General features: G+C 65.1%; 56 protein-coding genes (2 of these 56 only partly in view). 37 read left to right on the forward strand and 19 right to left on the reverse strand.

All coding sequences use genetic code 11. From position 1 onward, the window contains the following. Both HPF_RS10525 and HPF_RS10530 read left to right on the forward strand, forming a co-directional pair. Positions 1-1579, forward strand: the 3' portion of a protein-coding gene (locus HPF_RS10525) for a PAS domain S-box protein (RefSeq protein WP_165961681.1). 590 nt of this gene lie to the left of the window's left edge; only the last 1579 of its 2169 coding nucleotides appear in the window; its start codon lies beyond the left edge, outside the window; its stop codon occupies positions 1577-1579. A 142-nt stretch (positions 1580-1721) separates the two neighbouring features. Beyond that, a complete protein-coding gene (locus HPF_RS10530; RefSeq protein ID WP_066154702.1) occupies positions 1722-2570 on the forward strand; it encodes a 2OG-Fe(II) oxygenase in 849 nt (282 codons plus the stop codon). 89 nt (positions 2571-2659) lie between these two features. Here the strand turns inward: HPF_RS10530 and HPF_RS10535 are convergent, their stop codons facing one another. Next, on the reverse strand, positions 2660-3220 hold the full coding sequence (locus HPF_RS10535) for a C40 family peptidase (protein WP_079366171.1): 561 nt from the start codon (positions 3218-3220) through the stop codon (positions 2660-2662). A 270-nt stretch (positions 3221-3490) separates the two neighbouring features. Here HPF_RS10535 and HPF_RS10540 point away from each other — a divergent pair, with 270 nt between their 5' ends. The 8 genes from HPF_RS10540 (at position 3491) to zapE (ending at position 14537) form a co-directional block, all read left to right on the forward strand. Further along, complete coding sequence (locus HPF_RS10540) at positions 3491-4282, forward strand: TetR/AcrR family transcriptional regulator (protein WP_066154243.1); 792 nt, start codon at positions 3491-3493, stop codon at positions 4280-4282. A gap of 72 nt (positions 4283-4354) precedes the next feature. Next, positions 4355-4951, forward strand: coding sequence for an isochorismatase family protein (locus HPF_RS10545; RefSeq protein ID WP_066154240.1), 597 nt, complete (start codon positions 4355-4357; stop codon positions 4949-4951). A 108-nt stretch (positions 4952-5059) separates the two neighbouring features. Continuing rightward, a complete protein-coding gene (locus tag HPF_RS10550) occupies positions 5060-6961 on the forward strand; it encodes a propionate--CoA ligase (protein ID WP_079366173.1) in 1902 nt (633 codons plus the stop codon). A 129-nt stretch (positions 6962-7090) separates the two neighbouring features. Further along, on the forward strand, positions 7091-7465 hold the full coding sequence (locus tag HPF_RS10555) for an ArsR/SmtB family transcription factor (protein WP_066154234.1): 375 nt from the start codon (positions 7091-7093) through the stop codon (positions 7463-7465). Between the two features lie 241 nt (positions 7466-7706). Next, entirely contained in the window at positions 7707-10583 is a 2877-nt protein-coding gene (locus HPF_RS10560) for a 2-oxoglutarate dehydrogenase E1 component (RefSeq protein WP_133156566.1), read from the forward strand. Positions 10584-10672: 89 nt separating this feature from the next. Continuing rightward, on the forward strand, positions 10673-11935 hold the full coding sequence (gene odhB, locus HPF_RS10565; RefSeq protein WP_066154228.1) for a 2-oxoglutarate dehydrogenase complex dihydrolipoyllysine-residue succinyltransferase: 1263 nt from the start codon (positions 10673-10675) through the stop codon (positions 11933-11935). A gap of 63 nt (positions 11936-11998) precedes the next feature. Continuing rightward, positions 11999-13426, forward strand: coding sequence for a dihydrolipoyl dehydrogenase (lpdA, locus tag HPF_RS10570; RefSeq protein WP_066154225.1), 1428 nt, complete (start codon positions 11999-12001; stop codon positions 13424-13426). A gap of 13 nt (positions 13427-13439) precedes the next feature. Beyond that, complete coding sequence (gene zapE / locus HPF_RS10575; protein ID WP_079366175.1) at positions 13440-14537, forward strand: cell division protein ZapE; 1098 nt, start codon at positions 13440-13442, stop codon at positions 14535-14537. Between the two features lie 32 nt (positions 14538-14569). Here zapE and HPF_RS10580 read toward each other — a convergent pair whose 3' ends face one another. After that, entirely contained in the window at positions 14570-15328 is a 759-nt protein-coding gene (locus HPF_RS10580; RefSeq protein WP_066154221.1) for a PP2C family protein-serine/threonine phosphatase, read from the reverse strand. A 91-nt stretch (positions 15329-15419) separates the two neighbouring features. Beyond that, positions 15420-16223, reverse strand: coding sequence for an outer membrane protein assembly factor BamD (locus tag HPF_RS10585; RefSeq protein ID WP_079366235.1), 804 nt, complete (start codon positions 16221-16223; stop codon positions 15420-15422). A 32-nt stretch (positions 16224-16255) separates the two neighbouring features. On the opposite strand from HPF_RS10585, the gene HPF_RS10590 reads away from it, so the two are divergent. From HPF_RS10590 to HPF_RS10695, 22 genes are all read left to right on the forward strand, one after another. Next, the gene (locus tag HPF_RS10590; protein WP_424955192.1) at positions 16256-17281 is read left to right on the forward strand and encodes an RluA family pseudouridine synthase; all 1026 of its coding nucleotides are present in this window, start codon (positions 16256-16258) and stop codon (positions 17279-17281) included. Positions 17282-17423: 142 nt separating this feature from the next. After that, the gene (gene scpB / locus HPF_RS10595; protein WP_079366176.1) at positions 17424-18080 is read left to right on the forward strand and encodes an SMC-Scp complex subunit ScpB; all 657 of its coding nucleotides are present in this window, start codon (positions 17424-17426) and stop codon (positions 18078-18080) included. Beyond that, the gene (locus HPF_RS10600; protein ID WP_133156567.1) at positions 18049-19326 is read left to right on the forward strand and encodes a pseudouridine synthase; all 1278 of its coding nucleotides are present in this window, start codon (positions 18049-18051) and stop codon (positions 19324-19326) included. Before scpB ends, HPF_RS10600 begins: the two co-directional genes overlap by 32 nt. A gap of 112 nt (positions 19327-19438) precedes the next feature. Next, complete coding sequence (ndk, locus tag HPF_RS10605; protein ID WP_066154216.1) at positions 19439-19864, forward strand: nucleoside-diphosphate kinase; 426 nt, start codon at positions 19439-19441, stop codon at positions 19862-19864. 21 nt (positions 19865-19885) lie between these two features. Beyond that, positions 19886-21013 (forward strand): dual-specificity RNA methyltransferase RlmN, encoded by a 1128-nt coding sequence (rlmN, locus tag HPF_RS10610; protein WP_174545237.1) that lies wholly within the window; start codon positions 19886-19888, stop codon positions 21011-21013. Positions 21014-21018: 5 nt separating this feature from the next. After that, positions 21019-21897 (forward strand): type IV pilus biogenesis/stability protein PilW, encoded by an 879-nt coding sequence (pilW, locus tag HPF_RS10615; RefSeq protein WP_243721725.1) that lies wholly within the window; start codon positions 21019-21021, stop codon positions 21895-21897. Positions 21898-21904: 7 nt separating this feature from the next. Beyond that, positions 21905-22783 carry a RodZ domain-containing protein gene (locus HPF_RS10620; protein WP_165961682.1) on the forward strand — a complete coding sequence of 293 codons (879 nt, stop codon included), beginning with the start codon at positions 21905-21907 and terminating at the stop codon, positions 22781-22783. Positions 22784-22785: 2 nt separating this feature from the next. After that, positions 22786-24078, forward strand: a complete 1293-nt coding sequence (ispG, locus tag HPF_RS10625) for a flavodoxin-dependent (E)-4-hydroxy-3-methylbut-2-enyl-diphosphate synthase (protein ID WP_133156569.1) — start codon at positions 22786-22788, stop codon at positions 24076-24078. 41 nt (positions 24079-24119) lie between these two features. Continuing rightward, positions 24120-25415, forward strand: a complete 1296-nt coding sequence (gene hisS / locus HPF_RS10630) for a histidine--tRNA ligase (protein WP_133156570.1) — start codon at positions 24120-24122, stop codon at positions 25413-25415. A 60-nt stretch (positions 25416-25475) separates the two neighbouring features. Next, the gene (locus tag HPF_RS10635; protein WP_133156571.1) at positions 25476-26147 is read left to right on the forward strand and encodes a YfgM family protein; all 672 of its coding nucleotides are present in this window, start codon (positions 25476-25478) and stop codon (positions 26145-26147) included. 26 nt (positions 26148-26173) lie between these two features. Next, on the forward strand, positions 26174-27286 hold the full coding sequence (gene bamB, locus HPF_RS10640) for an outer membrane protein assembly factor BamB (protein ID WP_243721726.1): 1113 nt from the start codon (positions 26174-26176) through the stop codon (positions 27284-27286). Between the two features lie 45 nt (positions 27287-27331). Next, on the forward strand, positions 27332-28666 hold the full coding sequence (gene der, locus HPF_RS10645; RefSeq protein ID WP_066154198.1) for a ribosome biogenesis GTPase Der: 1335 nt from the start codon (positions 27332-27334) through the stop codon (positions 28664-28666). An 86-nt stretch (positions 28667-28752) separates the two neighbouring features. Continuing rightward, the gene (gene hfq / locus HPF_RS10650) at positions 28753-29004 is read left to right on the forward strand and encodes an RNA chaperone Hfq (protein WP_066154195.1); all 252 of its coding nucleotides are present in this window, start codon (positions 28753-28755) and stop codon (positions 29002-29004) included. Next, positions 29001-30179, forward strand: coding sequence for a GTPase HflX (hflX, locus tag HPF_RS10655; protein WP_371836593.1), 1179 nt, complete (start codon positions 29001-29003; stop codon positions 30177-30179). The genes hfq and hflX overlap by 4 nt, the downstream gene beginning before the upstream one ends. Before the next feature lie 56 nt (positions 30180-30235). Then, complete coding sequence (hflK, locus tag HPF_RS10660; RefSeq protein ID WP_066154192.1) at positions 30236-31576, forward strand: FtsH protease activity modulator HflK; 1341 nt, start codon at positions 30236-30238, stop codon at positions 31574-31576. 26 nt (positions 31577-31602) lie between these two features. Next, positions 31603-32487 carry a protease modulator HflC gene (gene hflC / locus HPF_RS10665; protein ID WP_066154188.1) on the forward strand — a complete coding sequence of 295 codons (885 nt, stop codon included), beginning with the start codon at positions 31603-31605 and terminating at the stop codon, positions 32485-32487. Next, positions 32488-32685, forward strand: coding sequence for a DUF2065 domain-containing protein (locus HPF_RS10670; RefSeq protein WP_066154185.1), 198 nt, complete (start codon positions 32488-32490; stop codon positions 32683-32685). A 68-nt stretch (positions 32686-32753) separates the two neighbouring features. After that, on the forward strand, positions 32754-33926 hold the full coding sequence (locus HPF_RS10675; RefSeq protein WP_066154182.1) for an ATP phosphoribosyltransferase regulatory subunit: 1173 nt from the start codon (positions 32754-32756) through the stop codon (positions 33924-33926). 13 nt (positions 33927-33939) lie between these two features. Continuing rightward, the gene (locus tag HPF_RS10680; RefSeq protein ID WP_133156572.1) at positions 33940-35328 is read left to right on the forward strand and encodes an adenylosuccinate synthase; all 1389 of its coding nucleotides are present in this window, start codon (positions 33940-33942) and stop codon (positions 35326-35328) included. A 56-nt stretch (positions 35329-35384) separates the two neighbouring features. Continuing rightward, complete coding sequence (locus HPF_RS10685; RefSeq protein WP_066154176.1) at positions 35385-35909, forward strand: phosphoribosyltransferase; 525 nt, start codon at positions 35385-35387, stop codon at positions 35907-35909. A gap of 5 nt (positions 35910-35914) precedes the next feature. After that, the gene (locus tag HPF_RS10690; protein ID WP_133156573.1) at positions 35915-37105 is read left to right on the forward strand and encodes a PLP-dependent transferase; all 1191 of its coding nucleotides are present in this window, start codon (positions 35915-35917) and stop codon (positions 37103-37105) included. A 33-nt stretch (positions 37106-37138) separates the two neighbouring features. After that, positions 37139-37345, forward strand: coding sequence for a hypothetical protein (locus HPF_RS10695; protein ID WP_133156574.1), 207 nt, complete (start codon positions 37139-37141; stop codon positions 37343-37345). Positions 37346-37349: 4 nt separating this feature from the next. Here the strand turns inward: HPF_RS10695 and mnmH are convergent, their stop codons facing one another. After that, on the reverse strand, positions 37350-38435 hold the full coding sequence (gene mnmH / locus HPF_RS10700; RefSeq protein ID WP_133156575.1) for a tRNA 2-selenouridine(34) synthase MnmH: 1086 nt from the start codon (positions 38433-38435) through the stop codon (positions 37350-37352). A 7-nt stretch (positions 38436-38442) separates the two neighbouring features. Next, complete coding sequence (locus tag HPF_RS10705; protein WP_066154164.1) at positions 38443-39093, reverse strand: arylesterase; 651 nt, start codon at positions 39091-39093, stop codon at positions 38443-38445. A gap of 26 nt (positions 39094-39119) precedes the next feature. On the opposite strand from HPF_RS10705, the gene HPF_RS10710 reads away from it, so the two are divergent. The 4 genes from HPF_RS10710 (at position 39120) to HPF_RS10725 (ending at position 42277) form a co-directional block, all read left to right on the forward strand. Further along, entirely contained in the window at positions 39120-39809 is a 690-nt protein-coding gene (locus HPF_RS10710) for an ABC transporter ATP-binding protein (RefSeq protein ID WP_066154161.1), read from the forward strand. Between the two features lie 40 nt (positions 39810-39849). Continuing rightward, on the forward strand, positions 39850-40593 hold the full coding sequence (gene rlmB, locus HPF_RS10715; protein ID WP_066154159.1) for a 23S rRNA (guanosine(2251)-2'-O)-methyltransferase RlmB: 744 nt from the start codon (positions 39850-39852) through the stop codon (positions 40591-40593). A 30-nt stretch (positions 40594-40623) separates the two neighbouring features. Next, entirely contained in the window at positions 40624-40956 is a 333-nt protein-coding gene (locus HPF_RS10720; protein WP_165961683.1) for a hypothetical protein, read from the forward strand. A gap of 82 nt (positions 40957-41038) precedes the next feature. After that, entirely contained in the window at positions 41039-42277 is a 1239-nt protein-coding gene (locus tag HPF_RS10725; protein WP_165961684.1) for a Yip1 family protein, read from the forward strand. A gap of 15 nt (positions 42278-42292) precedes the next feature. Here HPF_RS10725 and HPF_RS10730 read toward each other — a convergent pair whose 3' ends face one another. Genes HPF_RS10730 through HPF_RS10750 form a run of 5 tightly spaced genes read right to left on the reverse strand, consistent with a single transcriptional unit; the run spans position 42293 to position 47650 of the window. Beyond that, the gene (locus HPF_RS10730; protein WP_133156577.1) at positions 42293-42889 is read right to left on the reverse strand and encodes a chromate transporter; all 597 of its coding nucleotides are present in this window, start codon (positions 42887-42889) and stop codon (positions 42293-42295) included. After that, positions 42886-43491 (reverse strand): chromate transporter, encoded by a 606-nt coding sequence (locus HPF_RS10735; RefSeq protein ID WP_133156578.1) that lies wholly within the window; start codon positions 43489-43491, stop codon positions 42886-42888. Before HPF_RS10735 ends, HPF_RS10730 begins: the two co-directional genes overlap by 4 nt. 27 nt (positions 43492-43518) lie before the next feature. After that, positions 43519-44262 carry a 3-oxoacyl-ACP reductase FabG gene (gene fabG, locus HPF_RS10740; protein WP_079366190.1) on the reverse strand — a complete coding sequence of 248 codons (744 nt, stop codon included), beginning with the start codon at positions 44260-44262 and terminating at the stop codon, positions 43519-43521. 3 nt (positions 44263-44265) lie between these two features. Next, complete coding sequence (locus HPF_RS10745) at positions 44266-46425, reverse strand: 3-hydroxyacyl-CoA dehydrogenase NAD-binding domain-containing protein (RefSeq protein WP_133156579.1); 2160 nt, start codon at positions 46423-46425, stop codon at positions 44266-44268. A gap of 19 nt (positions 46426-46444) precedes the next feature. After that, positions 46445-47650, reverse strand: a complete 1206-nt coding sequence (locus HPF_RS10750; protein WP_133156580.1) for an acetyl-CoA C-acetyltransferase — start codon at positions 47648-47650, stop codon at positions 46445-46447. A gap of 111 nt (positions 47651-47761) precedes the next feature. On the opposite strand from HPF_RS10750, the gene HPF_RS10755 reads away from it, so the two are divergent. Continuing rightward, positions 47762-48928 carry an acyl-CoA dehydrogenase family protein gene (locus HPF_RS10755; RefSeq protein WP_133156581.1) on the forward strand — a complete coding sequence of 389 codons (1167 nt, stop codon included), beginning with the start codon at positions 47762-47764 and terminating at the stop codon, positions 48926-48928. Between the two features lie 15 nt (positions 48929-48943). On the opposite strand, the gene HPF_RS10760 is transcribed toward HPF_RS10755, so the two are convergent. From HPF_RS10760 to HPF_RS10800, 9 genes are all read right to left on the reverse strand, one after another. Next, on the reverse strand, positions 48944-49543 hold the full coding sequence (locus HPF_RS10760; RefSeq protein WP_066154126.1) for an ABC transporter ATP-binding protein: 600 nt from the start codon (positions 49541-49543) through the stop codon (positions 48944-48946). After that, a complete protein-coding gene (locus HPF_RS10765; RefSeq protein WP_066154123.1) occupies positions 49540-50127 on the reverse strand; it encodes a hypothetical protein in 588 nt (195 codons plus the stop codon). Before HPF_RS10765 ends, HPF_RS10760 begins: the two co-directional genes overlap by 4 nt. Further along, positions 50124-50531 carry a GtrA family protein gene (locus HPF_RS10770; protein WP_066154120.1) on the reverse strand — a complete coding sequence of 136 codons (408 nt, stop codon included), beginning with the start codon at positions 50529-50531 and terminating at the stop codon, positions 50124-50126. Before HPF_RS10770 ends, HPF_RS10765 begins: the two co-directional genes overlap by 4 nt. Then, positions 50528-51478 carry a glycosyltransferase gene (locus tag HPF_RS10775; protein ID WP_133156582.1) on the reverse strand — a complete coding sequence of 317 codons (951 nt, stop codon included), beginning with the start codon at positions 51476-51478 and terminating at the stop codon, positions 50528-50530. Before HPF_RS10775 ends, HPF_RS10770 begins: the two co-directional genes overlap by 4 nt. Then, positions 51475-52428 (reverse strand): UDP-glucuronic acid decarboxylase family protein, encoded by a 954-nt coding sequence (locus HPF_RS10780; protein WP_133156583.1) that lies wholly within the window; start codon positions 52426-52428, stop codon positions 51475-51477. The genes HPF_RS10775 and HPF_RS10780 overlap by 4 nt, the downstream gene beginning before the upstream one ends. Positions 52429-52790: 362 nt before the next feature. Then, a complete protein-coding gene (locus tag HPF_RS10785) occupies positions 52791-53516 on the reverse strand; it encodes a class I SAM-dependent methyltransferase (protein WP_207959360.1) in 726 nt (241 codons plus the stop codon). Then, a complete protein-coding gene (locus HPF_RS23770) occupies positions 53513-55174 on the reverse strand; it encodes a glycosyltransferase family 39 protein (RefSeq protein WP_133156585.1) in 1662 nt (553 codons plus the stop codon). Before HPF_RS23770 ends, HPF_RS10785 begins: the two co-directional genes overlap by 4 nt. After that, entirely contained in the window at positions 55146-55814 is a 669-nt protein-coding gene (locus tag HPF_RS10795) for a general secretion pathway protein GspB (RefSeq protein ID WP_133156586.1), read from the reverse strand. The genes HPF_RS23770 and HPF_RS10795 overlap by 29 nt, the downstream gene beginning before the upstream one ends. 13 nt (positions 55815-55827) lie before the next feature. Further along, a protein-coding gene (locus tag HPF_RS10800) for an ExeA family protein (RefSeq protein WP_133156587.1) crosses the window boundary here: on the reverse strand, positions 55828-56679 show its end. Its footprint extends 852 nt past the window's final position; the window shows 852 of its 1704 coding nt (coding positions 853-1704); its start codon lies off the right edge, out of view — the gene reads right to left on this strand; it ends in the stop codon at positions 55828-55830.

Genomic DNA, 56679 nt, shown 5'->3' on the forward strand with positions numbered 1-56679 from the left:
CACCTTCGGCATTTCGCGCGACATCACCGAACGCACGCAGGCCAAGCAGCGGCTGATCGAGTCCGAGGCCCGCTACCGCTCCCTGTTCGAGAACATGAACACTGGTTTTGTATTGTTCGAACTGGTTCAGGACGGGCAGGGCAGACCGGTGGATCTGGTGATCCTTGCCGCCAACCGCCATCTGGCCGATGTCACGGGTCTGGACCTGGTCAAGGTCATGGGGCAACGGCTGACGCAGGTGCTGCCGGGTATCGAGGACGACGAAGCGGACTGGATCGGCACCTACGGCCGGGTGGCATTGACAGGCGAGTCGCGGCAGTTCGAGCAAGGGTCCGAACGTCTGGGCACCTTCTTTTCGGTGTCCGCTTTCCGGGCGGGCGAGGGCCTTTGCGCGGTGACATTTCTCGACATCAGTGGTCGACGGGCCACGGAGATGGCCCTGCACGACAGCGAAGAACGGCTGCGCCTGGCCTTGGCGGCAGCCAGTCAGGGGCTGTACGACCTCAACCTGGAAACCGGTGAAACCACCGTGAGTCCCGAGTACGCGGTCATGCTCGGCCACGACCCGGCCGATTTCCGCGAGACCCTCGCATCGTGGCGCGAACGGCTCCACCCCGAAGACCAGGCCCGCATTCCGCGCCTGCTGGAGGACTACCTCGCGGGCCGCCAGGCGGCGTTTCGCGTCGAATTCCGACTGCGCACGAGGGACGGGCGCTGGAAATGGATCCTGTCCTTGGGACAGATCGAGCAGCGGTCCGCGGACGGCAGGCCGCTGCGCATGCTGGGCACCCACACCGACATCGACGCGCTCAAGTCGGCCGAGGCCACGTTGCGGGAGATGAACGCCACACTGGAGTTTCGTGTCTCCGAGCGCACCGCCGAGCTCAGCGCCGCGAACCGGGAACTGGAGACCTTCGCCTATGCGGTCTCCCACGATCTGCGCGCACCATTGCGGGCGCTCAGCGGCTACTCGCAGGCGCTGCAGGAAGATTTCGGCGACACACTGCCCGACCAGGCCAGGGTTTATCTGGACCGGATTCACCAGTCCGCTGCGCGCATGGGCCAGCTGATAGAAGGCATCCTTGCGCTCTCCAGAAGCAGCCGGGGGGATCTTCGCCTCGACCGGGTGGATGTGTCCGCACTTGCCCGTCAGCGACTGGCACAGCTGGCCGAGGAGTCCAGTCGGCAGGTGCGCACCTATGTCGAGGAAGGGCTGGAGGTCACCGGTGACGAGCGCATGCTGGCCTCGGTGATGACCAATCTGCTTGACAACGCCTGGAAGTACACCGGTGCGACACCGGACCCCGAGATCCGTGTGCATGCGGGGAGTGTCACTGGGCTGCATGGCATATGCGTCTCGGACAACGGTGCGGGCTTCGACATGGCCCACGCTGACCGGCTGTTCCAGCCATTTCAGCGGTTGCACCGGGAGGACCAGTTTCCCGGCATCGGCATCGGTCTGGCCACGGTGCAGCGCATCGTGCACCGTCATGGCGGTGAGCTCGCCGCCGTGGCGGCGCCAGGTGAGGGTGCCACGTTCTGTATCGCGCTGCCACCGGTGCCCGCTGCCCAGGCTTGATGTCCGCATGAGGATGCGGCAGGCCGCACCGCCAGCGACCAGACCACGATGGCTGAACGCTTAAACGCATCTTAAGTCTTGCGACCTAGCATCGTCAGGTTTTGTCGGATCGACCCGACCCCTTCCTGAGGAGCGCATGGACATGTCCACCGTGGATCTGAGCGATCGTTTTGTGTTTGACGATCCCAAGTACCTTCAACTGGCTGTGGATAACGCGGAGCGGTACGCCAAGGGCAATCCGTTCCCCCACATCCACCTGGACAACTTCCTGCCCCCGGATGTGGCCGAGGCGGTGCTGGCCGAGTTTCCGAAGCCCGCCGACATCGACTGGCACAACTACAACCGCCAGACCGAGATCAAGCTGGTCTGCGCCGACGAAACCCAGTTCGGCCCGGTGACCCGCCAACTGTTCTACCAGTTCCACTCGATCCCGTTCCTGCAGTTCCTCGAAAAGCTCACCGGCATCGACAACCTGATTCCCGACCCGCTGTTGCGCGGGGGGGGCCTGCACCAGATCCGTCGCGGAGGCCTGCTGAAGCTGCACGCCGACTTCAACAAGCACGACAGCACCTTCCTGGACCGCCGCATCAACGTGCTGCTGTACCTGAACAAGGACTGGAAGGAGGAGTACGGTGGGTACCTTGAGCTGTGGGACAAGGACACCAAGTTCTGCGGCGACAAGATCCTGCCGGTGTTCAACCGCCTGGCGATCTTCACCACCACCAGCGACTCCTTCCACGGCCATCCGGACCCCCTGAACTGTCCGGAGGACATGACCCGCAAGTCGCTGGCGCTGTACTACTACACCAACGGGCGTCCGAAAGGCGAGGCGGACGGCATCCACACCACCATTTTCAAGTCGCGGCCGGAGGAGAGCTTCTCTGGTGTGATGTGGCGCCTGGGCCAGGATTTCGCCCCCCCGGTGCTCTGGCGCACGGCGCGCCGAGTGCGCGAGCGCTACTTCAGGCGCACGATCCAGAAGCGCGGCTGAGCGCCAGGACTCTACAAAAAGGGCGCCCTTGCGGCGCCTTTTTGCTGACCTGTCCCCGCTGCGGGTGGCGCGTGATCAACCGCAACAGGTCAGGGACTGCCGACGTCCTGGCCGCTCAGTGGCACCCTGCGCGCGCCATTGAACCGTGTCCGCCAGTAAGCCACACGCATGTCTTCCACGCGCACGGCACCTCCGGCGCGAGGGGCGTGGATGAACTTGCCTTCGCCCAGGTAGATACCCACATGGCTGAACGCACGTCTCATGGTGTTGAAGAAAACGAGGTCGCCGGGCTTGAGGTCGCTGCGGTCAATGACCTCCGTGGCAGCCGCCTGCTGGTCGGCCCGGCGGGGAAGGATCTTGCCGAAGGATTGTTCATAGACCGCCCGGACAAGGCCGCTGCAGTCAAAGCCGGTGTCCACGCTGTTGCCGCCGTAGCGGTAGGGCACGCCCAGGAACCCCATGGCGCGCACCACCAGATCGGATGCACGTTCTCCCATGTCGCTTCTGGCCTGCTGGAGCTGTGAGCCCAGCCGGGCCATCACTCCGCGTTCCTCCAGCATTCGCACCATCTCGTCGGGCTCCTGGTCGTTGGGGGCAGCCTGGCACAAGGCACATCCCAGAAGAAGAGCGGCGACACAGATAACACGCATCGGGGCAGCTTAAGCGAAGCACTGCTCCGAAGTCAAGCGAGGTTCTGTTGCCAATCCCTTTGATTCTGTTGAAGTTTTCGACGGTCAGGAACCGGGCGTTGTTGGCATTTGGATGGAATGACTCACTTGGTGTTCAACCAGAAAACCAAGGGGAGAACTGCTGGAATGGTTTTGTTCTAACAAATCACCAACAAACGGAAAATCTTAATTTAATTAAATGAACCGCGTTCATATAATCAAACAAGCACCAAGGAAATAGACAATCGAGCCATGTCAGTCAAATTCGATGCCATCACCCCGGTCCTGACGCCGGAACAGCTTCGCCAGCAACAGCAGCGCATGGCCGACCGCCAGGCGCGGCAGCAGCGTTTTGGTGACGAGCGGCGGCAACAGCTGCTGGATGTGGCCTGGGCGCTGTGGCAGGAGGCCGGGGGGCAGGGCTTCAACATGCGGCAGCTGGCACAGCGTGCGGGCTACACCGCCGGTGCGCTTTACGCCTACTTCCCGGGGCGGGAGGCGATCCTGTCCGCGTTGCAGCAACGCGTCGTGCAGGAACTGGCCGACCTGGTGTCTGGCATCAGGGCGCCGCGCGGTGACCGCACAGTCCGGCCGCGCAGGGACGGCAGTCCGGTGTCTTCTGCGCAGGCGGCGCTGGCGCGAACCTTGTTCATCGAGCGCTCGGTGGCCTGGTGGGCGTGGCTGGCGGGTGACGCCCAGCGGTTGGAGCTGGTCCTGCACGGCGGACACGGTGTGCAGGAGGCTGCTGGCGAGGCGGGTGTATCGGCGTCGGTGCTGCAGGGGCGCCTGGCGGACGCGCTGCAGCCCTGCCTGGAAACCCTCCAGACCTGCGGACTGACGCCGGATGCCGCCCAGCAGTTGCACGACGAGGTGCTGGCCTACGGGCTGGGACTGCTGGTGTTGCAGGGGCCTCAAAGGGGTGAGGGGCGGGCGCTGATGGAATCGCGGTTTGTGCAGAGCCTCCAGCAATGGATGGACCAGGCCCTGGCCGCTACGCAGCAGGACGCCGACGGGGCGGGGCAGGGTGACCTCTTCTCCATGTGATCGCGCTGCACCTGTTTGTCACAATCGCCCCTCGGTTCGTGCAGTCCGCACGAACAGTTTCAGGATTTTTTCATGCTGCTCGAAGCTTCCGACTCCCAACTTGTTCTGGTCGACTACCAAGAGCGCCTGATGGCGGCGCTGCCGGAACGTGAGCCTGTGCTGGCCAACGCGCGCCGGCTGGCCCAGGCGGCCCGTCGCCTGCGCGTGCCGGTGTGGGGAACCGAGCAGAACCCCGCCAAGCTGGGGCCCAACGACCCGGGCCTGCGCGACCTTTGCCAGCGCACGCTCGCCAAGATGCACTTCAGTGCCGTTCCCGATGGCCTGCTGGAATGTCTGCGCCCCGCGACCAAAGGTGGCAACGCCCGCAGCCTGCCCAAACATCTGCAGAAGCCGGCTGCAGCGGCCCATCCGCGGAACACCGTGGTCCTGGCCGGATGTGAGGCGCATGTCTGCCTGCTCCAGACGGCGCTGGATCTGGTGGAGGAGGAAATGGATGTGTGGGTGGTCACCGATGCCTGCGCCTCGCGCACCGAGCGCAACCGGGATGCGGCGTTCGACCGCCTGGCGGGCACGGGATGCGAGTTGGTGACCACCGAGATGGTGTTGTTCGAGTGGCTGCGTTCGGCCGACCACCCGGATTTCCGCGAGATTCACGCGCTGATCAAGTAAGTTCGGAAGGTGGCGGGCGAAGATGTCCTGCCATCGTCGTGTCAGACTCCAGAAAGTCTGGGATTCATAATTATGAATTCAGTTTGATCCACCACCCAGGAGACTTACATGGGCAACCCGCAGGGCTTCGAGGCCTTTCATCAGCGCTCGATCACCGACCGCGACGCTTTCTGGGCCGAGCAGGCGCAGCTGGTGGATTGGCACAGACCGTTTGACCGGGTTTGCAACTACGACAACCCGCCGTTCGCACGCTGGTTCGAGGGCGGTCTGACCAACCTCTGCCACAACGCGGTGGACCGCCACCTCAGGGACCGGCCGGACCAGAATGCACTGATCTTTGTCTCAACCGAAACCGACACCGAGAAGACCTACAGCTTCCGCGAGCTGCACACCGAGGTGCAGCGCATGGCCGCCATCCTGAAGGCGCAGGGCGTGAAGAAGGGTGACCGCGTCCTGATTTACATGCCGATGATTCCCGAGGCGGCGTTTGCCATGTTGGCTTGTGTGCGCATCGGTGCGATCCACTCGGTGGTGTTTGGCGGCTTCGCCAGCCACTCGCTGGCCAGCCGAATCGAGGACGCCTCGCCGGTGGCCATCGTGAGCGCGGACGCCGGCTCGCGCGGCGGCAAGGTGGTCGAGTACAAGCCGCTCCTGGACGAGGCCATCCGGCTGTCGTCGCACAAGCCGGGCAAGGTCGTGATGGTCAACCGGGGTCTTGCCGCATTCACGGCAGTGGAGGGGCGCGATGTCGACTATGCGACCGAGCGCGCCAAGGTGATGGATGTCGTCGTGCCCTGCGAATGGGTCGACGCCACGCACCCGAGCTACACCCTCTACACCAGTGGCACCACCGGCAAGCCCAAGGGCGTGCAGCGCGACACCGGCGGCTACGCCGTGGCCTTGGCCGCATCCATGAAGCACATCTACATGGGCGAGCCCGGCGAGACCTATTTCTCCACCAGCGACATCGGCTGGGTGGTCGGCCACAGCTACATCATCTACGGCCCGCTGATCGGTGGCATGGCGACCATCATGTACGAAGGTCTGCCGATCCGTCCGGACGCCGGTATCTGGTGGAGCCTGGTCGAGAAGTACAAGGTGTCGGTGATGTTCAGCGCACCGACGGCGGTGCGCGTGCTCAAAAAGTACGACTCCTCGTTCATCAAGAGGTACGACCTGTCTTCGCTCAAAGCGCTGTTCCTGGCCGGCGAGCCGCTGGACGAACCGACCGCCAAGTGGATCTCTGACGAGCTGGGCAAGCCCATCGTCGACAACTATTGGCAAACTGAGACCGGGTGGCCGATCCTGGCGATCTGCAACGGGGTGGAAAAGGCGCCGAGCAAGTTCGGCTCGCCAGGCAAGGCGGTTTACGGATACAACGTCAAGTTGCTGGACGACCAGACCGGCGAAGAGCTGCACGGTAGCGACGTCAAAGGCGTGGTCGCAGTCGAAGGCCCGCTGCCGCCCGGCTGCATGCAGACCATCTGGGGCGACGACGCGCGCTTCGTCAAGACCTACTGGTCCAGCGTACCGGGGCGGCAGGTCTACAGCACCTTCGACTGGGGCATCCGCGACAAGGACGGCTACTACTTCATCCTCGGGCGCACCGACGACGTGATCAACGTCGCTGGCCACCGCCTGGGTACCCGCGAAATCGAAGAGAGCATTTCCAGCCACCCCAAGATCGCCGAAGTGGCGGTGGTGGGGGTTGCTGATCAGCTCAAGGGCCAGGTGGCCATGGCGTTCGCCGTGCTCAAGGACACCGCGCTTCTGGGCGACGAGGCGGCACTGCTCAAGCTTGAGGGTGAGGTCATGAAGCTGGTGGACGAGCAGCTCGGGGCGGTGGCGCGCCCGGCCCGTGTGCGCTTCGTGGGTGTGCTGCCCAAGACCCGCAGCGGCAAGCTGCTGCGCCGCGCGATTCAGGCGGTATGCGAGGGGCGCGATCCGGGGGATCTCACCACCATGGACGACCCGGCGGCCCTGCAGCAGATCAGGGACATGCAGTCCTGAGAGCTGCGCGGCTGATCGACGGCGCCAGGGGGCGCCGTTTTTTTTGAACCCCCTGGTGTATGAGGGCATTGGGTTTGGTGGGTCTTGTCAGTATCATGCATGCTTATATTGACAACCTCGCGGAAAGCCATGGAACAAATGATCGGGACGGATGCCCAAACCGAGAAAGTCCGGGTGTTCGAACTGGCCGCCGAATTGTTCGGTGTGCTGGCCACGCCGATGCGGTTGCGCATCCTCAGCGCGCTGTGCGACAAGGAAAAATCGGTCTCGCAGTTGTTGCAGGAAATCCAGACCACTCAGCCCAACCTGTCCCAGCACCTGAATCTGCTGTACCGCGCCGGCGTCCTGGCCAAGCGCAAGGAGGGCACGCAGGTGATCTACCGGGTTCAGAGCGAGAAGGCGGTGACCCTGTGCCGCACGGTGTGCACCCAGATCGCCATCGAGATGGACGAACCCAGCGCTGTGCCCGCGTCCGAGCGTTTGTCCCCGCGTGTGGGATCCTGAAGCCCGCGTTCACAACAGACGCGCTCTTCGTCGGCAAGCAACACAGCATGCCGTTTTCCTGAGCTGCTGCGAACATCCCCGGCATTCGATTTGCCGGCAGGTGCTCGTGGTGGCACAATCGCAGGCTGCAGTCAGGTCCTTCCAAAGTCACTGTCGCATCCGCCAACCGGTTCAGCCGTGTCGCGGAAGGTTGTTTTAACCAGCTAATGTTTCCCAGAGGGAAACGGAGGTCAGCGGATCAATGAGCGAGACGAACGTCTACGTTGCCTACAAGGGCAACTCGTATCTCTTCGGGGGCAATGCCCCTTACGTCGAAGAGATGTACGAAAAATACCTGGAGAACCCGGGCAGCGTGCCAGACAACTGGCGCGGCTACTTCGATGCCCTGCAGCACGTCCCTGCCGTTGACGGCACCGACGCTCGCGACGTTCCCCACCAGCCCGTCATCAACGCATTTGCCGAGCGCGCCAAGCAGGGCGGAACCAAGGTGGTCATGGCCGCCGGTGCCGACTCCGACCTGGGTCGCAAGCGCGTGGCTGTGCAGCAACTCATTGCCGCCTACCGCAACGTCGGCTGCCGCTGGGCCGACCTTGATCCGCTCAAGCGCACCGAGCGCGAAAACATCCCCGAGCTTGATCCTTCGTTCTACGGTTTCACAGACGCGGATTTCGAGACCGTCTTCAACACCAGTAACACCTATTTCGGCAAGGAAGTCATGTCCTTGCGCGACCTCATCAACGCGCTGCGCGAAACCTACTGCAGCAGCGTCGGTGCGGAATACATGTTCATCAGCGACCAGGCGCAGAAGCGCTGGTGGCAGGAAAAGCTGGAGTCCATCCGCTCCAAGCCGTCCTTCAACGCCGAGAAGAAGAAGCACATCCTCGACCGCCTGACGGCGGCCGAAGGGCTGGAGCGTTTCCTGCACACCAAGTACGTCGGCCAGAAGCGTTTCTCGCTCGAAGGTGGTGAGAGCTTCATCGCCGCCATGGACGAGTTGATCCAGCAGGCCGGTGCACAGGGTGTGCAGGAAATCGTGATCGGCATGGCCCACCGCGGTCGCCTGAACGTGCTGGTCAACACCCTGGGCAAGATGCCCAAGGACCTGTTCGCCGAGTTCGACCACACCGCCCCCGAGGACTTGCCCGCTGGCGACGTGAAGTACCACCAGGGCTTCAGCTCCGACGTGACCACCCCCGGCGGTCCGGTCCACCTCTCTCTGGCCTTCAACCCCTCCCATCTGGAAATCGTCAACCCGGTGGTCGAGGGCTCGGTGCGCGCGCGCATGGACCGCCGAGGCGATCCGCTGGGCAAGCAGGTGCTGCCGGTGCTGGTGCACGGCGATGCCGCTTTTGCCGGCCAGGGTGTGAACCAGGAAACCCTGGCGCTGGCCGCGACCCGTGGCTACACCACCGGCGGCACGGTGCACCTGATCATCAACAACCAGATCGGTTTCACCACCTCCGACCCGCGCGACCTGCGCTCCACGCTGTACTGCACCGACATCGTCAAGGGTGTCGAGTCGCCGGTGCTGCACGTCAATGGTGACGATCCGGAAGCCGTCGTGCTGGCTACCCAGCTGGCGCTGGAATACCGCATGACCTTCCGCAAGGATGTGGTGGTGGACATCATCTGCTTCCGCAAGCTGGGTCACAACGAACAGGACACCCCAAGCCTGACCCAGCCGCTGATGTACAAGAAGATCGCTCAGCACCCCGGCACGCGCAAGCTGTACGCCGACAAGCTGGCCGCCCAAGGTCTGGGCGAGGCCCTCGGTGACGACATGGTCAAGGCCTACCGCGCCGCCATGGACGCCGGCAAGCACACGGTCGATCCGGTGCTGACCAACTTCAAGAGCAAGTACTCGGTCGACTGGTCGCCGTTCCTGGGCAAGAAGTGGACCGACCAGGCCGACACCGCGATTCCGCTGGCCGAGTGGAAGCGCCTGGCCGAGAAGATCACGACCATCCCCGCCACCGTTACCCCGCACCAGCTGCTCAAGAAGGTGTACGACGACCGCGCGGCTATGGGCCGTGGCGAAATCAACGTGGACTGGGGCATGGGCGAGCACATGGCCTTTGCATCGCTGGTCGCTTCCGGCTATCCGGTGCGCCTCTCGGGCGAGGACTGCGGTCGCGGCACCTTCACGCACCGCCACGCCGTGATCCACGACCAGAACCGCGAGAAGTGGAACGAAGGCACCTATGTACCGCTGCAGAACGTGGGTGAGGGCCAGGCCCCGTTCGTTGTCATCGACTCCATCCTCTCTGAAGAGGCTGTGCTGGGCTTCGAGTACGGTTACGCCGGCTCCGACCCGAACACGCTGGTGGTCTGGGAGGCCCAGTTCGGTGACTTTGCCAACGGCGCCCAAGTGGTGATCGACCAGTTCATCGCTTCTGGCGAAGTGAAGTGGGGCCGTGCCAACGGCCTGACGCTGATGCTGCCGCACGGCTACGAAGGCCAGGGACCCGAGCACAGTTCGGCCCGCGTCGAGCGCTTCATGCAACTGGCTGCCGACACCAACATGCAGATTTGCCAGCCCACCACGGCCAGCCAGATCTTCCACCTGCTGCGTCGCCAGATGGTGCGCAACCTGCGCAAGCCGCTGGTGATCTTCACGCCCAAGTCCCTGCTGCGCAACAAGGACGCGACCTCCCCGCTGTCCGAGTTCACCAAGGGTGGTTTCCAGACCGTGATCCCGGAGCAGAACGAGGCGGTGATCAAGAAGGCCGACAAGGTCAAGCGCGTGATCTGCTGCTCGGGCAAGGTCTATTACGACCTGGTCAAGAAGCGCGAGGAGAAGGGTGCAGACGACGTGGCCATCATCCGTGTCGAGCAGCTCTATCCGTTCCCGCACAAGGTCTTCGGCGCCGAACTCAAGCGTTTCCCGAACGCCACCGACATCGTGTGGTGCCAGGACGAGCCGCAGAACCAGGGCGCCTGGTTCTTCGTGCAGCACCAGGTGCACGAGAACATGCTCGAAGGCCAGAAGCTGGGTTACGCTGGCCGTGCGGCCTCGGCCTCGCCGGCAGTGGGGTATGCCCACCTGCACCAGGACCAGCAGAAGGCCCTCATCGAGGCCGCTTTCGCCAAGCTCAAGGGCTTCATCCTCACCAAATAAACGTTCAGGCGTTGTGAGCCTCGCGCCCCGGCCCCGTGCCGGGGCAGCCTCTGGGCCACGCCCCTCGAAACATTCCAGGTAGAACAAACATGGCAATCGTAGAAGTCAAGGTTCCGCAGCTCTCCGAATCCGTGGCCGAAGCCACCCTGCTGCAGTGGAAGAAAAAGGCCGGTGAAGCTGTCGCCGCCGATGAGATATTGATCGAGATCGAGACCGACAAGGTCGTGCTCGAGTGCCCGGCGCCCGCCGGTGGCGTGCTGGTCGAGATCGTGCAAGGCGACGGTGCCACCGTGGCCGCCGACCAGGTCATCGCCAGGATCGACACCGCCGCTGTGGCCGGCGCCGCTGCTCCGGCAGCCGCCCCCGCACCGGCTGCGGCTGCTCCCGCACCAGCCGCCGCGGCCCCTGTGGCCGCTGCTTCTGCCAGCAAGGCCGGTGTGGCCATGCCCGCCGCCGCCAAGCTGATGGCCGACAACGGCATGGCCCCTGGCTCCGTGGCCGGCACAGGCAAGGACGGTCGCGTCACCAAGGGCGACGTGCTGGCCGCCGCCAGCGCTCCCAAGGCCGTGGTTGCTGCTCCTGCCGCCATTCCTACCGGCGCGCCCACCAAGGTGCTGCCGCAGGTGGCGGTGGTCGCGCCCGACCTGGGTGACCGTCCGGAAGAGCGCGTGCCGATGACGCGCCTTCGTGCCCGCGTGGCCGAGCGCTTGCTGCAGTCGCAGTCGACCAACGCCATCCTGACCACCTTCAACGAAATCAACATGGCCCCGGTCATGGAGATGCGCAAGAAGTTCCAGGAGAAGTTCGAGAAGGAACACGGCGTCAAGCTCGGCTTCATGAGCTTCTTCGTCAAGGCGGCCGTGCACGCCCTCAAGAAGTTCCCGATCCTCAACGCCTCGGTGGACGGCAACGACATCGTCTACCACGGCTACTTCGACATCGGTATCGCCGTCGGTTCGCCACGCGGTCTGGTGGTGCCCATCCTGCGCAACGCCGACCAGATGAGCTTCGCCGACATCGAGAAGAAGATCGCCGAGTTCGGCCAGAAGGCCAAGGACGGCAAGTTGGGCATCGACGACATGACCGGTGGTACGTTCTCCATTTCCAACGGCGGCACCTTCGGCTCAATGATGTCCACTCCCATCATCAACCCGCCGCAGTCGGCGATCCTGGGCGTGCACGCCACCAAGGACCGCGCCATGGTCGAAAATGGCCAGGTCGTGGTGCGCCCGATGAACTACTTCGCTATGTCCTACGACCACCGCATCATCGACGGCCGCGAAGCCGTGCTGGGTCTGGTGGCCATGAAGGAAGCGCTGGAAGATCCGGCCCGCCTGCTCTTCGACATCTGATCGAACCGTGACTTTGCAGACGCCCCTTCGGGGGCGTTTGTCCAACCCCATTCAGGAACAAACATGTCTCAAGCATTTGACGTCGTCGTGATCGGCGCCGGCCCCGGCGGCTACATCGCGGCCATCCGCGCCGCCCAGCTGGGCTTCAAGGTCGCGTGCATCGACGAATGGAAAAACGCTGCCGGCGGTCCCGCGCCCGGTGGCACCTGCACCAATGTCGGCTGCATTCCCTCCAAGGCCCTGCTGCAATCTTCCGAGCATTTCGAGCACGCCAACCACCACTTTGCCGACCACGGCATCAGCACCGGCAAGGTGACGATGGACGTGGCGAAGATGGTCGGCCGCAAGGACACGGTCGTGAAGCAGAACAACGACGGCATCCTCTACCTGTTCAAGAAGAACAAGGTCACTTTCTTCCACGGTCGCGGCTCTTTCGTGGCCGCCGCCGATGGTGCCTACCAGATCAAGGTGGCGGGTGCCGCCGAAGAGGTGATCACTGGCAAGCAGGTCGTGGTGGCTACCGGCTCCAACGCCCGTGCCTTGCCAGGCGTGCCGTTCGATGAAGAGCTCATTCTTTCCAACGACGGTGCGCTGCGCATCGGTGCCGTGCCCAAGAAGCTGGCGCTGATCGGCTCCGGCGTGATCGGCCTGGAAATGGGCTCGGTCTGGCGCCGCCTGGGGGCGGAGGTCACCATCCTCGAAGGTTTGCCGACCTTCCTGGGCGCGGTGGACGAGCAGATCGCCAAGGAAGCGAAGAAGGCCTTCGACAAGCAGGGCCTGAAGATCGAACTCGGCGTGAAGGTCGGCGAGATCAAGACCGGCAAGAAGGGCGTGAATGTGGCCTACACCAACGCCAAGGGCGAAGCGGTGTCGCTGGACGCCGACAAGCTCATCGTCTCCATCGGCCGCGTGCCCAACACCATTGGCTTGAACGCTGAAGGAGTGGGCCTGCAGCTGGACGAGCGCGGCGCCATCGTGGTCGACGGCGACTGCAAAACCAACCTGCCGGGCGTCTGGGCGGTGGGCGATGTGGTGCGCGGCCCGATGCTGGCGCACAAGGCGGAAGAAGAGGGCGTGGCGGTGGCCGAGCGCATCGCCGGCCAGCACGGTCACGTCAACTTCAACACCATCCCCTGGGTCATCTACACCAGCCCGGAAATCGCCTGGGTCGGCCGCACAGAGCAGCAGCTCAAGGCCGATGGTGTGGCGTACAAGGCCGGCACGTTCCCGTTCCTGGCCAACGGTCGTGCGCGCGCACTGGGCGACACGACCGGCATGGTCAAGTTCCTGGCCGACGCCAAGACGGATGAAATCCTGGGCGTGCACATCGTGGGCCCGATGGCTTCCGAGCTGATCTCCGAAGCCGTGGTGGCCATGGAGTTCAAGGCCAGCGCCGAAGACATCGCCCGCATCTGCCACGCGCACCCCTCGCTGTCGGAAGCGACCAAGGAAGCGGCTCTGGCCGTGGACAAGCGCACCCTGAACTTCTGACACAGGTTCGCCCTTGTCGGTCCGCGCCACCTACGAAGCCGAGCTGAAGCAGCGCGGCTACACCACCGACCCCGCCCAGCAGCGTGCCATTGACGCGCTGGAGCGGTGTGCCGCCGAATGGACGACGTACAAGCAGCGCCGTTCCAATGCGCTGAAGAAGATGTTCGTCAAGCCGGAGATTCCGCGCGGGGTCTACATGTTCGGTGGGGTGGGGCGCGGCAAGAGCTTCCTGATGGACTGCTTTTTCAATGCAGTCCCGATCAGGCGCAAGACGCGGCTGCATTTCCATGAGTTCATGCGGGAAGTGCACCGCGAGCTGCGCGACCTGCAAGGAACGGTCAATCCGTTGGACGAGCTGGGGCGGCGCATCGCCGAGCGCTACAAGCTGATCTGCTTCGACGAGTTCCACGTGGCGGACGTGACAGACGCCATGATCCTGCACCGCCTGCTGGACGCGCTGTTCAAGGCGGGAGTGGGTTTTGTCACCACCTCCAACTTTCATCCCGATGGCCTGTACCCCAACGGCCTGCACCGTGACCGCATTCTGCCGGCCATCGAGTTGCTCAAGCAGAAGCTGGAAGTGATCAATGTCGACAACGGCACCGACTACCGCCAGCGCACGCTGACGCACATCGAGCTCTACCACTGCCCACTGGGCGAGGCAGCCGATGCTGCGATGGACAAAACCTTTGGCGAACTGGCCGAGGCGCACGACGAGGACCCGGTGATGCACATCGAGTCGCGCGAGATCCATTCCAGGCGCCGGGCGGGTGGCGTGATCTGGTTCGACTTCCAGACGCTCTGTGGTGGTCCACGTTCACAGAACGACTACCTGGAAATCGCCTCACAGTTTCATACGCTGCTGCTGTCCAATGTGCCGCAGATGGCGGTGCGCCAAGCATCGGAAGCGCGCCGTTTCACCTGGCTGATCGATGTGCTTTATGACCGCCGTGTCAAGCTGGTGATGTCGGCTGCGGTGTCGCCTGAGCAGCTCTACACCGATGGCCCGATGGCACACGAATTCCCCAGGACAGTTTCGCGCCTGGGAGAGATGCAGTCAGCCGAATATCTGGCGCTGGCGCACCGGACCGTCGATACCGGGCTGACGTGATCAGCCCGTTCAGGCTCCAGGTGTTGCGCCGATCAGGTCAGCGGATCGAGTTTGACGATGGTCAGCGACAGGTTGTCACCAGAGCCCTTGGCCCGGGAGCGGGCTTTCTGGATCAGGAACTCGCAGGCCTCGCGGGGCGAGAGCATGGCCACTGTGCTGGCGAGCTCGTCCGGCGTGAAGTAGTGCCACACGCCGTCGCTGCAGGCCATGATCGCGTCGCCGGGCCCCAGTTGCGGGATCACATGCAGGTCCACAGGGGGATCGCTGTCGGTACCCAGACAACCCATCAGGATGTTGGAGTGCGGATGGTCCAGTGCCTCTTCCTCGGTGATCTCTCCCTGGTTGACCAGCGACTGCACGTAGGAGTGGTCCATGGTGCGGAACACCATCTTGCCGTTGCGGAAGTGGTAGATCCGTGAGTCGCCAGCATGCACCCATTGGCTGCTGCCACCGGGGGTGAGCAGGAACGCGGCAATCGTGCTGTGGGGCTCCTGCTCGGCCGACACGGCGGTGAGCTTGATCACAAGGTGCGATTCTTCAACAACTTGCCGCAGCATGGCCGCAGGATCGTCGGTGTCCGGGTCGTAGCGCTCGAACAGCTGGCGCGAGGTCAGCATCACCTGGTCCGACGCTTTTCTGCCGCCGCTTCGGCCACCCATGCCATCCGCCACCACCGCCAGCAGGCAGCCGCTTTCGCGGGGATGGTGCAGCAGACAGACCTGATCCTGCTGGTAGTCGCGGTCACCCCGATGGATGCCGGTTGACGCATGGATGCGATAGCCTTTGGTCATGGGAGAACGTCTTTTTGAGCGGGCGGGCTGCCCACACTGGTCCGCATGGTAACCACTAATTTTTCAGCCTACTGCTGCTGGCAGCGTGGCGTCACCAGAGCTTCCACCACGGCTTGCCGCCGATGCTCTGCGTGCGACCGAGGTAGGCGCTGTTCGGGAAGCTGGATTGAAGCACCCGTCTGGCGTCGTCACGCAACTGGGTCATTCCGAGTGCGTCGTAGCTGCTCACGAGAATGGCCAGGGCTTCTTCCAGGGCCGGTGCCTTGGGGTAGTCGGTGATGGCGGTTTGCGCGCGGTTGATGGCCGCGAGGTACGCCCCACGGCTCATGTAATAGCGGGCCACATGCACTTCCGACTGTGCCAGCGAGTTGACAATGTGGGTCATGCGCGCCCGGGCATCCGGTGCATAGCGCGAGTCAGGGAAACGGGTGACCACCTCGCGCAGCGCCTCGAACGACTCCTTGGCCGCTTTCTGGTCGCGTTCGGAGAGGTCCTGCTGGACGAGCGAGCCAAGAAGACCGAGGTTTTCGTTGAATGTCACCAAGCCCTTGAGGTAGAGCGCATAGTCCAGCGCAGGGCTGGCCGGATGCAGACGCAGAAAGCGCTCGATGGTGGCCAATGCCTGGGCCTGCTCGCCAGCCTTGTACTGCGTGTAGGCCTTTTCGAGCTGGGCCTGCTGGGCCAGAGGCGTGCCGGCCGCACGTCCTTCGAGCTTCTCGTACAGGCCGATGGCCTTTTCGTAGTTGCCCGCGTTGCGCTCGTCCATCGCCTCGCTGTGGATCTTGTTAGGGCTCCAGTCCTTGGTCGGGTCCACGGGAGTGGAGCTGCAGCCCGAGAAGCTCAGCGCGGCGGCAACGGCACACAGGGGCACGACCGATAATCTCGAACGAGGAATCACACGCTTACCTTCACAACTGGAACACCGGATTGGCTGCAGAAATTATATCGACGGGGGGGGGGAACGGACCCGGCGCGACCGAGGTTGAAGTCGACGCCGCCGATGTGCTGGCGGACACCGAGGTGCGCGACCTCCCTGTGCCTGCAGACATGCACGGTTGGCGCATCGACAAGGCGCTGGCCACCCTGGTGCCCGAGCTTTCGAGGTCGTACCTCCAGCAGCTGATGGCGGAGGGTGCGGTGTCGCTGGATGGCCGGCTGGCCGCCAAGCCCTCGGCGCGATTGGTGGCTGGCGGTCGGCTCCGGGTCGAATTGCGACCCACGCAGCAGGCCATGGCCTTTGTGGCACAGTCCATGGCGCTGGACATCGTCTACGAGGACGAGGACCTGATGGTGATCTGCAAGCCGGTGGGGCTGGTGGTTCATCCTGCGGCCGGCAACTGGACCGGTACGCTGCTCAACGGGCTGCTGGCCCACCACCCCGGCGCCGCCAGCTTGCCGCGCGCCGGCATCGTGCATCGGCTGGACAAGGACACCTCCGGCCTGATGCTCGTGGGCAAGAGCCGTCGTGCGGTAGATGGTCTGGTGCGGGCGATCGCTGCGCGCGAGGTTCAGCGCGAGTACCTGGCCATCGGTCATGGCCGTTGGCGGCGAGACGAGCTGTGTGAGGTCGACCAGCCGGTAGGGCGCGACCCGGCCAACCGTTTGCGGATGGCCGTTCTACGCCAAGACAGTACCGCAGGCAAGCCGGCTCGCACGACGTTCAGGGTGATGGATACCGTCGATCAGGCGTGCCTGGTGGCTTGCAAGCTTCACACCGGCCGAACGCACCAGATTCGGGTGCACATGGCCTGGCTTGGTCATCCGCTTGTGGGCGATGCGCTGTATGGTGGTCGCGTGGCGTGGGGCATGCAGCGGCAGGCGTTGCACGCAGCGCGCTTGCGTCTGAGCCATCCGGTGTCGGGTGCCGAGCTGGGCTTTTCCAGCGCAGTACCAGCCGATTTCCGGGCCGCCTTGGACGCCGCGGGGCTCCGTTACAATGAAGGCGATCTGTAGACCCGGTTTCAACAGCCCTCAGGGCCTTTGAAGCGTCGCGTCCATTCCCGATTCCTGTAGCACTCGGTCAGTCCTGCGCGACGCCCGCTGCCGCTGTTGCGGCTTTGTCAGGACCCCCATTATTCATTTTCAGGCACCACCGATGAACACTTCGGATGCCCGGCGCGTCGTCGAGACGGCCCTGATCTGTGCGCCCCAACCCTTGTCCATCAGGGAGCTGGGCGTGCTGTTCGATGGAGAGGTGTCGGCCGACACACTCAAAACCCTGTTGACGGACCTCCAGGCCGAATGGACTGGTCGAGGCGTGGAGTTGGTCCAGGTGGCTTCCGGTTGGCGCTTCCAGAGCCGTCCTGAGTTGCGACCTTTCCTGGACCGGCTGCACCCTGAGAAGCCACCCAAGTACACGCGGGCGGCCATGGAAACACTGGCGATCATTGCCTACCGACAACCCGTGACGCGGGGCGACATGGAGGACATTCGGGGCGTGACCATCAACTCCCTGATCCTCAAGCAGCTGGAAGACCGGGGCTGGATCGAGGTCATCGGCCACCGGGAAACCGTCGGGCGGCCTGCGCTGTTTGCCACGACGCGCCAGTTTCTGGACGACCTCGGCCTGTCGTCGCTTGATCAGCTGCCGCCGCTGGACAGCAGCGAGGTTCAGGAGTCCGCTCTGGGGCGGCTGGACTTTGACGCCTTGGGCGGCAGCACCCCGGAGCAGGCGGGAGAGCCCGTTGAATCCCAGACATCCGAACTTTTTCAGGAACAGCATGAACATGGTGCCCCCCCGACAGCCGAATGAAACCGCTCTGGACGAAGGTCAGGCTGCATCGCCTGCCGGGTCCGTGCCCGCGTCTGCGCCCGCCGCGGCCCCGGTTTCCGGCAGTATGGCCTTTGATGATGTGGTCAGCGGGGCATTTGATGCCGTGCAGGAACAGGACCTGCCTCTCCCTTCCAAGCGCGTGCTGCAGCCCGAGGCCGACTCCCCCAAGCTCCACAAAGTGTTGGCCCAGGCGGGGCTGGGTTCGCGGCTGGAGATGGAGCAGCTGATTCTGGAGGGGCGCATTTCCGTCAATGGTGAACCGGCGCACATCGGTCAGCGCATCCAGTACGGGGACACCATCAAGGTCAATGGCAAGCCGGTGCGTGTTCGCATCGCGCCACCTCCGCCGCGGGTACTCGCTTATCACAAGCCCGCTGGCGAGGTGGTGACACACGACGACCCGCAGAACCGGCCCACGGTATTCCGCCGCCTGCCCCGTCTGCAGACCGGCAAGTGGCAGTCCGTGGGACGCCTGGACCTCAACACGGAGGGGTTGCTGCTGCTCACGAACTCCGGCGAGCTGGCCAACCGGCTGATGCATCCCCGGTTCGGATTGCAGCGGGAATACGCCGTGCGCGTGCTGGGCGCGTTGTCCTCTGAAGAAAAGCAGCGCCTTCTTGATGGCGTGAAGCTTGATGACGGGATGGCCCAGTTTGCGTCCATTGAGGATGGTGGTGGCGAAGGGGCCAACTGCTGGTACCGGGTGACCATCGCCGAAGGTCGCAACCGCGAGGTGCGTCGCATGTTCGAGGCGGTGGGTCACGCCGTCAGCCGCCTGATTCGCATCCGCTATGGCGCCATGATGCTTCCGCGGGGGCTCAAACGAGGTGTCTGGCTTGAACTGGATCATCGGGACATTGAGCGTCTGACCACCGCGGCCGGTATGCCGCAAAGCGGCGAGGGCCCGGCTTCTGTCCGTGACACCGGTGGGCGTGGCCGGCACTTTGGAAAGGGGCCCCGACCCGACGGGAAAGGCGGCGGAGCGCGCGCCGGAGCGTCCTTTGCCAAGGACGGCAAGCCTGCCGGGGCTGGTGCGAGGGGCTTTGGAAAGAGTCCTGGCAAGGCACCCGCCAAGGGTGCCGGGGCGGGCGGACAGCCGGACCCCATGAAAACCTCGTATGGATACATCGGGCAGGACTCGCTGCAACGGCGCAGGGAGCGCGACGCTGCACGCGACAAGATGCCGCAGAAGGGCCGGAAGCCAGGGCGGTCCGGAGGGCGCTGAGCCCGGCGTGCCCCTGAGGGTATCGGGTGTGTTGACATGGGCGCGATGTAGAATCAAGGGCTTTGCCGCAAGGCGCACGATTTCTATTTCATAACCTGCTCCAAGGACCATCATGGCCATCGAACGCACCCTCTCCATCATCAAGCCCGACGCTGTTGCCAAGAACGTCATCGGCCAGATCTACGCCCGTTTCGAAGCAGCCGGCCTGAAGGTTGTGGCCGCCCGGATGGCCCACCTGTCGCAGCGCGAAGCCGAGCAGTTCTACGCCGTGCACAAGGAGCGTCCGTTCTTCAAGGATCTGGTGAGCTTCATGATCTCCGGCCCCGTGATGATCCAGGTCCTGGAAGGCGAAGGCGCCATTCTCAAGAACCGTGACCTGATGGGCGCCACCGATCCCAAGAAGGCCGCCGCCGGCACCATCCGCGCCGACTTCGCCGACAGCATCGACGCCAACGCCGTGCACGGCTCCGACGCCCCCGAAACCGCTGCCGTGGAAGTGGCTTTCTTCTTCCCCGGCATGAACGTCTACTCGCGCTGATTGCGGGCTGACCATGCCATCATGACGGTCAACCTGCTCGACTTCGATCTCGAGGGCCTGACCGCCTTTTGCGAACAGCTGGGCGAAAAGCGCTTCCGCGCCGTCCAGCTGTTTCGCTGGATTCATCAGAAGGGTGCTTCGCGGTTCGACGAGATGAGTGATCTCGCCAAGAGCCTGCGTGAAAAGCTCCCATCGGTCTGCTCCATCACCGGCCTGCCGGTGCTTTCGCGCCAGGATTCGGCCGACGGCACCATCAAGTGGCTGTTCGATGTGGGCGACGGCAACGCCGTCGAAACCGTGTTCATCCCAGAAGACGACCGTGGCACGCTGTGCGTGTCTTCGCAGGCGGGCTGTGCCGTGGGCTGCCGCTTCTGCTCCACCGGTCACCAGGGCTTCTCCCGCAATCTGACGACCGGAGAAATCCTGGCCCAGCTCTGGCACGCAGAGCACTTCCTGCGCCAGCACCTGAAGTCGTCCGAGCGTGTGGTCACCAACGTTGTGATGATGGGCATGGGTGAGCCCTTGCAGAATTACAGCGCCCTGGTGCCAGCGCTGAGAGTGATGCTGGACGACCATGGCTACGGGCTCTCAAGGCGGCGCGTCACGGTGTCGACCTCGGGCGTGGTGCCCATGATCGACCGCCTCGCCAAGGACTGCCCGGTAGCGCTGGCTGTGTCGCTCCACGCGCCCAACGACCAGTTGCGCGATGTCCTGGTGCCCATCAATCGCAAGTACCCGATTGCCGAGCTGCTGGATGCCTGCCTGCGCTATCTGCCGGCTGCGCCGCGCGACTTCATCACGTTCGAGTACTGCATGCTGGACGGGGTCAATGACCAGCCTGAGCACGCCGCGCAGTTGCTGGAGCTGGTGCGGCATCACGGTGGTCGGGGTGTTCCGTGCAAATTCAACCTGATACCCTTCAACCCGTTTCCCGACTCCGGCCTGAAGTGTTCGCCGCGTCCTGTGGTGCAGGCGTTCGCCAGGATCCTCAGCGAGGCTGGCATCGTGACCACCGTGCGAAAGACGCGTGGTGACGACATCGATGCAGCCTGCGGCCAACTGGCTGGAGACGTGATGGACCGAACCCAGGTCGCCAGGCGGATCGCTGCGGCCCAACCCATCCGATTTGTGCACCCAGCCAAGGAATGACAGGCATGAACGATTTCAGCGCGCGATCAGAAACTCTGCCCGGATCGGCCCCGCAGGTCGGTCGGTCTGCATGGCTGGTTCGTGCTCTGGGGATGCTGCTGCTGGGGGTCATGTTGGGGCTGGGTGGCTGTGCTGCCACGTCCGTTGGCACCAGTGCCAACGCCAGCGCGGGTACGGGCACGGAGCCCATCACCGAATCGGATGAGCCCGAAGGACGCAAGCGGGCAAGGCTCCGGCTGGAGCTCGCGGCGGGCTACTTCGAGCAGGGACAGACGTCGGTGGCCCTCGATCAGATCAAGCAGTCCCTGGCGGCCGACGCCAGCTTCGGGCCCGCCTACTCGCTGCGTGGACTGGTGTACATGCGGCTGAACGAGCCGGTGCTCGCTGAAGAGAGCTTCCGCCGTGCGCTCCAGATCAATCCGCGCGACGCCGACGCCATGCACAACTACGGCGTGTTTCTCTGTCAGCGGCAGCGGTACGCCGAGGGCGTGGCACTGTTCCGCAGCGCGCTGTCCAATCCCTTGTACGTCAACCAGGCCAAGACCCTGATGATGCAGGGCACCTGCCAGTTGCGCATGGGGCAGGCCGCCGAGGCGGAGGCCAGCTTCGCGCGGTCGTACGAACTCGATCCGGCCAACCCCTTCGTGGGATACAACCTTGCGAATCTGGAATACCTCAGGGGCGAATTCACCAAGGCGCAGTTTGTGATCCGTCGCATCAACAACTCCGAGCAGGCCAACTCCGAGACCCTCTGGCTCGGCATCAAGATCGAGCGCAGGCTCAACAACGTCCAGGTGGTCGAGCAATTGGCCCAGCAACTGCAGCGCCGGTTCCCCCGTTCCAAGGAATGGGCGTCTTACCAGCGGGGGGCTTTCAATGAGTGAGGCGACCATGTCCCAGGATATGGCCTGGATGCGGCCGGTGCTGCTGCAGCAGTCGAGAGAGGCGGCCGGCCTGCACATTGCTGCGCTGGCGGCGGCGCTCAAGGTGCCTGTCAAGAAACTGGAGGCGCTGGAGGCTGGCCGCTACGAGGAACTGCCCGATCTGACGTTCGCCAGGGCGCTTGCCTCCAGCGCCTGCCGGCATCTGAAGATCGACCCGGGGCCCGTGCTGGAGCAGATTCCTTTCGGTCGTACACCCACGCTGGGCGATACGCCGAATACCATCAATGCACCTTTCAAACCCGCCCAGGAGGGTGCGAATACGCCCGCTGTCGAATGGATGCGGCGGCCTGCAGTGCTGGCGTCTCTCCTGCTTGTGCTGGCCGCCGCGGGCCTGCTGTTGTCCCCTGATTGGGGGCCAACGATCGACCAGTTCCGGCAAGCGGCACCGTCTGCAGCGGTCGACGCTTCGGAGCGGGTGGAGCCCGGACCAGAGGTGTCGTTGCCCCCTCCCGCGGCAGCGACTGCCGAAACCTCTTCGGGCGGATCGCAGACTGTTGTCACACAGACCGAACCGGCGACAGGAGAAAACCCTGCTGCGGCACCGGTGCCGGTGCCCGCTGCAGCGGCCGCCTCCGCGGATGTCGCAGACGTGGCGCTCTTGCGCATCCAGGCTGTCGGTGCTTCGTGGGTCGAGGTGGTGGATGGCAAGGGCGTATCCCAGGTGCAGCGCATGCTCAAACCAGGCGATTCGCTTGACTTTTCCGCTTCACCGCCGTACTCGGTGGTGGTCGGCCGGGCCGACGCGGTCCAGGTGACGGTGCGAGGCCAGAGCTTTGATGTGATGCCGCTTGCACGCAACAGCGTGGCGCGCTTCCAGGTGAAATGACCATGCTCAGAGCAACTCTTCCTGATCGAGTAAGTCCTGCCGAGCCGCAGCCCATCGCCGTCAGCGCACCGCGTGTGCGGCACAGCCGTCCCGGCGTGGTGAGGTGGGGTGACCACGAGGTCACCGTTGGCGGCGGTGCACCGGTGCGCGTGCAGTCCATGACCAACACCGACACCGCCGATGCCATCGGGACCGCCATTCAGGTCAAGGAGCTGGCACTGGCCGGTTCCGAGCTGGTGCGGATCACGGTGAACAACGATGAGGCGGCGCAGGCCGTGCCGCACATCCGGGAACAGCTTGACCGGATGGGCATTCATGTGCCGCTGATCGGTGACTTTCATTACAACGGCCACCGCCTGCTGACCGACCACCCCGCCTGCGCCGAGGCGCTGTCCAAATACCGGATCAATCCGGGCAACGTGGGGCGCGGCGACAAGGGCGACCGGCAGTTCGCACAGATGGTCGAGATTGCCGCCCGCCACGACAAGGCGATCCGCATCGGCGTCAACTGGGGCAGCCTGGACCAGGACCTGCTGGCTCGGCTGATGGACGACAACGCCCAGCGGGCCGAACCCTGGGATGCGCGCCAGGTCATGTATGAGGCGCTGATCACTTCGGCACTGGACTCCGCTCGCCGTGCCGAAGAGATCGGCCTGAATCCCGCCAACATCATGCTGTCCTGCAAGGTGTCGGGGGTCCAGGACCTGATCGCGGTCTACCAGGAGCTGGCGCGCCGCACCGACCATGTGCTGCACCTCGGCCTTACCGAGGCTGGCATGGGGGCGAAAGGCACTGTGGCTTCCACCGCGGCGCTGTCGGTGCTGCTGCAGCAGGGCATCGGCGACACCATCCGTGTGTCGCTCACTCCGCAGCCCGGTGAGGCACGGACCCAGGAGGTCGTGGTGGCCTCCGAGATCCTTCAGGCGCTGGGCCTGCGCACGTTCGTGCCCAGTGTCACTGCCTGTCCTGGTTGCGGCCGCACCACCAGCACCACCTTCCAGGAGCTGGCCAAACAGATCGACGATTTCCTGCGGGCTTCGATGCCGGTATGGCGCGCACGTTACCCGGGCGTGGAAAGCATGAAGGTCGCCGTGATGGGTTGCATCGTCAACGGCCCGGGCGAGAGCAAGCACGCCGACATCGGCATCAGCCTGCCGGGAACCGGTGAGGCGCCTGCGGCGCCGGTGTTCATCGACGGCCAGAAGGCGATGACCTTGCGGGGCGAGGCCATCGCCACCGAGTTCCAGCAGATCGTCGAAAACTACATCCAGAAGCGGTTCGGCGGCACCGCCTGAGCCGATGGCGGCACCCGCCGCCCCACATTGCTGAGAGATCCATGGCAGAGAAACTGAGCGCCGTCAAAGGCATGAACGACATTGCACCTCCCGTGTCCGCGCACTGGGAGTGGCTGGAAGACACGCTGCGGTCGCTGATGCGCCGCTACGGCTACCGCAACGTGCGCACCCCCATCGTGGAACCGACCGCCCTGTTCATCCGGGGTCTGGGGGAAGTGACCGACATCGTCGAGAAGGAGATGTACTCCTTCGAAGACCGCCTCAACGGTGAGCAGCTGACCCTGCGCCCGGAGAACACGGCGGGCGTGGTGCGCGCCGCCGTCGAGCACTCGATGCTCTACGACGGCGGCAAGCGCCTGTATTACATGGGCCCGATGTTCCGCCACGAGCGCCCCCAACGCGGCCGTTACCGCCAGTTCCACCAGTTTGGCGCCGAGGCGCTCGGGTTTGCCGGGCCCGATGTGGACGTGGAGCTGATCGTGATGGCCTGCGACCTGTGGGCTGAGCTGGGCCTGGAGGGCATCGAGCTGGAGATCAACAGCCTCGGGCAGCCGGCCGAACGTCTGGCCCACCGGCAGGCGCTCATCGGCTACCTGGAAGAACACGCCGACCTGCTGGACGAGGATGCGCGCCGCCGCCTGCACAGCAACCCGCTGCGCATCCTGGACACCAAGAACCCCGCCATGCAGGCCATGGTGAACGGGGCTCCGCACCTCATGGCTTTCCTGGGCGCCGAGTCGCTGGACCATTTCAACCGCCTTCGGGCGCTGCTGGATGCCCAGGGCATTGCCTACCGGATCAACCCGCGCCTGGTGCGAGGCATGGACTACTACAACCTCTCGGTGTTCGAGTTTGTGACCACGCAATTGGGCTCGCAGGGCACGGTGTGTGCCGGCGGACGCTACGACGGGTTGTTCGAGCAGATCGGTGGCAAAGCGGCGCCGGCGGTCGGTTGGGCGCTGGGCATGGAGCGCATCCTGGAACTGCTCAAGGAGCAGAGGCGGTTGCCCGAGCCTGTGGCGCCGGATGCCTACGCGGTGATTCCGGACGTTTCTGCCCTGTCGGTCGCGATGCCGCTGCTCCGCCAACTGCGTGCGCAGGGCGTGTCGGTCGCGATGCACGCCGGTGGCGCCGAGGGCATGGGCAGCATGAAGTCCCAGTTCAAGAAGGCTGATGCGAGCGGCGCGCGGTACGCGCTGGTGTTCGGCGCCCAGGAACTGGAGCAGGGCATGGTGGCGTTCAAGTCCCTGCGTGGCGACCGGGCCGCCGAGACCGGACAACAACTGCAGCCGCTGGCGGAAGTGGCCGCCTGGGGGCCGGGGTTGCGCGGCTTCTGACACCCGTCTGGCGCGCCACCCCACCACCTACAATCCGACGACTTCAACCAAACAACAGCCATGGCCACTCATTTAGACCTCGAAGAGCAGGAACAGATCGACCAGCTCAAGCACTTCTGGGCGCAGTACGGCAATCTGATCACCTGGGCGCTGATCGTGGTGCTCGGCGGGTTCGCTGCCTGGAATGGCTGGAACTGGTGGCAGCGCAGCCAGTCGATCAAGGCAGCGGCGCTCTACGACGAAATTGAACGTGCCGCCGATGCGCGCGACGCCGAGAAGATCGAGCGTGCCCTGGCCGACATGAAGGACAAATTTGGCGGAACCAGTTTCGCGGCGCAGGGGGCGATGCTCGCGGCACAGAGCCTGTTCGACGCCGGCAAGCCCGACGGAGCGAAGGCGGCCTTGTCCTGGGTTGCCGACAGTGGCTCCGATGATTCCTACAAGGCTGTGGCCCGTTTGCGGCTGGCTGGCGTGCACCTGCAGGCCCAAGCCTACGACGAAGCGCTGAAGGTGCTGGAAGCGCCGATGCCCGAAGCCTACGCAGCGCTCGCCGCCGACCGCCGGGGCGATGTGCTGATGGCGCAGGGCAAGGCCGACGAAGCCAAGACCCAGTACCAGAAGGCGTGGGACGCCATGAACGAGCGCACCGAGTATCGGCAGCTGGTCCAGGTCAAGCTGGCGGCGCTGGGCGTGAACGTGGCGCCGTCCCCGGCAAGTGGGGTGGCGCAGTGAAGCCAGTGGCCCGGGGTTCTGTCCTCATGATGAAGCGCTTGGCGGCGGCAGCTGCTGTGGTGGTGCTTGCGGCATGCTCATCGGGGCCGGCCAAGGTCAAGCCTGCGGAGCTGCCGCCACCAGCGAACCGGGCATCGGCACAGCTGATCTGGTCCACCCAGGTCGGTGCATCGGCACTCACGCTGGCGCCGTTCGCCCATCAGGGGCGGGTCTACCTGGCGGGTGGTTCCGGCACGGTGGCGGTGGTCGATGCCACATCCGGTCGGGACGTCTGGAGAGTGAACCTCAACACGCCGTTGTCGACGGGCGCTGGCAGTGATGGGGATGTGGCCGCCGTGGTGACCCAGGGACACCAGCTCGTGGCCATGGCGGAGGGGCGGGAGCTCTGGCGGGCGCAGCTTCCCGCAGCCTCTTACACGTCACCGCTGGTCGCGGGCCAGCGGGTGTTTGTTCTGACGGCCGACCGCAGTGTGCTGGCGTTCGATGGCCGTACCGGTGCGAAGTTGTGGACGCAGACCCGACCAGGCGAGCCTCTGGTGCTGCGGCAGGGCGGGGTCCTGCTGGCTGTCGGAGACACCCTGGTCGCCGGGCTGTCGGGTCGGCTGGTGGGTTTGAATCCTGACAACGGGACGCCCCGGTGGGACGTGCCGGTTGCCAACTCCCGCGGTACCAATGAGGTTGAGCGTCTCGTGGACCTCGTCGGACCTGTGAGTCGCCAGGGTGCCAGCGTCTGTGCGCGTGCGTACAACTCGGCGGTGTCCTGCGTGGACACAAATACCGGTCGCTCCGTCTGGAACAAGGCAGCACAAGGTGTGGTGGGCGTGCATGGCGACGCGCAGTGGGTCGCGGGAACCGAAACGGATGGTCGGGTGCTGGTCTGGCAACGGGCCAGTGGTGAGAAGGTCTGGGAACTGGACCGACTGAAGTTCCGGGATCTGACGGCCCCGCTGGTTCTGGGCAGGCTGCTGGCGCTGGGAGACCAGTCCGGGCAGGTGCACCTGCTGTCGACGGCGGATGGCAGTGAGCTCACCCGTCTCAGCACCGATGGGTCGGCCGTGCTTGCCCAGCCGGTGCTGTCTGGTCCTGCGCTGGTGGTCCAGACGCGCAACGGCGGCGTGTTTGCCTGGCGCTCGCAGTAAATTTTCCATTCGCCCTCAGGGCGAGCTGATCGAAAGCACCTGTTCGTGAAACCCGTGATCGCCCTGGTGGGGCGGCCCAATGTCGGCAAATCCACCCTGTTCAACCGGTTGACCGGTACCCGCGACGCCATCGTGGCCGACTTTGCGGGGCTGACACGCGACCGCCACTACGGCAACGGGCATCTGGGCAAGCGCGAGTACATCGTGATCGATACCGGAGGTTTCGAGCCCGAAGCCAGCGAGGGCATCTACCGCGAGATGGCCAAGCAGACGCGGCAAGCGGTGGCAGAGTCCGACGTGGTGCTGTTCGTGGTCGACGCGCGCGCCGGACTGAGCGCGCAGGATCATGACATCGCACAGTACCTGCGCCGCTTGGGCAAGCCCACCATTCTGGTGGCAAACAAGGCCGAAGGCATGACGCAGGGCGTGCAGCTGGCCGAGTTCTTCGAGCTCGGGCTGGGTGAGGTGCTGCCAGTGTCGAGTGCTCACGGGCAGGGTGTACGAGGAATGCTGGAAAAGGCGTTGGATGCCATCCAGGGGTTTTCGGAGGACGACGAGGAGGCTGCAGAACCGGTGGAGGGGGTGATCCGGCTGGCGGTGGCCGGGCGGCCCAATGTCGGCAAGTCGACCCTGATCAATGTCTGGCTGGGCGAAGAGCGTCTTGTGGCTTTCGATCTTCCGGGAACCACGCGCGATGCGATTTCCGTTCCGTTCGAGCGCGATGGGAAGAAGTTCGAACTGATCGATACCGCGGGGCTGCGCCGCAAGGGCAAAGTGTTTGAGGCGATCGAGAAGTTCTCCGTCGTCAAGACCTTGCAGGCCATCGAAAGCGCCCATGTGGTGCTGCTGCTGCTCGACGCCACGCAGGGGGTGACCGATCAGGATGCCCACATTGCCGGGTACATCCTCGAAAGCGGGCGTGCGGTGGTGCTCGCGATCAACAAATGGGATGCGGTGGACAGCTACCAGCGCGAACAAATCGAACGGCAAATTGAAACGCGGCTGGCGTTCCTTAAATTTGCGTCTCTGCACCTGATCTCAGCGCGAAAGCGCCAGGGGCTTGGTCCGGTCTGGAAATCCATCGTGCAGGCTCAGGCCTCCGCCATGCGCAAGATGCCAACGCCCATGCTGACCCGCCTGCTGCAGGAGGCGGTTGCCTTTCAGGCGCCTCAGAAGGTAGGCATGTACCGGCCTAAAATGCGCTACGCCCACCAGGGCGGCATGAACCCGCCGGTGATCGTGATCCACGGCAACTCGCTGGAACACGTGCCTGACGCCTACAAGCGTTTTCTGGAAGGCCGTTTCCGCAAGGCGTTCGATCTGGTCGGAACGCCCCTGCGGATCGAGTTCAAGACCTCCGACAATCCCTATAAGGAATAGGTCCGCGCGGGCGTCTTCCTGCGCTCGCCATCGGTGTGGTATGGTGCGTTCCCTTATCCACTTCATTTTTGAACACGGAGCATATCGTGAGCAATAACAAAGGCCAGCTCTTGCAAGACCCCTTTCTGAACCAGTTGCGTCGGGAGCATGTGCCCGTTTCCATCTACCTGGTGAACGGGATCAAACTGCAGGGCCAGATTGAATCGTTTGACCAATACGTCGTTCTGCTTCGCAACACTGTGACCCAGATGGTGTACAAGCACGCGATCTCCACCATCGTTCCGGGTCGCCCGGTCCAGTTCTCCGCCGTCGGTGCGGACGAATCTTCCGGCTCTTGATCCCCTCAGGTACCTCCGCACCGGCGCATCCGTCGGTTGTTCTTGTGGGGGTGGACTTCGGTCTACCCCATTTCGATCACTCGCTCGAAGAACTTGGCCTGTTGGCGAAGACGGCCGGTTTTGCTGTGGCTGATCGCGTCACCTGCAAGCGCAAGGCACCCGATCCTGCGTTGTTTGTCGGTTCGGGCAAAGCGGAAGAAATCAGGATGCTGGCGCAGGCCACTGGTGCCAGCGAGGTGCTGTTCGACCAGGCCCTGAGCCCGGCCCAGCAGCGCAACCTCGAGCGTGCGCTGGGTTTGCCGGTCAATGACCGGACCCTGCTGATCCTTCAGATTTTTGCGCAGCGCGCCCGCAGCCACGAAGGCAAGCTCCAGGTGGAGTTGGCGCGCCTTCAGTACCTCTCGACACGTCTGGTCCGGCGCTGGACCCACCTGGAACGCCAGAGCGGGGGGATTGGCATGCGCGGAGGTCCGGGTGAGACGCAGATCGAACTGGACCGTCGGATGATCGCCGAGGCCATCAAGCGAACCAAGGACCGGCTGGAGAAAGTCAAGAAGCAGCGCGCGACCCAGCGCCGGCAGCGAGAGCGGCGCGATGCGTTTGCGATCTCGCTGGTGGGTTACACCAACGCTGGCAAGTCTTCGCTGTTCAATGCGCTGGTGAAGGCGCGCGCATATGCCGCCGACCAGTTGTTCGCCACGCTGGACACCACCACCCGGCAACTGTATCTCGGTGAGGCGGGGCGGTCGGTGTCGCTATCGGACACGGTGGGGTTCATTCGCGACCTGCCGCACGGACTGGTGGATGCGTTTGCTGCAACGCTGCAGGAAGCGGCCGACGCCGATCTGTTGCTGCATGTGGTCGATGCATCCAACCCATCGCACCTGGAACAGATCGCGTCGGTGCAGGGTGTCCTGCAGGAGATCGGGGCGAACCAGGTGCCACAGATACTGGTCTTCAACAAGCTTGACGCCATGGATCCAGCCAGTGCACCCCGTGTGCTGCAGGACGCCATGGAACTCGACGGCCAAAGCGTGCCTCGTATCTTCGTAAGTGCGCTGGCGGGCACCGGCCTGCCAGAGTTGAGGGCCTTGCTGGCGTCGATCGTGCTGGAGCGTGTCGCTGGCGGTGAGCCATCTGGGGAAGATGCCCCCTCCGATGATCCGGCGCCCTGATTGGGCACAATGTGGTTTTGATCCGAAACAAGAGTTGACCATCCATGAATGTGAATATGGAATCCCTCTCCGGCGGTCCTGGTGCCGGGGTCCGTCCGGGTTGGCGGGCGAGGCTGCTGGGTGTGTTCAACCTGAACGACCCCCGTTGGGGGAGAGGCGAAGAGCCCCAGCGCGGCGACTCCGACCCCAAACCGGGTGAAAAAGACGACCTTCAGCCCCGGGGGCAGCGTCCCCAAGGTCCCAACCAGGGGCCGCCGGACCTGGACGAACTGTGGCGCGACTTCAACCGCAAGCTGGGTGGTTTGCTGGGTGGAAAAGGCGGCGGGAATCGCGGTGGCAATGGTGGAGGCACACCGGGCTTCAACCCCAGCCCCAAATCGGCGGGTATCGGTGCTGGCCTGATTGGTCTGGTGGCGCTGCTGATATGGCTGGGGACGGGCTTCTTCATCGTGCAGGAAGGCCAACAGGCGGTCATCACGCGTTTCGGCAAGTACAGCAACACGGTGGGGGCAGGTATCAGCTGGCGCATGCCGTACCCGATCGAGCGCCATGAGACTGTGGCGGTGACCCAGTTGCGTTCGGTGGACGTGGGGCGTGACGCCATCGTGCCCGCCACCGGGCTGCGTGAGTCGTCCATGCTGACCGCAGACGAGAACATCGTCGACATCAAGCTGGTCGTGCAGTTCCGCCTCAGCGATGCCCGGGCTTACCTGTTCGAAAGTCGCGATCCTGAGTCTGCTGTGGTGAAGGCTGCCGAAACCGCGGTTCGCGAGGTGGTCGGCAAGATGAAGATGGATGCCGCCCTGGTGGAGGAGCGCGACCAGATCGCTCCGAGGGTGCGGGCGCTGATGCAGACCATCCTGGATCGCTACAAGGTGGGCGTTGTGGTCGAAGGCGTCAACCTGACGCATGTGCGGCCGCCCGAGCAGGTGCAGGCGGCGTTTGACGACGTGCTCAAGGCCAGTCAGGAGCGCGACCGCGCCAAAAACGAGGCCCAGGCCTATGCCAACGACGTGGTGCCGAGGGCGCGCGGCGCAGCCTCTCGCCTGGCTGCCGAGGCGGAGGGTTACCGCGCGCGCATCGTCGGCCAGGCCGATGGTGATGCCCAGCGTTTCCGCGCGGTGCTGACCGAATACCAGAAGGCGCCACAGGTGACCCGCGACCGCATGTACTTGGACGCCATGTCCGACATTTATTCGAACGTCACCAAGGTGATGGTCGACAGCAAGGCTGGCTCGAACCTGTTGTATCTGCCGCTGGACAAGTTGATGCAGCAGGTCACTCAGTCGCCCTCGGCATCTGCTGCGGTGACGCCTCCCGTGACCAGCTCGCAGGTCCCGGCGCCTGCCACCACGAACAGCAGCAATGCCCGCTCGCGCGAGCGTGAGAGCCGCTGAAGCAAGACGTCCGGAGATTTCGAGACATGAACAAGCTTGGATTTATCGTCACCTCTTTCCTGGTGGCTCTGGCGTTTCTCAGCGCCACGTTCTTCGTGGTCGACCAGCGCCAGTTTGGCGTGGTGTTTCAGCTGGGGGAAATCAAGAAGGTCGTGACCGAGCCTGGGCTGGGCTGGAAGATTCCGCTGGTCCAGAATGTGTCCTACATAGACAAGCGGCTGCTGACACTGGAGAGCAGCGATACGGAGCCGACGCTGACGGCGGAAAAGCAGCGCGTGGTGATCGACTGGTATGTGCGCTGGCGCATCAGCGAGCCTCAGCAGTACATCCGCAACGTCGGTCTGAATGAAAGCGCCGGCGCGCTGCAGCTGAACCGGGTGGTGCGCAACTCCTTCCAGCAAGAGGTCAACAAGCGCACGCTCAACGAACTGCTGTCCAGCCGTCGCGAAGAGCTGATGGAGGACGTCAAGCGCGAGGTGCTGCGCGCAGTGGCCGGTGCTGAAAAGCCCTGGGGCATGGATGTGGTCGATGTGCGCATCACGCGCGTGGACTATGCAGAGAGCATCACGGCATCGGTCTATCAGCGCATGGAAACCGAGCGCAAACGGGTGGCCAATGAACTGCGTTCCACCGGCTTTGCCGAGGGAGAGAAGATTCGCGCCGATGCCGACCGCCAGCGCGAGGTGATTCTGGCCGATGCCTATAAGCAGGCGCAGGCGGTGAAAGGCGAGGGCGATGCCAAGGCCGCTGCGCTGTATGGTGAGGCGTTTGGCAAAGACCCGGCGTTCGCTCAGTTCTATCGCAGCCTGGAAGCGTACAAGGCCAGCTTCACCGGTAAGTCGGATGTGATGGTGCTGGACCCGTCTTCGGAGTTCTTCAAGGCCATGCGCGGCGCTCCGGCAGCCCGCTGAGTGACGACTGCGCTTTACGACCTGTTCTGGCCCACGCTGGCGCTGGTCCTCATCTTCGAAGGGCTGATGCCCTTTGTGGCGCCCAGAGTCTGGCGCCGCGTGTTTTCCGAAATGCTGCGCATGCGCGATGGCCAGATCCGTTTTTTCGGTCTGATCTGCCTTCTCTGCGGCCTGACGCTCTGGTGGTGGGTCGCCTGAGCAGCAACAGCCAAACCGGGGCGCAGCTCCCGGTAAAATCACGTTTTTAACAGCCCCCTTCATTTCACATGTCTGCCTGGGTCCTCCCGGATCACATTGCCGATGTCCTGCCGTCCGAGGCACGGCACATCGAAGAACTTCGCAGGGGTTTGCTGGACACCGCCCGCGGCTATGGCTACGAGCTGGTGATGCCGCCGATGGTCGAGCATCTGGACTCGTTGCTCACGGGTACCGGTGAAGCGCTGGACCTGATGACCTTCAAACTGGTTGATCAGCTGTCCGGCCGCTCGCTGGGGCTTCGTGCCGACAGCACGCCGCAAGTCGCGCGAATCGATGCCCATCTGCTCAACCGGCGGGGTGTGGCCCGTCTGAGTTACTGCGGGCCAGTGGTTCACACCCGGGTCGACCGTCCCCTGGCCAGTCGGGAGCCCTTGCAGTTTGGCGCCGAAATCTATGGGCATGCCGGCCTGGAGGCAGATCTGGAGGTGCTGGAGCTGGCTCAGGCCTGTCTTCGTCATGCCGGCGTTAGGCGGCTGCAGCTTGATCTCGCGGATGTGCGTGTGATCGACGCCGTCCTTTCGCCGGTGCCGCTGCCGGCCGACACGGTGCGCGCCATCCATGTTGCTCTCGCAGGCAAGGATGTGCCAGGGCTGTCCGAGCTGACCAAAGGCCTTCCTGACGCGGTGTGCAACGACCTGATGTCGCTACCAGGACTGTTTGGTGACGCCTCTGTTATTTCCAGGGCGCGATCCCTGCTGACCCCTTCCGCTGCTTTGACGCTGGCGCTGGACGACCTCCAATGGTTGGCCGACCACGCTGCGGGTGATGACGTTGTTGTCTCCGTCGACTTGGCGGATCTGCGCGGATACGCCTACTACACCGGCATGCGCTTTGCCGTGTTTGCTCAAGGGCCGCAAGGTGCTGCGATGGAGCTGGCGCGCGGAGGCCGGTACGACGAGGTGGGGGCGGTCTTCGGGCGCAAACGCCCTGCGGTTGGCTTCAGCCTGGACCTCAAGGAACTGGTTGGTGCGGTGGAGCCTCGTCCTCTGGTGGCGGCCATCCGTTCGCCCTGGGGCATGGAGCCTGGCTTGCGAGAAACCGTCGCCGAGCTGCGGGCCCAGGGCCATACCGTCGTCTGTGCCCTGCCGGGTCATGACCATGAAGTCAACGAGTTCCATTGCGACCGCGAACTGGTGCCCGATCCGGCGCGCGCGGGTGCCTGGACAGTGAAATCCCTTTAACCGGAATCAAGCAATGAGCAAGAACAGCAGCGCCGCTTCTGCGGGACGCAACGTGGTGGTCGTGGGTACGCAGTGGGGCGATGAAGGCAAAGGCAAGCTCGTTGACTGGCTGACCGAGTCCGCGCAGGGGGTCGTGCGTTTTCAGGGTGGTCACAACGCTGGACACACGCTGGTGATCAACGGGGTCAAAACTGCTCTGCACCTGATTCCCAGCGGCATCATGCGTCCCGGCGTGAAGTGCTACATCGGCAATGGCGTGGTGCTCTCGGTTGGCAAGCTTTTTGAAGAGATCGTGGGTCTGGAAAAGGCCGGTGTGGAAGTGCGCTCGCGTCTGCGGGTGAGTGAGGGGTGCCCTCTGATCCTGCCGTTCCATGCTGCGATCGACGTTGCCCGCGAGGCCGCCAAGGTCAAGGCCGGCAACGAGAAGATCGGCACCACGGGCCGCGGCATCGGACCGGCCTACGAGGACAAGATCGCCCGCCGCGCATTGCGCGTGATGGACCTCAAGTATCCCGAGCGCTTCGCGACCAAGCTGCGCGAGTTGCTGGCGCTGCACAACCACGTGCTCAAGACCTTCCTCCACTCCGCCGAACTGGCCTGGGACGAGAAGATCGCGGGTTACATGAAGGACGGCGAGATCCAGTTTGATGCGGTCTATGACGAGGCCATGCACCAGGCCGAACTGATCAAGCCCATGATCGCCGACGTGTCCCGTGAGCTCAACGAGGCCCACAAGGCGGGTGCCAACCTGCTGTTCGAAGGCGCCCAGGGCACGCTGCTGGACATCGACCACGGTACCTACCCGTTCGTGACCTCGAGCAACTGTGTGGCCGGCAATGCAGCCGCCGGGTCCGGCGTCGGGCCGCAGATGCTGCACTACATGCTGGGCATCACCAAGGCCTATTGCACGCGGGTGGGTGGCGGCCCCTTCCCGACCGAGCTGGACTGGGAAGTCCCCGGCACTCCCGGGTACCACATGAGCACCGTGGGTGCTGAAAAAGGGGTGACCACAGGGCGCTCGCGCCGCTGCGGCTGGTTCGATGCCGCGCTGCTCAAGCGTTCGGCCCAGGTGAACGGTCTCACCGGCCTGTGCATCACCAAGCTCGACGTGCTCGACGGTCTGTCCGAGCTCAAGCTGTGCACCGGCTACGAGCTGGATGGCGAGATCATCGACATCCTCCCCGCCGGCGCCGATGAGATCTCTCGCTGCAAGCCGATTTACGAAACCCTGCCGGGCTGGACCGAGAGCTCGGTCGGCAAGACGCGTTATGAGGACTTGCCGGTCAACGCGCAGCGCTACCTGGACCGCATCCAGGAGACCACTGGCGTGCCGATCCACGTGGTGTCGACCAGTCCAGACCGCGACCACACCATCCTGCTTCACCATCCGTTCAGTTCCTGAGCCTCGTTGCTCTGGTGCAGAATGAACCAACCCGCGACCACGAACGGAAGACACGCATGCTGACCGAAGACGGCAAACACCTCTACGTCTCGTACGACGAATATCACAACCTGATCGAGAAGCTGGCGCTCAAGGTCTACCAGTCCGGATGGGAGTTCGACACCATTCTGTGCCTTGCGCGTGGTGGCATGCGGCCCGGGGACATCCTGTCGCGCATCTTTGACGTGCCGCTGGCGATCATGTCCACCAGTTCCTACCGCGCCAACGCCGGGACCGAGCAGGGCAACCTCGACATCGCTCGCTACATCACCACGCCCAGAGGCGAGATTGCCGGCAAGGTGCTGCTGGTCGATGACCTGGCCGACTCCGGCCACACGCTCAGGGCCGTGATCGACACCCTCAAGAATCACTACAAGCCGATCAGCGAGCTGCGCAGCGCCGTGATCTGGACCAAGGCGGTTTCGGTGTTCACGCCCGACTACTCGGTCGAGTTCCTGCCGACCAACCCCTGGATCCATCAACCCTTCGAGAGCTACGACAGCATGCGGCCGGCGCAGTTGCTCGAAAAGTGGAAGCTCTGAACTCAATGTCAGACCTGTCCACCCGACTGATCCATCATCCATACCGCCCTCCCGAGGGCTTTGACGCCGTTGCGCCCGGCGTGCACAAGGCGTCCACCGTCCTGTTCAAGGACGTGCAGGCCCTTCGCACGCAGGAGTGGGCCGACAAGAGCGGCTACACCTACGGCCTGCACGGCACGCCGACCACCTTCACGCTGGAAGAGCGCATCGCCACCATTGAGGGTGGGCAGTATTGCGTGCTGGCGCCCAGCGGCCTGTCGGCGCTGACTTTGGTCGACATGAGCTTCCTGCGCCAGGGCGATGAGGTGCTGCTGCCCGACAACGCCTATGGTCCGGGCAAGGCGTTCGCAGCTGGTGAGCTCGCGCACTGGGGCATCACCCACCGCTACTACGACCCGCTGGATCCTGCGGATCTGGTCAGCCGTCTGTCACCCGCCACGCGCCTGGTGTGGATCGAGGCACCGGGTTCGATCACGCTGGAGTTTCCGGATATTCCCGCGCTGGTGGCGGCGGTGCGTCAGGCGAACGACGGCAGAGCGCCCGAACGCCGCATCCTGACCGCGCTGGACAACACCTGGGGCGCCGGCATCGCCTTTCGCCCGTTCGACCTGGGGGTCGACATCTCGATGCAGGCGCTGACCAAGTACCCCAGCGGGGGCGCCGATGTGCTGATGGGCTCCGTGGTGACGCGCGACCACGCACTGCACCACCAGCTACTGATGTGTCACATGCGTCTGGGTCTGGGTGTCAGCGGCAACGACACCGAGCTGGTGCTGCGGGGCCTGGCCTCCATGCCCTTGCGCTACCAGACGCAGGATGCGACCACAAGGGCGCTGGCCACCTGGATGCAGGACCAGCCGGGCGTCGTGCGTGTTCTGCATCCGGCGCTGGCGGGCTCTCCGGGGCATGAAGCATGGGCACGCGAAGCGACTGCGGCGGCCTGTCTGTTCAGCGCCGTGTTCGACGAGCGCTTCTCCCAGTCCCAGATCGACGCCTTCTGTGACCGCCTGCGGCTGTTCAGGCCAGGCTGGAGCTGGGCGGGACCGATCAGTCTCTGCGCGCCGTACAACGTGCCGGCGATCCGCACCCGGCCCTGGGCGCACAAAGGTGGGCTGGTGCGGTTTGCCATCGGCCTGGAAAGCGCCGATGATCTCAGGGCCGACCTGGCCCAAGCCCTTGTGGCCCTTCACACCTGACCAATTCACCACATCAACCTCGGAAACACCCCCTTGGCCACACCCAACTACGGATACGAAAAACGCCAACGCGAGCTCGCCAAGAAGCAGAAGAAAGAGGAAAAGCTGCGCAACAAGGCCGAGCGCAAGTCGCACGGAGACGGCAGCCCTGATGAGCAGGACGCCGGCCAAAAGCCGGATGCCGGCCAAAAGCCGGATGCCGGCGACAGCTCAGACGCGAGCCCCACTTCCGCCGGCTGATCGGCTAACTTTCGTCGGGGAGGGGCTGCGAGCCCGCCGGGCTCAGCAGCGAGCGAGCGGCCACGCGCATCGATTGATCTGAGCCAGAGCCCAGGCTGCAGGGGAGCGCTTGGGCATGGAGCGCAAAGTTGCGCTCTATGGATGCCGCATACGTCGGGTCGTAGTGCTGCCTGAGCAGGTCCAGCACCACTTCCTTGGTGCGGCCGGCGCGCACTTTTTCGATCCACTCGCCCACCACCGCCTTGCCGCGCAACTCGGTCAGCGCTTCCAGCCGCCGACAGAAGTGCTCGCTGTCCTTCACGAAAAAGTCGTAGTCTTCCATCAGCAGGGCCACGCGCTCTTCATCGGGCAGTCGCAGGTCGATGCAGGGGCTGGCGCGCATGGCGTCGATCAGTGCATCGGGCACACGGAGGTTGCCCACCTTCTTGCTCTCGCTTTCGACGAACACAGGGCGCGCCGGGTCGAAGGCCTGCAGGGCCTCCCAAACGAGGCTGTCGAATCGCTTCTGGCTGGGCTGTTCGACCCCAGGGATGTGCCCGAGCACTGAACTGCGGTGGCGGGCCAGGCCTTCAAGGTCCAGCACCTGAGCGCCCTCGGCCGCCAGCGCGTGCAGCAGGCGTGTCTTGCCGCTGCCGGTGGGGCCGCAGACCACGCGGTAGTGCAGGCGCTGCGCCTGTGCAGACAGGTCGTTCACGAGGGCGGCGCGCCAGGCCTTGTAGCCTCCCTCGATCAGCGTGACCTGGAACCCGATCGCGCCCAGGATGGTGGCCAGTGCACCGCTGCGGTTGCCGCCGCGCCAGCAATAGACCAGCGGTTTCCAGCCTTTGGGCTTGTCCAGCACTTCCCGTTCAATGTGTGCGGCGATGTTGCGCGCGGCCAGCGCTGCGCCGCGCTTCTTGGCCTCGAAGGCGTCGACCTGCTTGTACATGGTGCCGATCAGGATGCGTTCGGCATTGTTCAGGCTGGGCCAGTTCAGCGCACCGGGCACGTGGTCGAGCGCATGTTCGTCTTCGGAACGGGCGTCGATGACGGCGTCAAATTCGCCAAGGCGGTGCAGCACCTCGGTGGCGGGCAGGGTACGGACAGGCATCCGCCGATTATCGTTTCGGCAGCAGGGGCGCGAGCACCGGCCAGACGTTGTTGGCGATCGTGGCCTGGGCGGCCTCGTTGGGGTGGATGCGGTCGTCCTGGAACAGCAGGGTCGGGTCGGGCAGGTCGGCCACGCCCTTGAGCAGGAAGGGCACCAGGGCGACCTTTTCCGCGCTGGCCACCTGCTGGAAGAGGTCACGGAAGTCTCGGGTGTACTGGCTGCCGTAGTTGGGCGGCACCTGCATACCGACGAGGACCACCTTGGCACCGGCCACCTTCGAGGCCCTCGTCATGGCGGTCAGGTTGTCGCGCGTCATGTTCAGCGGCAGGCCGCGCAGCGCGTCGTTGGCGCCCAGCTCGATGATCACCACCGCCGGCTTGTGCAGCCTGAGCAGCGCCGGCAGGCGGGACCGGCCACCTGAGGTGGTGTCGGCACTGATGCCGGCGTTGACCATGCGCGCCGGAATGCCCTCCTTGATCATGCGTTCCTGCAGGATCTGCACCCAGCCGCTGCCGCGCCGCAGGCCGTATTCGGCACTGAGCGAGTCGCCGACCACCAGCACGTTGGCCGCTGTGGCGGCCGTTTGTGCGAAGACCGGCGCGATTGACCCCGCGCCGGCGGCGGCGCAGAGCAGGGCGTTAAAGTGGCGTCGTTTCAACTGTCGGGCCTTTCAGGGCGGACTACATGGCTCAGGAAATGATTGTGGTGCAGCATGTGTTCAAGTCGGTCACCGACTCCACGGGCACGCTGACGATTTTGCGCGATATCGATTTCTCCCTGCGCCAAGGGGAAACCGCCGCCATCGTCGGTGCCTCGGGTTCGGGCAAGAGCACCTTGCTGTCCATCATTGCCGGGCTGGACACACCGACCCGCGGCACTGTGTTCATCGATGGCGTGGACCTGTTCGCCCGCGACGAGGACCAGCGCGCGGCGCTGCGCGCCCAGAAGCTCGGCTTCGTGTTCCAGAGCTTCCAGCTGCTGGGCAATCTGACCGCGCTGGAGAACGTGATGCTGCCGCTGGAACTGGCCGGCCGGCGCGATGCCCGCAGCGCCGCCACCGCCATGCTGCAGCGCGTGGGCCTGGGCGAGCGCCTTGGCCACTACCCGAAGGTGCTGTCGGGCGGCGAACAGCAGCGCGTGGCGCTGGCGCGGGCCTTCGTGGTGCAGCCGGCGGTGCTGCTGGCGGACGAACCCACCGGCAGCCTGGACTTTGCGACCGGCGAGAAGGTCATGGAGCTGATGTTCGAGCTCAACCGCGAGCAGGGCACCACCCTGGTGCTGGTGACGCACGACCGGGGCATCGCCCAGCGCTGCGAGCGGCGCATCACCATCGAGGCCGGTCAGGCCAGCGAGCCGGAGGCGGCGGCGGCCTGAGCAGATCGAAAGCGGCGCGTGGGGGCTTGATAATCGGGGCATGTCCTCCCCCAAAGTCCTGTTCGGCTTCCACGCCGTGGGCGTGCGCCTGAAAACCGCGCCCCAATCCATCATCGAGATCTACTTCGAGCCGACGCGGCGCGACCAGCGCATGCGGCAGTTCATCGAGCGCGCCAAGGAGGCGGGCGTGCGCCTGATCGAGGCCGATGGCCTGCGCCTGGCCAAACTCGCGGGCAGCCACGGCCACCAGGGCGTCGCGGCCCGGGTCAACGCGCTGGAGCAGGCCCATTCGCTGGACGAACTGCTGGAAAAGCTGGAGGCCGATGGCATCGCGCCGCTGCTTCTGGTGCTCGACGGCGTGACCGATCCCCACAACCTGGGCGCCTGCCTGCGGGTGGCCGACGGCGCGGGTGCCCATGCGGTGATTGCGCCCAAGGACCACGCTGTCGGCATCAATGCCACGGTGGCCAAGGTGGCCAGCGGTGCGGCTGAGACCATGCCGTATTTCATGGTGACCAACCTGGCGCGCACCCTGAACGAACTCAAGGAACGCAACATCTGGGTCATCGGCACCAGCGACGATGCGCCCAAGACGCTGTACCAGGTTGACCTCAAGGGGCCAGTGGCCCTGGTGCTCGGCGCCGAAGGCGACGGCATGCGCCAGCTCACGCGCAAGACCTGCGACGAGCTGGTGGGCATCCCCATGAAGGGCGGCGTCGAAAGCCTGAACGTGTCGGTGGCCAGTGGCGTGTGCCTGTACGAGGCCTTGCGCCAGCGCGGCTGATCTTTTTCAAGGGAGGCTCGCATGAAGCCCATGACGTCTGCATTCGCCTGTGTTCTGGGGTTGGTCTTGCTCGCCGGGTGCACGCAGGAACAGCAGAACAAGATCAGCCGTGACATCCAGAACTGGACCGGCACCAACGGCGTGCTCGAAATCTACGCCGGCGACAAACTGGCCCGGCGCTTTTTGTCCATCGACAAGATGAGCACGGCCCTGGGCACCGACGACGGCAAGCCGCGTGCCTACCGCTACGGGTATGGCGTGCTCGACGAGAACCAGAACATGGTGGCCGACCCGGGCGAAAAGAAGGTCTATTTCGAGATCAGCGACTACACCAACGCGGTGTTCTTCGAAAGCCCACGCTGAAAGGTGGCCCGCTGCGGCGGATGGCGGTATGGTTCGCGCTGCCGGACCGTTTTCTTGTGTCTGCAACCCCGAGGAGGAATTCATGAACCTGGTTGAACGCGTGCAAGCCATTCTGCTCAAGCCCAAGGCCACCTGGCCGGTCATCGAGGGCGAGCCGGACGACATTGCCGGTCTCTACAAGAACTACCTGGTCTACTTGGCCGGCGTGTCGTCATTGGCGGCTTTCATCGGCTTCAGCCTGATTGGCACGGGCATGATGGGCATCCATTTCCGGGTGCCCATCCTGGCGGGGCTGGCCAACATGGTGGTCGGTTTCGTGCTGACCCTGGTGATGATCTATGTGCTGGCCCTGGTGGCCAATGCGCTGGCCCCGAGCTTCGGCGGCCAGAAGGACATGGGCAAGGCCTTCAAGCTGGTCGCCTACGGCGCCACCGCCGGTCTGCTGGGCGGGGTGTTCAACCTGCTGCCGGCGCTGTCCATGCTGGGCCTGCTGGCCGCGCTCTACTCGATCTATCTGCTCTACACCGGTGTGCCGGTGATGATGAAGGTGCCCGAGGGCAAGGCGCTGGGTTTCACCGCCGTGCTGATCGTCTGCGGCATCGTGGCCAGCATCGTGGTGATGACCGTGGGCAGCCTGTTCAGCGGCGGCGCCGGCATGATGATGGGCGGCGCCAGCGCCCCCGCGGGGGACGTGAGCATCAAGGTGCCGGGCTCTGAGGTCACCATCAACACCGCGCAGCTGGAAGAGGCGGCCAAGAAGATGGAAGAGGCCAGCAAGCAGATGGAGGCGGCCCAGGCCAAGGGCGACTCGGAGGCCGCGGGCAAGGCGCTGGGCGAGATGATGGGGGCGGCCATGGGCAGCGGTCAGGGTGGCCAGCCGTTCGCACCCGATGCACTGCAGGCCTATGTGCCGGCCAAGCTCGCCGGCATGGAACGCACCGCCATCGAGGCCCGTTCGGATTCGGCGATGGGGATGACCTTCTCCAGTGTCACCTCAGAGTTCCGCAACGATGCGGGCCGTGTCGAGGTCAAGGTGCAGGACATCGGCGCCATGCCGGCGCTGATGATGGCCATGGGAGCCTGGGCGCAGAGCACGGTCAGTCGCGAGACCCAGGACGAGGTCGAGAAGGTCTACAAGAAAGACGGCGTGGCCTTCAAGGAGGAGTACCGCAAGGACGGTTCGAGCGCCGAGATGTCGATGATGCTGGCCAATGGCGTGCTGATCGAAGTCAGCGGTGACAACGTGAACATCGACGGCGTGCGCGCCGCCATGAACGCGCTGGACGTCAAGGGCCTGTCCGGCCTGCAGCGCCAGAAGTAAGCCGGGCCAGACCCGTCAGACCCAGCCCATGGCGCCGGCCAGCGCGCCCGCGCCGATCATCCAGAGCAGGTGCAGCCGGGTGCGCCAGACCAGCAGCGCGGCGCAGACGGTCAGCAGCCACAGGGGCCAGTCGCGCGCCGGGACGTTGTGAGACGCGCTCAGCAGCCAGCCGGTGGCGATCAGCAGGGCGATCACGATGGGGGCCATGCCGGTTTTGAAGGCCCGCACCGCGCGCAGCTCGCGGTTGCGGTGGCCCCACTGGGTGGCGGTGTAGGTGAGGATGGACGAGGGCAGCATGATGGCCACCAGCGTCACCGCCACGCCCAGCAGCGCCAGCGCCCAGGCCAGCCAGCCCGCGGAGGGGCCTCCGCCCGCATTCAGACCCACGTTCCATCCCAGCAGGGCGACGAACAGCACGTTCGGGCCCGGGGCGGCCTGCGAGAGGGCGATGGACGAGTTGAACTGCGCGTCGCTCAGCCAGTGCTGCTCGCCCACCAGGTAGCGGTGCATGTCGGGCGCGGTGGTGATGGCGCCGCCCACCGCCAGCAGCGACAGCGATGCAAAGTGCAGGAACAGGTCCAGCCAGTTGGTCAGCGTAGGCGCCATGCTCATGCTTGGGTCTCCTTGCCGGTGCGGCCCAGCACCCGATAGGACCAGAGGCAGGCGCCGCCGCCGATGACCAGCAGCACCCAGGCCAGCGGCAGGCGCAGCAGGGCGATGGCGACGAAGGTGAGGGCGGCCAGGCCGATGCAGACCCACAGGCCCATGGCGTTCTTGTCCAGCGCGCCGATCAGCTTGATGCCGGTGGCGGTGATCAGTCCGGCGGCCACGGCGCCCATGCCGCGCAGCGCGCCCTGCGCCGCAGCGCTGTCGGCCACGCTGCCGTACAGCGCGGCCAGCAGCAGCACGAGGACCAAGGGTGCTGCGAGCATGCCCGCGAGCGCGGCCAGCGCGCCGGGCAGGCCGAAGTAGCGGCCTCCGATCATCAGCGAGAGGTTGACCACGTTGGGGCCGGGCATGATCTGCGCCACGGCCCAGTCCTCGACGAACTGTTCGCGGGTCATCCAGCGCTTCTTCTCCACCAGCTCGCGCTGCACCACGGCCAGCACCCCGCCGAAGCCCTGCAGGGCCAGCCAGGTGAAGGACATAAAGAGGTCGGTGCGCGAGCGCGGGCGGTTGGGGGCGGCGTCGGTGGATGGGGTGTGTTCGGGCATGTCCGGATTATCCCGGGCGCCCGAAGGTCACACCGACATGCCGCCGGAAACCTCGATGACAGCCCCGTTGATGTAGCTGGCCTCGTCGCTGGCCAGGAAGGCGTAGACGTTGGCAATTTCTTCCGGCTGGCCCAGGCGCTTGAGCGGCACGCGGTGCTCCATCTCCTGGATCACCTTGTCGGGGATGGTGCTCAGGATGGGCGTGCTGATGAAGCCGGGGGCGACCGCGTTGACGCGCACGCCCTTGGGGCCGAGCTCGCGGCTCCAGGTCTTGGTGAAACCGATCACGCCGAACTTGGTGGCGGCGTAGTTGGTCTGGCCGAAGTTGCCGTAGATGCCGACCACCGACGATGCGTTGAGGATCACGCCGCTGCCCTGGGCGGTCATGGTGTCGGCCACGGCCTGCGCGCAGTGGAAGACACCGCGCAGGTTGACGTCGATCACCTTGTCGAACTGTTCCAGCGTCATCTTCTGCAGGCGCGCGTCCTGCGTGATGCCGGCGTTGTTCACCAGCACGTCGATGCGGCCGAAGCGCTCCTTCACCTGGGCCACCACCGCGTCGACCATGTCGCGCTGGGTCACGTCCATCACGAAGCCCGTGGCCGTGGCTCCTTCGGCCTGGCATTGCTTCACGGCCTCGTCGACCGCGGCCTGCTTGACGTCGCAAACGACGACGGTGGCGCCTTCGCGGGCGAACTTCAGGGCCGTGGCCAGGCCGATGCCTTGTGCGGCGCCCGTGATGAGGGCGATTTTTCCTTCGAGTCGTTTCATGAATCAGTACTGGGGTTGGTGTTGACGCAGCGCGGCTTTCACCGCGTCCGCGAGTATGAAGCCGCTGCCGTGGCGGGCGGCCAGCTCGGCGCAGCGCTGCTCGAAAGCCTCGATGCCCATGCCGTAGATAAACTGCAGCGCGCCGCCTGTCCAGGCCGGGAAGCCGATGCCGAAGATCGAGCCGATGTTGCCGTCGTGCACGCTGGTCAGCACGCCTTCGGCCAGGCAGCGCGCGGTCTCCACCGCCTGGCGGTAGAGCAGGCGGTCTTTCACGTCCTGCAGGTTCCAGTCGACGCCCGGCTTTTCATACAGCGCCTTCAGCTGCGGCCACAAGTGCTTCTTGCCGCCCTCGGGGTAGTCGTAGAAGCCACCGCCGGCCGCGCGGCCCGGGCGCTTGTGCTGCTTGACCATCTGCTCGACCAGGGTCTCGCCGGGCGTGGCGACGTATTGCTGGCCCTCCTTCTGGAAGTCGATGCGGGTCTGTTCCAGCACATGCACCGACAGGCTGAGCGCGGTCTCGTCCAACACGGCCAGGGGGCCGACCGGCATGCCGGCCTGCATCGCGGCGTTCTCGATCACCGGCGCCGGGATGCCTTCGCCCAGCATGGCCGCGCCTTCCATCACGAAGGTGCCGAAGGTGCGGCTGGTGTAGAAGCCGCGCGAATCGTTGACGACGATGGGCAGCTTGCCCAGGGCCTGCACGTAGTCGTAAGCGCGGGCGATGGTCTCGTCGTCGGTGTCCTGGCCGCGGATGATCTCCACCAGCTTCATCTTGTCCACCGGGCTGAAGAAGTGGATGCCGACGAACTTCTTCGCATCACGGCTGGCCTGCGCCAGGCCGGAGATGGGCAGGGTGGAGGTGTTGCTGGCGAAGAAGCCGCCCTCGGCCAGCATGGGCTCTGCCTCTTTCGTGACCATGGCCTTGAGCTCGCGCTGCTCGAACACGGCTTCGATGATCAGGTCGCAGCCTTTCAGGTCGGCGGCGCTGGCGGTGGGTGTGATGAGGTTCAGGATGCCCTGCTGTTTCTCGGCGCTCATCTGGCCTTTGTCGACCCGCTTCTGCGTGAGCTTGGTGGTGTACGACTTGCCTTTCTCGGCGGCTTCGACGCTCACGTCCTTGAGCACGGTGGCGATGCCACGCGTGGCCTGCGCGTAGGCGATGCCCGAGCCCATCATGCCGGCACCCAGCACACCCACCTTCTTCGGCTGGTAGCGCGGCACGTCCTTCGGACGCGACTGACCGCCCTTGATGGCGTTCATGTTGAAGAAGAAGGTGTTGATCATGTTGCGCGCCACGCCACCGGTCATCAGTCCGGCCAGGTAGCGGCTTTCCACGCGCATGGCGGTGTCGAAGTCGACCATCGCGCCTTCGACCATGGCCGCCAGCGCCGCCTCGGGCGCGGGGTAGAGGCCGCGCGTCTTCTGCTTGAGCACGGCCGGCGCCACCGTCAGCATGCCGGCGATCTTGGGGTTGCTCGGCGTGCCGCCGGGCATCTTGTAGTCCTTGCGGTCCCAGACGTGGGTGCAGGCCTCGGGCTTGCCTTGCGCCGATTCGATGAAGGCGAGCGCGCGCGGCAGCAGCTCCTCGGGTGTGGCGACCAGTTCGTGCACCACGCCGATCTTCAGCGCCTCCTCCGGCCCGAACAGCTTGCTCTCCAACACGTAGGGCTGCGCGGCCATCAGGCCCAGCAACCGCGTCATCTTGGTGATGCCGCCGCCACCGGGAATCAGGCCCAGCGTGATCTCGGGCAGGCCGAACTGGATCTTGGGGTTGTTGACCGCGATGCGGTGGTGACCGACCAGCGCCACCTCCCAGCCACCGCCGAGCGCCGCACCGTTGAGGCAACTCACCACCGGCACGCCCTGCGTTTCGAGGATGCGGAAGTTCTTCTTGATGCGTTCGATCTCGCGGAACACGCGCGGGCCGTCGGCCTCGGTCGAGCGCATCACGCCCTTGAGATCCGCACCCGCAAAGAAGGTGCTCTTGGCCGAGGCCAGCACGATGCCTTTGAGCTGGGCCTTGTCCTGGGCCACCTGCGCCGCGATGGCGTCCAGGTCGTCCTGCCACTGCAGGCACATGGTGTTGACGGGGGAGCCCTGCTCGTCGAAGGTGATGGTGGCAATGCCGTTGGCGAGTTCGTAGCGGATGGTCTTGGTGATCATGTTCAGGGTCTCCGCTGGTTTAGACGCGTTCAACAATCGTCGCGATGCCCATGCCGCCGCCGACGCAGAGGGTGGCCAAACCGTGGCGTTTTCCGGTCCGGTGCAGCTCGTCGATCAGCGTGTTCAGGATCATCGCGCCGGTGGCGCCCAGGGGGTGGCCCAGGGCGATGGCGCCGCCATTGACGTTGACCTTCTCGTGCGGCACACCCATCTCCTGCATGAACTTCATGGGCACGGCAGCGAAGGCTTCGTTGACCTCGAACAGGTCGATCTGGTCGATGGACAGGCCCGCCTTGGCCAGCGCCTTGCGGGCGGCGGGCATGGGGCCGGTGAGCATGATGGTCGGGTCGGCGCCCGAGAGCGCGACCGATACGATGCGGGCGCGCGGCGTGAAGCCATGGGTCTTGCCTGCCGCCTCGCTGCCGATCAGGATGGCTGCGGCGCCGTCGACGATGCCCGAAGAGTTGCCAGCGTGGTGCACGTGGTGGATGCGCTCGACCTGCGGGTAGCGCTGCAGGGCCACGGCGTCGAAGCCCATGGCGCCGAGCTGCTCGAACGCCGGCTTGAGCCCGGCCAGGCCTTCCATCGTCGTGCCCGGCTTGATGAACTCGTCTTTGTCCAGGATGGTCAGGCCCATCTTGTCTTTCACCGGCACGACCGAGCGGTCGAAGTGACCGGCGGCGCGCGCGGCGGCGGCGCGCTTCTGCGATTCGAGCGCGAAGGCGTCCACGTCCTGGCGGGAAAAGCCGTTGAGCGTGGCGATCAGGTCGGCGCCGATGCCTTGCGGCACGAAGAGGGTGGCGCTGTTGGTCTCGGGGTCCTGCGCCCAGGCGCCGCCGTCCGATCCGATGGGCACGCGGCTCATGCTCTCCACGCCACCGGCCACCACCAGGTCCTCCCAGCCACTTTTCACCTTCATCGCGGCCATGTTCACCGCCTCCAGGCCCGAGGCGCAGAAGCGGTTGAGCTGCACGCCGGCGCAGCGCCAGTCCCAGCCGGCCTTGAGCGCGGCGACCTTGGGCAGCACCGAACCCTGCTCGCCGATGGGCGAAACCACGCCCATGACCACGTCGTCCACCGCGGCGGTGTCGAGGTCGTTGCGGCGCTGGAGTTCGGTCAGCAGGCCGGCCAGCAGGTTGACGGGCTTGACCTCGTGCAGGCTGCCGTCCTTCTTGCCCTTGCCGCGCGGCGTGCGGATGGCGTCGTAGACGAAGGCTTCGCTCATGGTGTCTCCTGGGGGATGGTTCCGGATGGTCCGGACGATCGGATCAGTATAGACTTTTGCCAAGCAAATGCTTTGTATAAATCAACCCACCCAGTCCGAAAGGTGACAGCCATGATCGACCGCACGCTCTTCAACGCCGACCACGAGGCCTTCCGCGACAGCTTCCGCCGCTTCGTCGAGAAGGAAATCACCCCGCTCCACGACAGCTGGGAGGATCAGGGCTACGTGGACCGCGAAGTCTGGCGGGCGGCCGGCGCTAACGGCTTCCTGTGCATGACCATGCCCGAGGAGTACGGCGGTGCGGGCGCCGACCGGCTGTACTCGGTGGCGCAGATGGAGGAGATCGCTCGGGCGGGCGTCAGCGGCATCGGCTTCGGCCTGCACAGCGAGATCGTGGCGCCTTATGTCCTGCACTACGGCACCGAGGCGCAGAAGAAGCACTACCTGCCGTTGCTCGCGACCGGCGAGATGGTGGGTGCCATCGCCATGAGCGAACCCGCCGCTGGCAGCGACCTCCAAGGCGTGAAGACCACGGCCATCAAGAGCGCCGATGGCTCGCACTACGTGCTAAACGGCAGCAAAACCTTCATCACCAACGGCTGGCACGCCGATCTGGTGATCGTGGTCGCGAAGACCGACCCGGCCGCGGGCGCCAAGGGCACCAGCCTGTTCCTGGTCGAGCGCGGCATGGAAGGCTTTTCCAAGGGCAAGCGCCTGAAGAAGCTGGGGATGAAGGCGCAGGACACGTCCGAGCTGTTCTTCGACAACGTGAAGGTGCCGGCGGAGAACCTGCTGGGTGGCGCGGCATTCGAGGGTCGTGGCTTCATCTGCCTGATGGAGCAGCTGCCCTGGGAACGCCTGCAGATCGCCATCGGCGCCGTGGCCGCGGCGCAGGCCGCGATCGACTGGACGGTGCAGTACGTGAAGGACCGCAAGGTGTTCGGCCAGGCGGTTGGCAACTACCAGAACACCCGCTACACCCTGGCCGAGCTGCAGACCGAGGTGCAGGTGGCGCGCGTCTTCGTGGACAAGTGCTGCGAATTGGTGTGCGAGAACAGGCTGGACACCGCGACCGCGAGCATGGCCAAGTACTGGTGCAGTGACCTGCAGTGCAAGGTGATGGACGAGTGCCTGCAGCTGCACGGCGGCTACGGCTACATGTGGGAATACCCCATCACCCGGGCCTATGCCGATGCGCGCGTGCAGCGCATCTACGGCGGCACCAACGAGATCATGAAAGAGGTGATCTCGCGCTCAATGGGGCTGGGCGGGCGCTGACGCGCGCGCCAGGCTTCAGCCCAGGTCGATGCGCTGGGCGATGGCCAGGTTGGCGGGCGCTTCGTAGTCCGCCAGCAGCACCAGCCGGTCGGTGGCCAGGGATTGTTCCCGCAGCCAGTCGCTGAGGTAGCGGATCGAGGCCAGGTCCAGCGCCGCGAACGGCTGGTCGAGCAAGGTCAGCGGTGGTTGCAGGGCCATGGCGGCGGCCAGGCCCACCTTGCGGCGCCCGCCGGCCGAGAGCATGTAGAAGCCCTTGTGCAGGTGCTCGCCCAGCGACAGGCCATCGATGTGCTCGTCCAGCCGGTCGCGCGCCGGTCCCTCGGGCACCTGAGTGCGCAGCCAGTCGGCCACCACCACCGTGTCCAGGTCCGGGCGGGTCATGTCGGGCCGCAGGCCCGCCAGCGCGCCGCCGATGTCCTGCCCGGCCAGTTGCATCGCCCCGGCTTGTGGGCGGATCTCGGCGGCCAGCAGCCGCAGCAGGGTGGTCTTGCCACGCTGTTCGTCGCCGCTGAGCAGGGCCAGGCCAGGTGTCAGCGAGGCGTTCAGGTGGGCGAACAGCGGCGCCTGTCCGGGCCAGGCGAAGCCCAGGCCCCGGATCTCCAGGAACGCGTTCACTGGCACTGGTAGTCGACCACGTCCGCACTCTGGCGGAACGGGTCGGTCAGGTCCGAGGAGTACTGGCCCATCAGCAGGCGCTGCTTGGGCAGGAAGTTCTGGCGGAAGTAGCGGCTGGCGGCGGCCAGGCGCTGGCCCTTGTCGGTCAGCTTGACGCAGCCGTTCTGGATCTCGATGGTGCCCGATTCGAGCTGTTCGGTCAGGCGCACATCGACCAGCCGGTGTTCCTTGAGGTATTCCTGCGTGAACACGTCGGCAAAACGGCTCTGCTGGATGCCGCCGCCGCGCTGCTGGATCTTCTCCAGGATGTAGAACGACAGCGAGCGGTCGATGACGGTCGGCACCGAAATGGCGAAGCAGTACCCCGAGAGCAGCCAGATCACCACCAGTTGCAGCTTCTCGAAACCGTTGAAGGTGCGGCTGGTCGAGATGATCAGCCCCGTGAGCAGTGCGGCGATCACGCCGTCGGCGATGGCGGCGTAGAACACCACGTTGACCGCAAAGAAACGGATGTGCAGGTAGTACACCGCCAGCAGCAGGACGACGAACAGGGCGGTGGCAGCGAGCGCGCGAAAGAGCTTCATGAGGGTTTGAACACGAGGAACTTGTTGCCGAGGTAGCTGAGCGAGACCTGCAGGCCGGTGGCCAGCAGAAAGCCGGCGCGGTAGTCCAGACCGAGGCGGTCGGTCCAGAGCCACAGCACCAGGCCATGCAGCAGCGCGATGGCGCCGTAGAGGCCGCTGAATTTCAACAGCTGTGGCAGCCAGGGCTGCTGCGCGGACTGGGCGAACACGTAGAAGCGGCTGCCCAGGAAGGAACTGGTGATGCCGACGACCGCTGCGCACAGGTTGGCCAGCCCGGCGGAACCGAAGCCCAGCACCTGGAGGTTGAAGGTCAGCACCGCGTAGTGGACCGCGGTGGCCACCAGGCCATTGACCACAAACCGGAACAGTTCCTGGCGCGGGTGGGAGGCGGCCACACCGTTCATGGTCGGGTCTCGATGACCTCGGCGATGAACTCGCGGTGGGCAACAGCGGTGACCACGCTGCCGCTGCGCATGACGCCGGTGAGCATGAGGGTCATCAGCGCCAGGGCGCCGGTCTGCAGGAACAGCAGCACGAAGATGCCCAGCACCAGCGAGAACCAGCCGGGGGTGGAATAGCCCAGCAGCTTGAGCACCACCGCGCAGGTCGATCCCACCACCGACATCGCGGCGATCACCGCGCTGAAGATGCCCACGCGCACCAGCACGTCCTCGGCGAACACCATCAGGGCCTTGAAGCCGTGCAGCGCCAGGCCCACGAAGTTCATCTTGGACTGTCCGGCGTAGCGCGGGCCGCGGTCCAGCGGGCAGACGCGGGTGCGCAGCTTGGAGGCCAGCACGGCCGCCGCCACGTGGATCGGCAGCTCCTGCATCGCCACTAGGCGCTGCACGGCGGCCGGCTTGAGCGCCATGAAGTTGCCAAAGCTGATGGGACGCCCGGTCATCACCTTGAAGAAGCGTTTGTAGACCTGGTAGAAGGCCTTGAACTTGAGCGTCTCCACCCGGCTCTTGCGCTGCGCGACCACCACGTCCACGTCGGCCTGGTCCAGCGGTTGCAGCAGCTCGGGGATGGTCGAGGGCAGGTCCTCGCCATCCGAATCCATCAGCACCACCTTCTGGTGGGGTGCCAGGTGCTCGGCCGCATAGCTCAGCCCGATCGCAATGGCGCGCTGGTGACCCACGTTGCGGCGCAGCTTGAGCACCACCCCGGCCACGCCCGCGTCTTCGAGGCTGGTGATGGTCAGGGGCTGACGCACCGATCCGTCGTCCACCGCGACCACAAACACCCGCTGGCCGAACTCCTTGGCCAGTTCCTTGAACAGTCGACCGCTGGCCTCCAGGTCTTCGTAGACCGGGGTGACGATCACGATCTCGTGCTGCGCGAAGCTCATGATTGCAGGAAGCGGCGGAAGTAGGCGATGGTCTTGTCCAGGCCCTCTTCGAGCTGGACCTGCGGCTGCCAGCCGAGCACGGCCTTGGCCTGCTCGATGTTGGGCTGGCGCTGCTTGGGGTCGTCCGAGGGCAGGGGCTTGCAGACCAGCCGGGACTGGCCACCGACCTTGGCCAGCACGGCCTCGGCCAGCTGGCGGATGGTGAATTCGTTGGGGTTGCCCAGGTTGATGGGGCCGGTCACGCCGTCGGGGCTGGCCATCAGGCGCACGAAGCCCTCGATCAGGTCGTCCACGTAACAGAAGCTGCGCGTCTGCGAGCCGTCGCCGTAGATGGTGATGTCCTCACCGCGCAGGGCCTGCACGATGAAGTTGCTGACCACGCGCCCGTCGTTGGGGTGCATGCGCGGGCCGTAGGTGTTGAAGATGCGGGCGACCTTGATCTCCACCTGGTGTTGGCGGTGGTAGTCGAAGAACAGGGTTTCGGCGCAGCGCTTGCCTTCGTCGTAGCAGGAGCGGATGCCGATGGGGTTGACCTTGCCCCAGTAGCTCTCGGGCTGGGGGTGCACCTCGGGATCGCCGTAGACCTCGCTGGTGGAGGCCTGGAAGATCTTGGCCTTGGTGCGCTTGGCCAGGCCCAGCATGTTGATGGCGCCGTGCACGCTGGTCTTGGTGGTCTGCACCGGGTCCCACTGGTAGTGCACGGGCGAGGCGGGGCAGGCCAGGTTGTAGATCTCGTCGACCTCCACATACAGCGGGAAGGTCACGTCGTGGCGCATCAGCTCGAAGTGCGGGTTGCCCATCAGGTGGGCCACGTTGTCCTTGGTGCCGCTGTAGAAGTTGTCGGCGCACAGGATGTCGTTGCCTTCGGCCAGCAGCCGCTCGCACAGGTGCGAGCCCAGAAAGCCGGCTCCCCCGGTGATCAGGATTCTTTTTCTGTTGGAAATGCGCATGCGGGGCTCCGGGGCGTCGGGTGGACAGGATTCGCTTTATTTAGTGGCGATGGCCTGCTGTGCAGGCCGCGGGATTGTACCGGCACGGCCACTGGGGCCTGATTGGCCGCTGGTCTTGGGATGAATTCGCCGGTGGGCGCTGCAGCCATCAATTGGCTTGCTGCAACCGCCTCGCCAATGGCATCGGAGGTGTGGCCAAAAATCGGCCTGCAGGCTTAGGTTTCTTAAGGTTGGGCGGATGAATTCCTATGCGAGAAATTTCTTGTCTGATTGCTCGGCCAGGAGGTATTGAGAGTCTAAGACTGGGTATTCGAATTACCTATTGATGTAATTGTTGGACTATTCGCGCGTATTGATTTGATTCAAACAGTCAATGGTTTTTGCAGAACGCAAACAATGCTCTTGCCCAGCCGGAAGCCGGTCAGAGGGTCGGTGAGCCGGGACATGCGCACCATGACCGAGTCCCATACGCGGACTTGGGCGGGCGACGGCGAATCGGACCGGAGCAGCAGCTTGTTGGCCAGACTGGCGAGCATGCCGACGCTGTCCAGGTACTGCATCCTGCGGATTCGCAGCTCCTGGGGCACGATGGCGCGCAGCATCGCCTTGTCGTAACGGCGGAAGTGCCCGATCTTCTTGTCGAAGGGGGTGTAGAGAAAGTTGTGGGCAGGTGCCAGAACGACGATGTGTCCACCGGGTTGCAGAAGTCCGGTCACGCGCTGCAGTTCGGCCCGGTCGTCCTCAATGTGCTCCAGCACATCCAGATACAGGACGGTGTCGAAGCGCTCGTTCCGCGGAAGGTTCAGGGAAGTGCCGCAGACCGCCTCATGGCAGGGCGGGAGCAGCCCTTGGGCCATGCCCTGTTTCATCCGTTGCACCATGGCCGCGTCGGGCTCGACGCTGAGCCAGCGTGCATAGCGGCGGTGTTGCAGTGCCTGTGCGTTGGCGCCGATTCCGGCCCCCAGTTCCAGCACGTGTTGGCCAAGATAGGGATCAATGACCTGGGTCCAATAGGACTTCCAGCACTTCGCGGTGGCGAACAGGTCGAGTTCGGTGCCGCTGTAGATGAATGTGGTGGATTCGGTCACTGTGTCGGCAATGCTGACGAGGGCGCGGACGGAGGGCGGCTGCGCGCGGCGTATTTCCTGCAGTAGTCGCTGTCCCGGAAGTCGTAAAGCAGCGCGATGGCGCCTTGTCCCTCCCATCGCTGCAGGGCCGGAGCGACGGACGCGATGTGCTGCAGAAAGCCCGAGCGCTCCTGGAGCCGGTGCGTGACGATGACCCAGCTGCGCTGCATGGGCTGTTCGATGCACAGGCGGCGCACCGTGGCCATCGCGTCGTGGTACTGGTTGATGGTCGGGCGGAAAACCAAGACGGGCATGACCTGTACGCCGTAGGCGCGCGAGTAGAAGTCGAACGCCTTGTGCGACATGGAGTCGATGACGACCCCGTCCCCGGGCATCGTCTGGCTGGCAATGTGCAGGAGCGCCGCTTTCATGTCCTGGTCGTTGTGAGGTTTGCGCAGCACCTTCCAGGACGCAGAGGCGGGCACCAGCAGCAAGAAGCCGGCGACCACCGCCGCCAGCAGATGCCGTGCGGGCAGGCTCCGGCGGTCCAGCGCCGCTTGCACGAGGGCGGCCAGACCGAGGTGCACGAGCGGCACCAGGAAGATGGTTGGGCGTGAACGGAACGGGTAGAGGTGCAGCGCCGACGCCGCCAGCGTGACCAGCAGCACGGTCAGCCCGATGGCGGCGATCCGCGGTGCGCGCCATGCCAGAGCCACCGAGCCCGCGACCGACAGCGCCAGCAGACCCAGGTTCAGTCCGTCGAACCAGGCGACCAGCATGCCGTGGTGCGCCACGCCCACATGGCGCATGGCGAGGTAGACCAGCGCCAGCGCACTGTCCAGGTACCAGCGCCACTCGGTCGGTGAGTCCGGTGGCAATGGGGCATAGGCAAAGCGCCAGAAATCCAGCAGGTGCTGGTTGCCGGCGAGCGTCTTCATCACCAGGGTGTGGTGAAGCGCAAAGGCCAGCACCCACAGCAGCCCTGCGCCGGACACCGCCAGCCAAGCCGCCCTCTGGCGCTGGCGGATCGCTTCGATCCAGAGCACCAGGCCCACACCCGCAAGCACGAACAGGCTGGGGTGGGACAGCCAGATGGCGAGGGCGCCCGCCACCGCCAGCACGGGGGCGTCCCGTTGCCAGCGCTGCAGGTCAAAGTGCGCGGCGAGCCAGAGCAGACCCACCGTGGCCAGCACATCGTTCTGGTACTGCTTGAACTCGGAGCTGTAGTACACCAGCACCGGGGACAGGGCCAGAAAACCCACGAAGGTGGCCTGGGCGGCGCGGTGGGGCAGCGTCTTGCGCGCCAGACCCCAGGCCGCCAGCAGGGTCAACAGGCCTGCGGCCAGAGGCTGCAAGCGCAGCACCCAGTCCTCCACACCCAGCCCTGTCGTCAGCAGCTTGGTCAGCGCGAGGAACCCCAGGGGAGCCGCCTGGCCGTTGGACAGTGGTTCGAACAGCAGCTGTCCGAGATCGCGGTCCATGAAGTTGACCGCCAGGTAGGCCTCGTCCAGCCACAGGGACCGGTTGAACAGATACTGGCGCCCTCGCAACAGCCATCCGATACCGATCAGCACCACCACCCACAGCACCGGGTGGCCCCAGATGCCAAGCCTGGCGCGCGTCGGGGCCGAACTCGTCGGCAGGGTGCGGTCAGTAGTTGATGTTGTATCGGGAGCCACGGTGGTTGAGTATGGCGCTTCTGGGGGAAATGACCTCCACCTTGAGACCCGGCTCGATTTCCTCGCCTTCGCGCACCACCTTCCCGTTGGCGATCAGCATCCGGTGGGCCGCGTTCGAGGAGTAGGTGACACCAGAGACCTTGACCGCAGGTGCCGATGCGGGGGCAGCGGCGGCTGGCGGAGGTTGTCCGTCCATGCCGGCGGAGGCGGATGGTGCAGGGGGCGTGGGCGCACTGGACGCCGCTGCGGGTGAGGTTGCAGAAGCCGTCGCAGGGGCAGACGCGGCGCGGGGCGCAGGCGGCGGGGCGGCCACCTGTGGCGGTGCCAGAATGGGCAGCGCAGGGACAGGGGGAGTCGCCGATGCCTCCGGTGCCATGTCCGGCTTCTCCAGCGCGCTGACTGGTGCTTGCACCACAGCAACCGGCGCCGGTGCCTCTCGGTGGGGAGAGTTCCACCACCAGAAGGCGGTCGCCGCTGCCAGCAGCAGGACGATGGCTCCCGCCATCATGGGCAGTCCGAACCGCCTCGCCCGCGCCGCACCCGCTGCGGGGGCCGGCGTGCCCTGGCTGTGCAGGCCGGGCACGTGGCCCCGCTCACGTTCGGCGTCGGCCCGTTTGAGTGCATCAAGGATGTAGGACATGGCGCGGCGGCGTTCAGGGCTTGCTCAGGCGGGGTTCGTCCACACCCGCGGCCAGGTTGACCTGCATGAAGGTCATGGACCCGGCCACGCCGTCGGCTTCCAGGCCTTGTGTCCGCTGGAAGGCCTTGAGGCGGGCAGCGAAGGTGCTGGCCTCGGCGGGAATCAGACCCTTGGCCTGGAGGCTGATGAGCTCTCCCGAAAGCCAGTCGCCGGCCACACCCTGGGGGTTCTGTGTGATCCGGCCCCGCGTGCCCTCGGGCTGGCGCCAGAGGGTTGAGTAGTCGCCGCGCCAGATGTCGGCGAGTGCGGTCAGCGGCATCAGCCAGCGCTGGCCATTGGCCTGCAGCGTGGCGGTTTCTGCGGTCATGGCGGTGACGAGGGCGCGCCGCGGTTCCTCACTGCCAAGGCGCAGCAACAGGATGCCCGGGCGGTTCAGCTGGCGCAGGCCGTGCAGCGTCATGCGCTGCGTGCTGAAGCACTGCAGTTGCTGCTTCAAGGCCGCGGTGCAGGGATCGTTCCCGGTGAGGGACTGGCCCCAGAGTGCGCCGAGCTCACGCCATGCGGTGACCTCGGAGCCCAGCAGGTCTGCGGCCACTGGCGGCTTGACGAGGGGGGCAGGGGCGCTTGCGTGAAGTGGGTCGGCAGGTGCCTCGACGGCCGCGGTGGACAGGGGCTGAGCTGGCGCGGGTGTCGGCGCCACCGGAGCCGGACCCGTGGTGGGACTGGCGGTGGGGCTGGATGGATGGGGTGCAGGAGTTTGCGACGGTGCGCGCTGCTGCCAGAGGACAGCGGCCACGCCGGCGGCCAGCACGGCGCCGCCCAGTGCGCCCAGCGCCAGCGTTTGCCAGGAGCGGCTGGCCAGTGT

The sequence above is a fragment of the Hydrogenophaga pseudoflava genome, from assembly GCF_004353865.1.
Classification (GTDB): domain Bacteria; phylum Pseudomonadota; class Gammaproteobacteria; order Burkholderiales; family Burkholderiaceae_C; genus Hydrogenophaga; species Hydrogenophaga pseudoflava.

Bases quoted from the DNA above. Each gene is read 5' to 3' on its own strand.
- HPF_RS10530 (WP_066154702.1), top strand. From the start codon at position 1,722: ATGTCCACCGTGGATCTGAGCGATCGTTTTGTGTTTGACGATCCCAAG.
- HPF_RS10535 (WP_079366171.1), bottom strand. From the start codon at position 3,220: ATGCGTGTTATCTGTGTCGCCGCTCTTCTTCTGGGATGTGCCTTGTGC.
- HPF_RS10540 (WP_066154243.1), top strand. From the start codon at position 3,491: ATGTCAGTCAAATTCGATGCCATCACCCCGGTCCTGACGCCGGAACAG.
- HPF_RS10545 (WP_066154240.1), top strand. From the start codon at position 4,355: ATGCTGCTCGAAGCTTCCGACTCCCAACTTGTTCTGGTCGACTACCAA.
- HPF_RS10550 (WP_079366173.1), top strand. From the start codon at position 5,060: ATGGGCAACCCGCAGGGCTTCGAGGCCTTTCATCAGCGCTCGATCACC.
- HPF_RS10555 (WP_066154234.1), top strand. From the start codon at position 7,091: ATGGAACAAATGATCGGGACGGATGCCCAAACCGAGAAAGTCCGGGTG.
- HPF_RS10560 (WP_133156566.1), top strand. From the start codon at position 7,707: ATGAGCGAGACGAACGTCTACGTTGCCTACAAGGGCAACTCGTATCTC.
- odhB (WP_066154228.1), top strand. From the start codon at position 10,673: ATGGCAATCGTAGAAGTCAAGGTTCCGCAGCTCTCCGAATCCGTGGCC.
- lpdA (WP_066154225.1), top strand. From the start codon at position 11,999: ATGTCTCAAGCATTTGACGTCGTCGTGATCGGCGCCGGCCCCGGCGGC.
- HPF_RS10580 (WP_066154221.1), bottom strand. From the start codon at position 15,328: ATGACCAAAGGCTATCGCATCCATGCGTCAACCGGCATCCATCGGGGT.
- scpB (WP_079366176.1), top strand. From the start codon at position 17,424: ATGAACACTTCGGATGCCCGGCGCGTCGTCGAGACGGCCCTGATCTGT.
- HPF_RS10600 (WP_133156567.1), top strand. From the start codon at position 18,049: ATGAACATGGTGCCCCCCCGACAGCCGAATGAAACCGCTCTGGACGAA.
- ndk (WP_066154216.1), top strand. From the start codon at position 19,439: ATGGCCATCGAACGCACCCTCTCCATCATCAAGCCCGACGCTGTTGCC.
- rlmN (WP_174545237.1), top strand. From the start codon at position 19,886: ATGACGGTCAACCTGCTCGACTTCGATCTCGAGGGCCTGACCGCCTTT.
- pilW (WP_243721725.1), top strand. From the start codon at position 21,019: ATGAACGATTTCAGCGCGCGATCAGAAACTCTGCCCGGATCGGCCCCG.
- HPF_RS10620 (WP_165961682.1), top strand. From the start codon at position 21,905: ATGTCCCAGGATATGGCCTGGATGCGGCCGGTGCTGCTGCAGCAGTCG.
- ispG (WP_133156569.1), top strand. From the start codon at position 22,786: ATGCTCAGAGCAACTCTTCCTGATCGAGTAAGTCCTGCCGAGCCGCAG.
- hisS (WP_133156570.1), top strand. From the start codon at position 24,120: ATGGCAGAGAAACTGAGCGCCGTCAAAGGCATGAACGACATTGCACCT.
- HPF_RS10635 (WP_133156571.1), top strand. From the start codon at position 25,476: ATGGCCACTCATTTAGACCTCGAAGAGCAGGAACAGATCGACCAGCTC.
- bamB (WP_243721726.1), top strand. From the start codon at position 26,174: ATGATGAAGCGCTTGGCGGCGGCAGCTGCTGTGGTGGTGCTTGCGGCA.
- hflK (WP_066154192.1), top strand. From the start codon at position 30,236: ATGGAATCCCTCTCCGGCGGTCCTGGTGCCGGGGTCCGTCCGGGTTGG.
- hflC (WP_066154188.1), top strand. From the start codon at position 31,603: ATGAACAAGCTTGGATTTATCGTCACCTCTTTCCTGGTGGCTCTGGCG.
- HPF_RS10675 (WP_066154182.1), top strand. From the start codon at position 32,754: ATGTCTGCCTGGGTCCTCCCGGATCACATTGCCGATGTCCTGCCGTCC.
- HPF_RS10680 (WP_133156572.1), top strand. From the start codon at position 33,940: ATGAGCAAGAACAGCAGCGCCGCTTCTGCGGGACGCAACGTGGTGGTC.
- HPF_RS10685 (WP_066154176.1), top strand. From the start codon at position 35,385: ATGCTGACCGAAGACGGCAAACACCTCTACGTCTCGTACGACGAATAT.
- HPF_RS10690 (WP_133156573.1), top strand. From the start codon at position 35,915: ATGTCAGACCTGTCCACCCGACTGATCCATCATCCATACCGCCCTCCC.
- mnmH (WP_133156575.1), bottom strand. From the start codon at position 38,435: ATGCCTGTCCGTACCCTGCCCGCCACCGAGGTGCTGCACCGCCTTGGC.
- HPF_RS10710 (WP_066154161.1), top strand. From the start codon at position 39,120: ATGGCTCAGGAAATGATTGTGGTGCAGCATGTGTTCAAGTCGGTCACC.
- rlmB (WP_066154159.1), top strand. From the start codon at position 39,850: ATGTCCTCCCCCAAAGTCCTGTTCGGCTTCCACGCCGTGGGCGTGCGC.
- HPF_RS10720 (WP_165961683.1), top strand. From the start codon at position 40,624: ATGACGTCTGCATTCGCCTGTGTTCTGGGGTTGGTCTTGCTCGCCGGG.
- HPF_RS10725 (WP_165961684.1), top strand. From the start codon at position 41,039: ATGAACCTGGTTGAACGCGTGCAAGCCATTCTGCTCAAGCCCAAGGCC.
- HPF_RS10730 (WP_133156577.1), bottom strand. From the start codon at position 42,889: ATGAGCATGGCGCCTACGCTGACCAACTGGCTGGACCTGTTCCTGCAC.
- HPF_RS10735 (WP_133156578.1), bottom strand. From the start codon at position 43,491: ATGCCCGAACACACCCCATCCACCGACGCCGCCCCCAACCGCCCGCGC.
- fabG (WP_079366190.1), bottom strand. From the start codon at position 44,262: ATGAAACGACTCGAAGGAAAAATCGCCCTCATCACGGGCGCCGCACAA.
- HPF_RS10745 (WP_133156579.1), bottom strand. From the start codon at position 46,425: ATGATCACCAAGACCATCCGCTACGAACTCGCCAACGGCATTGCCACC.
- HPF_RS10750 (WP_133156580.1), bottom strand. From the start codon at position 47,650: ATGAGCGAAGCCTTCGTCTACGACGCCATCCGCACGCCGCGCGGCAAG.
- HPF_RS10755 (WP_133156581.1), top strand. From the start codon at position 47,762: ATGATCGACCGCACGCTCTTCAACGCCGACCACGAGGCCTTCCGCGAC.
- HPF_RS10765 (WP_066154123.1), bottom strand. From the start codon at position 50,127: ATGAAGCTCTTTCGCGCGCTCGCTGCCACCGCCCTGTTCGTCGTCCTG.
- HPF_RS10770 (WP_066154120.1), bottom strand. From the start codon at position 50,531: ATGAACGGTGTGGCCGCCTCCCACCCGCGCCAGGAACTGTTCCGGTTT.
- HPF_RS10775 (WP_133156582.1), bottom strand. From the start codon at position 51,478: ATGAGCTTCGCGCAGCACGAGATCGTGATCGTCACCCCGGTCTACGAA.
- HPF_RS10780 (WP_133156583.1), bottom strand. From the start codon at position 52,428: ATGCGCATTTCCAACAGAAAAAGAATCCTGATCACCGGGGGAGCCGGC.
- HPF_RS10795 (WP_133156586.1), bottom strand. From the start codon at position 55,814: ATGTCCTACATCCTTGATGCACTCAAACGGGCCGACGCCGAACGTGAG.